We start from the raw sequence: 54,529 nt of genomic DNA, 5'->3' as shown, positions 1-54,529 counted from the left end.
CTTTCCTTCTTTCTGATATCAGCAAACAGACCTTAGTAGAACCCTCCTCATGAGCAAGCAACTCGTACTTTCCGCCCTGGCAGTAGCCACCCTGGCCCTGAACGCCTGCAGCAGCGAACCATCGGACTGGCGGGCCGATAAAAAAGTATCGGTGGATATGGTGGAGCCCGGCAGCCGCTCCTCCGACAACTTTGACCAGCACACCTCCGAAGCCGCCAGCCAGCACAAAGGCGGGGCCATTGCAGAGCCCATCAGCTCGGAAGTTACCCTGGATGAGCCCAACCAGAGCAAGCGTACCACTGCCGAGGAAGCCCGCACGGCCGATGCCGCCGATGCCGCTCAAACCAACAGCCCCGAGGCAGCACAGCGCGTACGCACCCCTGAGCAGGCCCAGAACAACTCTACCAGCACGGGTGCTACCAGCCAAAGCGCCACCAGCAACAATACAACCGACGTTAAGAAGTAACAGGTTGATGGTACATTACCTGCGGAAACGCGCCGCCTCTGCCGGCGCTCTGGTAGCTGTACTGCTGCTGGCCGGCTGTGAAGCCAAGCCCACTGCCGGACAAGCCACTACGCCAGCTCCACCCGTTGCCACCGATTCCGTGGCGGTGCCTGCCCGCACGGCCGCCTACCTCTGCCCGATGGGCTGTGAGGGCAGTGCCAGTAACACGCCCGGCAAATGCCCGGTGTGCGGGATGAACCTGGAGGCCAATCCGGGGGCGAAACCAGCGGCTCAGCTTTGATTTACCATTCCGGGGTGCCATATTTGCAACATTATTGCAGATACGGTGCCCCGCATCTGCACTCCTGAAAAACAGAGAAAGGGCCCAATGGTGCCCTTTCTCTGTTTTTGCTGCGTACCCCGCCTATGCTTCCTGTTGCCGCCGAATGGTTCAGTACCTGGTTCGATTCGCCGTATTACCACCGCCTGTACCAACACCGTGACTACGCGGAGGCACGGGCATTTCTGGACCGGTTGTTGGCCTACCTGCACCCTAAGCCTACTGCCCGGCTATTGGATCTGGCCTGTGGAAAAGGCCGCCACTCCCGCTACCTGAGCGAGCAGGGATTTGCGGTAACGGGAGTAGACTTATCGCCCCACAGCATTGCGGCTGCCCGACAGTTCGGCCACGAGCGTCTGCACTTTCAGGTGCACGATATGCGCGACCCTTTGCCCTACGGCCCGTTTGATCTGGTGCTGAACCTGTTTACCAGCTTTGGCTACTTTGAGCAGGAAGCTGAGAATGTGGTGGCCCTGCGTAATGCCGCCGCTGCCCTGCGGCCGGGGGGCAAGCTGGTTATCGACTTCCTGAATACTGAGCTTACCATCAAAACCCTGGTAACCCACGAAACCAAAACCGTGGATGGTACGGTCTACCAGTTGTACCGACATTTTCACAACGACTTCATTGTAAAGGAAATACGGTTTCGTGACGACGCGGGCCAGGAACAGTATTTCGAGGAGCGGGTGCGGGCCCTCAATCAGGAACGGTTTGCCGAGTATTTCCGCATGGCCGGCCTGCGGCTGGCCGAAACGCTGGGCGACTACCAGCTGGGCCCTTTCGACCCAGCCACCAGCCCCCGAATGATTTTCGTGCTCAAAAAATAGAAAGACGCTCCGGCTGAGGATACTGCGGCGGCTTCGGCCTCTGCCTCAGTGGGTTGCGTTGGCGCTTTGTGCTATGTGGTTTGCTGTTACTGCCTTATTTCTGACGGTGCTGGGCGCTGGCTGGCTTACCCGCCTGCTGCCCACGGCCCGTACCACCTGGATGAAGCCCCTGCTGGCTTTCAGCGGGGCCTACCTGTTCACGCTCACCGTAACCCACCTGCTGCCCGAGGCCTTGCAAATGCAGCCGGGCCATGTGGTGGGCTACTTTGTGCTGGCCGGATTTTTTGGGCAGATGCTGTTGGAAGTGTTTTCGCAGGGTGTGGAGCACGGGCATGTGCACCACCATACCGAGCACGCCGGCCGCGTACCGTTTCTGCTGCTGTTTTCCTTGGTGCTGCACTCGTTTCTGGAGGGCAGCATACTGGTGAAAACCCCGGAGGCCGGCGACGTAAGCCAGAATTTCTATGCTATTCTGGCGGGGGTAGCCCTGCATCATATTCCGGCGGCCTTTGCATTGATGGCCGCCCTGCTGCTGCGCCTGGGCTCCTTCCGGCGGGCGGTGCCCTACCTGCTGCTGTTTGCCGTAGCGGGGCCGGTGGGCATTGTAGTAAGCAACTTTGTGGTGCTGGAGCAGCTGCTGACGGGGGGGCTATACGCTAGCCTGCTGGGGCTGGTAGCGGGCAACTTCCTGCACGTATCTACCACCATCCTCTTCGAAACCAGCCCCGACCATAGCCTGAACGTGCGCAAGCTCCTGGCTACTCTGGCCGGGCTGCTGCTGGCTCTGGCCGTGGACTGGGTGTGAGCCATTACGGTTTGGGCAGAGCGGCCAGGGCCTGAGTCAGCTGCTCCACGTCGGAGGTGCGGGCCAGTACCACGCCCTGGGGGTTCAGGAGCAGATAGGTCGGGAATGCCGTGATGTTGTACTGCGTAAGCACCGGGCTTTCGTCGCCGGCCAGCTCCGAGAGCTGCGCCCAGCCCGCGTGGTGCTGCCGGATGGCCCGGAGCCAGAGCGGCTTGTCCCGGGCGCTTTCAGCAGCTACTCCCACAAAAGCTACCCGCTGCCCGTACTGCTGGTGCAGGGCACTAAGCTGGGGCATTACCCGCAGGCAGGGCCCGCACCAGTGCCCCCAGAAATCGAGCAGTACGTAGCGGCCCCGGAAGCTGGCCAGAGAGGTAGCCACGCCGGCCGTATCGGGCATGGTGAAGTTGGTGGCCACTTTACCTACTACCGGCATATTGCGCAGGATAACGAGGCGTTTCGCAATTTCCCGCCCCTGCACGGATTCCTGCTGAGCTTTGGGCATACGCGCCAGCAAACGGCGGTACGTTTCTGCCTGCGTTTCATCGTAGCGGGTTTGCCACAGCAGAATATCGGTACTGGCCTGGGAGGCTAGGTGCTGCTCCACAAATTGCAGCGACTGGCGCACCCGCTGTTGCCGCAGTGGCAGCGTAGACTGTCCGGCGGCCAGGGCTTTCTGCACGGTGGCGTAGTAGGGCCACTCAATCTGTCGGCGGTATTGGGTGTGCACTTCGTTGTTGGGAGTGCCCGTAAAGGTGAGCTGATGCGGGGTGCTGCTGCTGCCGCTTACCAGCACCTTGCCCGGCTCATACCAGAACGACGTCCACTGGCTACGGTCAATAATCAGGTCAATAGTCCCATCATCGGAAGGATGAGCTGTATAGCGGAACTGGTCGTGCACGGCCCGAACGGTATCGGTATGCTCCTGGCCCTGGTAGCGGTACTGAAACAGAATGGGCTGCTGGCCAATGCCTTTGATAGTGCCTACCAGCTGACAGGTAGGGCCGGGAGAGGCCATAGGTACCGCAGGTGCAAAGGCTACTGCCAGGTAGCTGGCCAGTGTGATACAGCTAGTATAGAGCATAAAGGATGAACTAAGAACAAGAAAAATCCCCGGGTAGTACGGCCGGCAGAGTGGCTGCAACCCGCCCGGCCAAACTACAAAAAAAGCGGCCTGCTCAACTGAGCAGGCCGCTTTCATTTTATACGATGACCGGTTTCCTATTTCCGGCGCACGGGAGCTTTCCGAACCGGAGCTTTCTTCACTGGGGCCGCTTTTACCGGGGCGGCCGGAATTTCGGGTGCGGGACCGTACTTGGTTTCGGCCGGGTTCGGGTCGCCGGGCAGGTACACGTCAAACTCTACACGGCGGTTGAGGGCACGACCGGCATCGGTGGTGTTGGGGGCAATGGGCTTGGTTTCGCCGTAGCCATGCGACACAATCCGGTCTTCGGGAATGCCTTTGCGCAGCATATAAGCCCGGGCCGAAGCAGCCCGTTCATCCGAGAGGCGCAGGTTGTAGGCGTCGTCGCCCTTGTTGTCGGCGTGAGCCGAAATGCCAAGGTAGTAGTCGGGGTAGTCGTTCAGGATTTTCACCAGCCCATCGAGGGTCGGGAACGAAATGGGCTTCAGCGTAGCCTTATCGAACTCGAACTGGATGTACTTGGTAGCTTCCTGCAGACGCTTCTTCTCCTCCAGTTTCATCTCGGGGCAGCCTTTGTTTGAGGCCGGACCGGGGCGGTTGGGGCAACGGTCCTGGTAGTCGGGCACTCCGTCGCCGTCGGTATCAATGGGGCAGCCATTGGCATCTACTTTGGTGCCGCCGGGCGTATCAGGGCACTTGTCGTTCTGGTCAATTACGCCGTCGTTATCTGAGTCGGGGCAGCCCTGCAGCTCGGCCTTGCCGGGGGTATCGGGGCACTTGTCGTCGCCGTCACGTATACCGTCACCGTCCCGGTCGGGGCAGCCTTCCAGCGTTGCCAGGCCTTTCTCGGTGGGGCACTTATCCTGATAGTCGGGTACACCGTCTCCGTCCCCATCGAGGGGGCAGCCGTTCATATCCACGGCCACGCCGGCTGGTGTGCCGGGGCACTTGTCCTTTTTATCGGAAACCCCGTCGTTGTCTTCGTCCTTGGCTTTACCCAGGGCTACGTTCAGGCCCACAGTGTGCTGCAGAAACCGGTCGTCGAACTTGTCTCCGTCGCGCACTGGCTCCCCATCGAGGTTGGCGTTGAGGGGAATGTGCTGGCCGGTTTGCACGAACAGGGTTACGGCCTCACCCAAACGGAAGTCGATACCAGCCGCCCCGAACAGGTCGAAGTAACTCTTGTCCTCGTCGGTGCGCAGGGCCGCGCCGTTGCGGTTAATGGTACCCTCCCGGCTGGTGTAGGTCCAGCCCGGGGCGCCCAGCAGGTAGGGCCGTACGGGAGAGTCGTCGTTGAAGAGCTTGAATTTCAGGCCCAGGTTCACGTTTACCACGTTGGTGGCAAAGTTGCTGCCGAAATAGGGCGCTCCGGCCGGAGCCGTCTTTTTGAACTCTACGTAATTGCCGCTCAGCTGCAGGCCCAGGCCTTTGGTGAGGTACTGGCTGAAGGTAATACCCGGCGCGTACTTGTTTTCGCTCCACTTCCAAAAATCGGAACCGAAGCTGCCCTTGTACTGCATGGCGCTTACGTTGAGGCCAATGGCCGTCTTCCGGTCGGCTGTCTGAGCGTTGGTGAGGTGAGGGGCAAGGGCGCAGGCTGCGAGGCCCAGTGCCAGCACCTTCGGGAGGGGAATGCGTGGAGGCATATACAGATGTAAAAAGGTGGCTAAGCAAGAAGGTCCGCCGGGCGGAACGGGCTTTTATACCTTAACCAACCAGAAAGGTTGCCCTTATTGTCCAGCTTCGCCTGTGCCGGGGGGCTGGCTAAAACCGTGGTTTGCCACCACCGCCTAGCGGCCCGTGATGTCCAGCAGCGGACCCGAACCGCCCAGGAATACCTCCAGCTGCCGTACCCGGGCCTGCTGCTGCCGTAGTTCCTGCTGTAGCTGCTCCAGCCGCTGGCGCATGGCCAGCACCACTTCCAGGCTGTCTTTGCTCAGGCCCAGGTCGTGGTGGAGGCGGGCCAGTCGGGCCACATGCAGCGGCTCCTCACGCAGGGCATTGGGCCGGTCCGGGGCGGCTTGCAGCAAGCCCAGATCCACAAATTCCCGCACATCCGCCTCGCTGAGGCCATAATGAGCGGCACACTCATGAAAAGTAATAGTGATGATGTGCGTTTCCATGTCCGGTGCTGGTTGCTGGTTGCTGGTTGTTAGTTGTTAGTTGTTGGTTGTTAGTTGTTGGTTATATACATGAACCAGCAACTAACAACCAACAACTAGCAACTAGCAACCAGCAACCTATTTTCGAAGGTTGGCTAGTTGCTGGAAGAGGGCTTTCTCCTGGTCGGTGAGGTGGGTGGGCAGTGTAAGGCTCAGGCGCAGATACAAGTCGCCGAACTGCCCGGCCTGGCGGTACACCGGAAAGCCTTTGCCCCGCAGCCGCAGGCGGGTGCCGTTCGGCGTTTCAGGCTTGATGGTAATTTTAACCGGGCCCGAGAGGGTTTCCACGGTTTGCTCGCCGCCCAGCAGGGCCGTATAAATGCTCACCGGCACGTCCATGGTCAGGTCGTGGCCGGCGCGCGAGAAGCGGGCGTCGGGTCGGATGCGGAGCGTAATGTAGAGCGAGCCGCCGGGGCCACCGTTGCGGCCGGGGCCACCCTGGTCGCGCAGCCGAATCACCTGCCCATCCTCCACACCCGGCTGAATGGTAATGCGCAGGTTTTTGCCGTTGACAGTGAGCGTGCGGGGGCCGCCGTGATAGGCCTCTTCCAGCGTTAGTTCCAGCTCGGCCTGGTAATCCTGCCCGGCCCGGGGCCGGGTGCTGCCCCCACCGCCACCCATGCCGCCAAATATCGAGCTGAAAAAATCCGAGAAGTCGGCGCCGCCAAATGGATCGTCGGAACCAGCGCCAAATCCGCCCTGCTGGGCGTACTGGCTCCAATCGAACCCCCCGCCCGGCTGACTACCCCGGCCGCCGCCAGCCTGCTGGTAGCGTTGCCAGTCGGCACCCAACTGGTCGTACTTCTGACGCTTCTCGTCGTCGCTGAGTACCTCGTTGGCTTCGTTGATTTCCTTAAACTTGCGCTCCGCCTCGGCGTCGTTGGGGTTCACATCGGGGTGATACTGCCGGGCCAGCTTGCGGTAGGCTTTTTTAATCTGGTCCTTGCTGGCCGTTTTCTCAACACCCAGCGCTTTATAATAGTCTTTGTAGTCCACGGACGGTTGGTTGGAGAAAAAACAAGAAGGAGGCGGCGGCGGCGAAAGATGCGTGGAGCAAGCTGCCGCGCCTGCTATTTTGAAACGAAATCAGCCGGTCAGGGGTTACCGGCCCAACCAGCTGGCCAAACCGCTGCCAGTTCCGTATTTTGGAAGGCGCCACTGGGCGTTTTATGTTTAACCCCCCTTTCATTCCCCCAATCCCACTCGCATGAAATGGTATCCTACTCTCTCTGCTGCGCTACTGCTTACGGGCCTGGCTTCTCTCTCGGCTGAGGCACAAACCAAAATGCCGCCCCGCCGCCCCGCGCAGCCCAGGCCCCGGGCCGCCGCCCCCATTGGCCTCACTATGAAGGATGGCTTCTTGGTGAAAGATGGTAAAGTAATGGTCACGCGCGACGCCCACACTGAAATACTGGCCACTGAAACCAGCGTGGTCAACGGTACCAAAATCAGCCCTGCCGGCGTGGTAACTATGCCCGACGGTACTACCACTACCCTCAAGGAAGGCGACTACATGTCTCTGACCGGCCGCCTGACCACCATGGCCATGAAAGCCGAGCAGGACAGCCTGATGCAGCTGGCCAAAAACGGCAAGGGCAAGGTGAAAATGAAGAAGAAATAGACAGCTGCTTTTTTGCTGTCCAGCTACCTCGGCTGCTCTGGTATACAATCCGGAGCAGCCGAAGTGCGTTAGCGGCGCACCGGTTGGGTGTAATCCTGGAAGATGAGGGCCACTTCGGCCTCGTCGCGGGCCTCCACCACTTCATCCATCACAAACTGAATTTCGGCTTCGCTCCAGCCCTGGGTTTCAGCAGCTTTTACAAAGGCGCCGAGTTGGGTAAACCGGTCGGCCTCGGCCGGAACAGTCCATTGTACTTTTTTGCGGATACGCATACGCAGGCAATGTTATTAACGGGAGGGAGCTGCCCGCACCACGCGGAGCTCCACGGGGGCCATGCCCTGGCCAAAAATACCAATCCGGCGAGCTGCTTCCTTGGATAAATCAATGATGCGCCCTTTCACGTGCGGACCCCGGTCGGTGATGGTTACCTCAACGGAGCGGCCATTGCGCGGATTGGTTACGCGCACTACCGTGCCAAATGGTAGGGTTTTGTGCGCCGCCGTGAGTTGGCGGCTCCGGTAGGTAGTGCCGCTGGCCGTAGGCCGGCCCTCAAACTTATCGGCATAGTAAGTACCAATGCCTGATTCGGTGTAGGGTGCGGGGCTGCGTCCGGTTACGCAGGCCCCCATTGCCAGGCAGAGCAGCAGCAGGAGTAGTCGGGCTGCGGCCCACGTAAGATGACGTTGAGTGCGCACTAGGCGTAGGGAGTTAGTTGGAAACCGTACCCCGCCCCCGCGGCGGAATACGCATGGCCAGCAGCCGCTGAAAATTGCCCTGGAATACGTTGAAATCAACGGTGCCCCGGATACCCGGAACGTACGCCTCATCGGAGTGCTGCCAGATAATCCATTTTTCGCGGGGCAGGCTGGGCTGACTTACCTCGTAGTGCGCCAGCCACAGCGGATATTCGTCGAAATGGCCGGCCAGATGGCGCTTGTAAAAGCTGTAGTTGGAGTACAGAATAGGCCGTACGCCGTAGTGGCGCTCCACCAGCCGCAGCCAGGTAGCTACTCCGCGCCGCATCTGGGCCACATCATGAAACTCGGCGTGCTCCACATCCAGCACCGGCGGCAGGTCGCCGGGAGCCAGGGGCACCGTGCGGGTGAACAGGTTAGCCTGCCGGGTAGCATCATAGTTAGGCTGAAAGTAGTGGTAGGCCCCTCGGTAGATACCTGCGGCCCGGGCCCCGCGCCAATTGCGCTGAAACCGGTTGTCGCGCAGGGTAACGCCTTCCGTGGCTTTAATGAAGGCGAACCGCACCCGATGATTGGCCACTAACGGCCAGTTGATGCGGCCCTGGTAAGCCGATACATCAATGCCATGCACAGAGTATCCCTCCAGCAGCGGCGTTTTCTCGTGGCCGGTGAGGTAGCGGCTAATAAGAGTGGCGTAGACCCGGCGGGCGTAGCGGTTTACCTGCCGCTGGTGCCGGCCGTACCACAGCAGCCCGGCCAATAGCAGCAACACCAAGGCCAGCGGCAGCATCCGCCGCCAGGAGGGGCGGGAGGTAGCGGCAGGGCGACGGGTGCGGGCAGAAGCAGGCATACGCAGGATGGTAGTTGCCAAAGGTAACGCAACCCGAGACGGTTCTGGTGCCCCAGGGGCCCGAAAAGCTGCCTGGCCTTCGTCGGAAGCCCCCGTCTTTTTTGCACTTTTGCAGCCGCACCTGCTTGTAGCTATGTCAACTGAATCCAATTTGCCCCAGGACGCCCGCGACGAGTCGGGCCACCTGATCCGGGAACTGCACGGTGTTACGCTGGCTCAGATTCTGGAGTATCTGGTGGCAGCCTACGGCTGGCCGGAGCTGGACCGTCGTATCCGCATCAATTGCTTCGCCGTGAATCCCAGCATTAAGTCCAGCCTTACGTTTCTGCGCCGCACACCCTGGGCCCGCACCAAGGTGGAAGACCTTTACATCCGGACCCGCACGGCGGAGGTGCGGGGCAAAAAAGGATAAGTATCAGGTACTGGGTAGTGGGTAGTGGGACTGTCATCCTGAGCAGCGCGAAGGACCTTCTCACGCTTGGGCTAGTCGTCCATACACGTACCGTTCAATTCCCCGAAGGCCCTTTCCACTGCTCAGCATGACAGTCCCAATACTTACTACCTAATACCCAGTACCTTTTCACACATGGCAGATATACAACCACGTTCCGGGTCGGGGGCATTGCTGGTGGGCGCGGGCCTGTTTGTAGTGTTTGAAACGGTCACGTACTACACCCTGAAATTTGCCACCTCCGGCCTAGGCATGCCCGACCAGATGCAGCCCGAGAATACCATTGTAAGCAATTGGGTAAAAGCCGTGGTGTTTCTGCTGCTGTATCTGGCGGTGGTGGTAGTGGCCGTGCTGGTGTTGAGTAACCGCCTGCCCCGGCGCTACCGGGGCCAGGTAATGGGCTGGTTTTACGTGGCACTGGCGCTGGCTTTTGTATTGCTGTGGCCTCTGTTCAACCCCTGAAAAAGCAATAAAAAAGCCACTGCGGCTAGCAGTGGCAGGTGAAACATGGGCCGGTCGGTCCCGGCGTTATGAGCAGCTTACGGAGTTAGCGCTGCTTGATAGTAATTTCACGGGGCTCAGCGTTGGCCTGGTACGGGATGCGTACCTGCAGTTCCTGACCCTCAAACACCGCATCAATGCGGGTGAGGTCGAGGCCGGCCGGCAGCTGTAATACCCGGCTGAACAGGGGAGCCGCTAGTTCGTCGGTGGGCGTGTGGCGAAATTCTGCGTACACCGTCAGCAGGTTCTCGTTCAGCACCACGTGGAATTTTTCGGAGGTGACCGAAGGAGCGGCAATGCGCACCAATACTCCTTTTTCGCGCTTATCAATCCGCATGGCTGCCTGCGCAACCCCGCCCCCGATGGTGTTCATGAGGTCAAGGTGAGGCATGAGACTACGGATAAAATCTTTGCTGATTAAGTCCATGAGCAAATTGCTTTCTGATGTACCCGGGTATTTTCAAATCCCGTACCAACCTGTAAGCTGCTCAATACTATATTACAATGCGCCAGAATGTCTGCTTTTGGGCAGCTGTAGCAAAGTAGGGTATGGCAATATGGCTGGTTAAGCAGTCTGCAGGCTACGCATTATGAGGTCTCAGGCGTAGCGCAGATGCCGCTTGACCCGGTCGAGAGGGCCTTCGATAAAATGCCAGGAAGCGGCGCTGAGGCCAATGAGCAAGGGCGTGAGCACAAGCAGAGTAGGGAGCGGGCCCAGCAGAATTTCGCGCCATTCGGAGCCGGCCGGCCAGAGCGTATATACTACCCGCTGCCAGAATACCGGCAGCAACAAATGGTAGAGATACACCCCAAAGCTGCGCTGCCCCATCCAAACCAAGGCCGGGTGCGTGAGGCCAAGCCGGCGGGCGGCCCCGGCCCGGCCTAACAGCCAGGCCAGCGTAAAAAACGCCGCTACGGCCCCTACGGCCGGGAATACCACAATCCAGATGTTACCGCCCTGCACCGGGTGCAGCCAGCCCCACAGCCCCCACCACACGGCCCAGGCCAGCAGCACGTAGCGGCCCCGGGCCCAGCGGTCCAGCCCTCCCGTCGACGTTTCCAACCGGCGGAGCAGGGTGCCGGCCGCAAATAAATCGAGGGAGGCGGGCAGCAGAAGCAGCATAAACCCCGGCGTCACCAGCAGGCTCCAGCCCACCCGGAACGCCAGACCCAGGGCCGCCACCAGCACCAGCCCTCGCACCCGCCGGCCTACCACGGCCAACAGCGCCGGCCACAGCAGGTAAAACTGCTCGTCCACGGCCAGGGTCCAGAGGTGGCCACACCCCTCACCCCAGCGCTGCAGGTGATAAAACAGCTGGTTGGCCGCCGGCAGCAGAAACCACAGCGGATGCTCCCGAACAGTGGCCAGGGGTAGCAACGCGCTCAGGGCCAGGGCGCAGTAGTAAGGCGGAATGATGCGCAGCAGCCGCCGCAGGTAGAACGTGCCCAGCCGCCGGCCCCAAGGCCCCGGCGCGCCCGGGTAGGCCTGCTGCTTCCACACAATACCCGAAATCAGGTAGCCGCTTAGCACGAAAAACACCAGCCGGCCCATTTCGCCCAGCATCACGGGCGGTGCGGCCCAGTGCTGCACCACTACCAGCCACACGGCAATGGCCCGCACGCCGTGCAGCTCGGGGCGGTAGGCGAGGGGGGCGCCGGACGGCGTGGGCATAGGCAAACGGGCCAGATAAAAAAAGGGCGCAAGCTACCACGCTGGCGCCCAGCGCTTCTCCATGGTAGCCGGAGCGGGGCTAGGGCGTAACGGGCAGCTGGAAATAAGGATTCTGGATAACACCCAGCAAATTGCCGAATGGGTCCTGTACGGTTCCCAGCCGGACGCCGCCGCCCACATCCTGCACCGCTTCGTGGGCGTGGGCGCCCAGCGCCAGCAGCCGGGCAAAGGCTGCGTCGGCGTCGGGTACGCCCCAGTACGTTACCGGGCCGCATTGCCCGGCTACGGGGCCATCCGGATCAAGGCCCAACTCGTAGCCGCCCACCGTAAAACCCACGTAGAACGGCTCATCGAAATACGGCTCCTGCTCCAGCACTTGGCTGTACCAGGCTTTGGCCCGGGGCAGGTCGCCGACGGGGTAAACAATAGTGCGCAATCCTTGCAGCATAGCGTGTAGAGCGTTGGTACCGGAGCAAAGCTGTTACATTTTTTACTGAATTCCACTATTCCCATGCCCACCGTCGACCTGACTACGCTGCCTACCCGTGCCCCCGCCGAGTATCACAAGAGTACGACACTGCGGGAGCTGAAAAAACTGCGCCAGGAGCTTATTGGCCTGCAAGACCGTTTGTATGCCCAAAACCGCCACAGCGTGCTGGTACTTCTGCAGGGTATGGATGCCAGCGGTAAGGATGGTTTGATTCGGCGGGTATTCAGCGGGATTAATCCGCAGGGGGTGCAGGTGTATTCCTTCAAGGAGCCCACGGAGCAGGAACTAGCCCACGACTTCCTCTGGCGCGTTCATCAGCAAACCCCCGCCCGGGGAATGATGCAGGTGTTCAACCGCTCCCACTACGAGGATGTGCTGATTACGCGGGTAAACGGGCTGGTAACTGCCGATGAGGCCCGCCGCCGCTTCACGGCCATCAATGCCTTCGAGAAACTTCTGCAGCAGGCTGGTACAACTATCCTGAAAGTCTACCTCCACGTTTCGGAAGAGGAACAGCAGGAGCGGCTGCAGGAACGCCTCACCGACCCGGCCAAGCGGTGGAAGTACGAGGCGGGGGATGCGCACAAGGCTAGCCAGTGGCGCCGCTATACGGCAGTGTACGAGGATGTATTCGCCCACTGCAGCCCCGCCACCTGTCCCTGGCACATCGTTCCGGCCGACCAGAACTGGTACAAAGCCTACCTGGTTGCCCGCCTCCTCCGCGACGCACTGGTAAAAATCAATCCGCAGTACCCGGGATAGTAGTGGACGGTGCTGAATGTTGGGGCTGTCATATAGAGCAGAGCGAGGACGAAAGCTCCACACTCAGCACCGCCCATTCACCCATTCACCTTGGGTGGAGTTTTGTCGGCGGGCGTCAGGTCGCGGCCGAAGAGCTGCCGTCCTTCGGCATCAAGGGCATCGGAAATGCGCTTGAATCCGTTGGCTTCCAGGGTGTGGCGGGCGGCCTCGTTGGTGGGAGTAGTGCGGGCTGTGAGGTAGCGTACCAGCTCCGTATCGGCGGCGTGGCGCACCAGGCCGGCTACCAGCTCGGCGCCCAGGCCCCGGCCATGCCAGTCGTTGGCAATTGAAAACCCAACTTCGACTGTGGCATCCACGGGAGGGCCGTGAAACCCGCCGGCCCCCACCAGCACATTTTTGGGCGCCTCGGCCCCGGCCCGTAGAATGGCGTACCAGCCGTACCAACCAGCCGCTGTGCGGCCACCGGCCGTAAGCTGTTCCAGAAAAAACTGCTGGGCATCGGCATCGTATTCGCCGGGCGGCCAGTGGGCCGGTAGCTCAGCCCCCAGCAACAGGGGAAAGTAGTGTGGCTTGGAAATTTCAGCCGTGAGCAGGGCCCGACTGGCGGCTATCAGGGTGAGGCGGGGCGTGTAGGCAATCAGCGGAATCATACGCAACTATACGAAGCCAGCCGCATTTCCGTCGAAAACTGGCTGTATAGGCCTCATTGAATACTGAGCGTAACCCCTACCTTTGAGTAGTTCCCTTGTTCAGTAGTATCCATGCCCCTGCCCGCGCCGGATTACCTCCACATCCAGTACCGTTCCGACCTTGATGTGCTGCTGGTGCGCTGGATGCGCCTGGTAACACTGGCCGAGCTGCAACAGGGTTACCGGCACCTGCTGGAGGTAGCCGCTCAGCACCAGTGCCGTTTCTGGCTGCTGGATGCGCGCCGCCGCTTCAATACCGACCGGGAGGGAGCGGCCTGGATGGTTACCTCCTTCCTGCCTACCCTGCAGGCCCGGCTGGGCGGCCGCACCTATCTGGCGTACTTGCTGGTGCCCGTTATTATGCGTGACGCGGAGGCCGATGCAGCCTTTCCGCCCGCCAGCTTCTTCCAGGATAAGCCCTTTGTGGGGGAACGGTTTGTGGATGAGGAGAAGGCAGTGGCCTGGCTGCAGGCCGCGCAACAGGTCACTTATTAATAATAAGCCCTGCGCCCGGCTGAGGTAGGGTACTACCGGGTCCCCGGATGCTCACTACTACCGCGCCGGAAGCCTAGTCGATGATAAGGTCGCTCAGGTGCAGATCCACACAGTCCAGTACGTCCTGCACAGTGCGCATCTGTTCCATTTCCGGGTCCTTGATTTCGATGTGGAAGCGGTGCTCCAGGTTGATGGCCAACTCCACCAGATCAATGGAATCCAGGCCAATATCTTCCTGCAGGCGGGAAGTAGCAGTGAGTACAAGGGCCGGGTTGCGGCGCTTGCGGCGGAGCATACGCTCTACCTGATGACGAATTAGCTGTTCCATGATAACGGGCGTAGCAGCAAAAACAGAAAAAAACGGATGAACGGCCTCCGCGGGAGGCTATTCAACGCTGGTAAGTAGTAGTGTGGTATCTGCGGGGAGCTCTTGGGTGAGGGTGGCCACCGGGGTGTGGGCCAGCAGTGCGTCGCCGAGGGTAGCAGTCGGGCCCGTGATAATGCCATCGGCCGGGGCCGTTACGTACACAAAGCTGAGCATGGGCACGCAGTGGGCCATCTGCTGGCGGGTGTCGGCTAGTTGGCGGCGGGCGGCGGCCAACTCGGGTGCCGTAGCTGCGGGCAAGCGGCGCTCCAGCGTAGCCAGGGCCTGCAACTGGTGGTGTAGCCGGGCCTGCAGCTGCTGTTGCTGCACACTGGGCAGGCGCTCCAGCACCTTTAGCAGTACCTGGCCCTGCCGCACCCGCTGGCCTTCGTGAAAGTATACCTCGTGCACGCGGCCAACCTGGCCCGCTGGAATTGGCTGCCCGGGCAGGGCCTCAGCCGTGGCTGGGGTGTGGGCTACCGTCTGGAACTGAGGAGGAGTGGCCCCCAGGGTTTCGGCCTGGGTGTCGGTGGGCGTGAGCCACAGCGGAAACAGGGAGCTGCCCGCTGCAACAAAGAAAATCAGCCCCATGCCAACTAGCTTTTTCATGGAATATGTAGGCCGGCTTAATCCGGCTGGGCCGCCAGCTGCGCAGGGCCGCCAACGGTCGGGGAAAAACCACGGCTGCCCGAGCAGGCCATGGAAGTGCGTGAAAAACAGATAGTAACCGATTTGGTTACATTTCCGAAAAAATAAAAAAACTCAGCCCGAAGCGCCGGGGCAGCCTTGGGGTAGGTGTTTGCCCAATTCCTGCTTTACCTGCGCCACCGATACCGCCGCCAGCGCCGTGCGCATAGCATCAATGGCCGGCCCGAACAATCCTTCCAGGGTTTCCTGCATTACCCGGCCCAGGTCGCAGTGGGCATTGGGGTTGGTGCTGCTTACCTGAAACAAATCGGGCTCGGTTTGCTGCATGGCCCGGAATACATCCAGCAACGAAATTTCCGTGGCCGGGCGGGCCAGCAAAGCACCCCCGCCGGCGCCGCGCTGGCTGTGCACTAGGCCAGCCTCGCGCAGGGTGCTCACCAGCCGCCGTACCACCACCGGGTGCGTACCGGCGCTGCTGGCCAGCACCTCCGAGGAAACCGGTTGGCCCTCGGCGTGCGCCAGATACGCCAGAATATGCGTTGCCACGGCGAAACGGGTGTTCATGCTGGAATACGTAACAAATTTGGTTACAAATATACGACACGAAAAGATTGTGCGCAATCTGTTGGTCAGAAACGGAGGATAGGAGTAGAGTCATGGAAACAGCAGGGCCGCTGTATGCGTCGCCCATTAGGCTGACGCAGAAAGGGTGGGTTTACCTTACCCGGGACTCAACTTTCTGGCTTCGGTTGGTTTTCAGGTTACCCAACGGCCACACGTGCCGGCCTGATAGTCGTGGTACGCCTCCCCGGTTTGCTGTTCGGTATTCATCACAAACGGCTCATGGGTGACAATGAGCTTCCCAAAAGCAAGAGCGTGGCCCAGCAGCACTACAGCTTCATCAGGTGCTCCTTTCTGTGGTTTTCGCCATCCTGGTTGAACTCCACCAGCTGGCGAGCCTCGGCCAACTGTTCACTCAGGTGCAGCCGTTCTTAGGTCATATAGCAGGAGAGGGGGTAGGGTATGATTGGATACCGACTGTCCGAAACAGCCAAGACCTGTACCGGGACAGTAAAACTTTGGCCGCTGTGTTTGTTATGAGAACTTCCCGTCCGATACCGGAATGGGCAAAAATCGGCTGCTATAAACGGCTAATAGGCACTAGGCATCTGTCAAACCGTACCCAATGGCTCAGCTCTTCACCCCCTTCACCCAGCGTGGCATTACCCTCAAAAACCGAATTGTAATTTCGCCCATGTGCCAGTACAGCGCGCAGGATGGGCTTAGCAACGACTGGCATCTGGTGCACGTGGGCTCCCGGGCGGTGGGCGGAGCAGGCCTTCTGCTGCTAGAAGCCACGGCCGTGGCCCCAGAAGGGCGCATTACCCCCGACGACCTGGGTATCTGGCACGAGGAGCACCTGCCGGGCCTGCGCCGGATGGTGGAGTTTCTGAAAAGCCACGGGTGTGTGCCGGGCATTCAACTGGCCCACGCCGGCCGCAAGGCCAGCCACGCCAGCCCCTGGAAAGGCGGCCATCAGCTTGGCCCCGATGCGGGTGGCTGGTCCACAGTGGCTCCCTCGGCCCTGGCCTTCGCCCCCAATGAAACGCCTCCGCTGGCCCTGGACGAAGCCGGTATTCTGCGGGTGACAGAGGCCTTCCGGGCGGCGGCCCGGCGGGCGGTAGCGGCCGGGTTCGAGGTGCTGGAAATACACGCGGCCCACGGCTACCTGCTGCATCAGTTTCTGTCGCCCCTCAGTAACCACCGCCCCGATGCCTACGGCGGCTCTTTTGAAAACCGTGCTCGGCTGCTGCTGGAGGTAGTAGCGGCCATCCGGACCGAAATGCCCCTGCACCTGCCGTTGTGGGTGCGCGTATCGGCCACCGATTGGACGGAGGGCGGCTGGACGGCCGAGGATACCGTGCGTCTGGCCTTGCTGCTGAAAGAAAACGGCGTAGACCTGCTCGACTGCTCCACCGGGGGCAACGTGGCCACCGCCCCTATTCCCGTTGGTCCCGGCTACCAGGTGCCATTTGCCGAGCAGGTACGCCGCTGCACCGGCCTGGCCACCGGTGCCGTAGGCCTCATTACGGCAGCCCAACAGGCCGAGCACATTCTGGCCACTGGGCAGGCCGACGTAATACTGCTGGGGCGGGAGTCGTTGCGTGACCCATATTTTCCGCTGCACGCGGCTCGGGAGTTGGGCGTAGAAGTGGCCTGGCCCGACCAGTATACGCGCGCCAAGTCCCGGCTGTAAGCTCCTCGCTCGGTACTATGCCCAGCGTGTAGTGCCCGGCAAACCGGAATATAGAACCCGCGCTTCTGGAGCTGCGTTTGGGAGCATACCAACCCGTGCACTGGCCCTGATGACTGACTTTTCGACGATTGATTTTACCATTGTCTACCGCCCCGATCTGAACATATTGGTCGGGCGCTGGATGGTGGAAATTATTCGGGCCGAGGAGGTGATTCAGAACTATGTGCAGCTGTTTAAGGCCGCTGATGAAGCCCACGGCTGTCGTTTCTGGCTGCTGGATGCCCGCCGCCGCTTCCGGACCTCGGTTGAAATAACTACCTGGGTCAACCAGCAGGTGCCAGGGCGGGCGCTGGAAAAGCTCGGAGCCGAAATCCGCATTGCGTTTCTGCTGGCACCTCATCAGCTCCTCACGGATTCGCCGCCTTTTCCCACTCTGGTGCATCCCACGGCCGGCCATCCTATGTCGGCGCAATTTACCGATGAAGGTGAGGCCATTAGCTGGCTGCAGCATCAGCAGCGTGGTGCGTACCCGGCCTGACCCGGCAGGCGAACTGCTTTCTGGATCTGCTGCTGCCGGTGTTGGCAACCTTTGGCGCCGGGCTGCGACCTTAGGCGAAGCCTAACCAGTATTTCGCTGAATGATTTACCTCTCTGCTCCCTCCCGGGCCGGGGCCGCTGCCCTGCTGCTGGTCCTGGCCGGCTGCGCTACCGCTCCGCCGGCCACTACTACCACCGCCACTCCTACATCCGTTGCCCGCCCGGTAGCCTCTGTACCGGGCCGCAGCATCAACCCCCAGGACGTAGACCGCTCAGTGTCGCCCTGCGAGGATTTCTTTCTGTTTTCGGGGGGCAACTGGCTGCGTAACAACCCTATTCCGGCCTATGCCAGCAGCTGGGCCCCCCGCAACCTGCTCGGCGACCGGACCCAGGCCACGCTGCGCCGCATCCTGGAAGATGCGGCGGCCGACCGTGCCGCTGCCCCCGGCTCGAACCGTCAGAAAGTAGGTGATTTCTACGCCTCGGGCATGGACTCGGTTGGGTTGGAAAAAGCTGGTCTGACTTATTTGAAGCCGGAATTGCAGCGCATTGCCGCCGTGAAAGACCTGCCGGGGATGCAGGCGGAAATTGCCCGTCAACAAACGCTGGGTACCGGTGCGTTCTTCCGGGCTGGCGTGAGCCCCGACCGCAAAAACAGCTCAGTGTATGCCGTGAGCATGAGCCAGGGCGGCCTGGGTATGCCCGACCGGGACTATTACCTCAAGGATGATGCCCGCTCCAAGGCCATCCGCACGGCCTACACCACCTACCTCACCAATACGTTTAAGCTGCTCGGCGACGCCGACGCTACCGCCGCAGCTAAAGCCGCCACGGTGCTGCGCCTGGAAACCCGGCTCGCCCGGGCCAGCAAGGACCGCGTAGCCCTGCGCGACCCTTACGCCAGCTATAACAAGATGACGGTGGCCGAGGCCGATAAGCAGTTTCCATTTCTGAAGCCTTCGGCTTTGCTGAAGCGAAACGGACTGGGTGCAGCACAAGAGGTAATTGTAGGCCAGCCGGACTTCTTTAAAGAGGTGAGTGCCGTGTTGCAGCAGGAGCCGCTGGCGGATCTGAAAACCTACCTGAGCTGGCAGCTGGTGTCGTCGGTGCCATCGGCCCTGCCCCAGGCGTTCAGTGATGAGGCCTTCCGGTTTCAGCAGGTGCAGAGTGGTACCCGCCAGCAGCCCACCCGCTGGAAGCGCATGCTGGCCGCCACCGATGGTACGCTGGGCGAGGCCTTCGGGCAGCTGTACGTAGATCAGGCGTTTTCGCCCGCGGCCAAGCAGAAGGCCCTGGATATGCTGGCCAACATCCGCGAATCCATGGCTGAGCACATCCAGACCAACACCTGGATGAGCGAAGCCACTAAGCAGGAGGCCCTGAAGAAGCTCAGCGCGTTGCGCGTGAAAATAGGCTACCCCGACCAGTGGAAGGACTACTCGCAGCTGCGTATCTCGCGCGAGTCGTACCTGAAAAACGTGCTGGCCGCCCGGCAGTGGGCTTACCAGCAAAACGTGAAGAAGTTTGGCGGCCCCATTGACCGCACCGAGTGGAGCATGACGCCGCCCACCATCAACGCCTACTACAGCCCGCCTATGAACGAAATTGTGTTTCCGGCCGGCTACCTGCAGCCCCCTTTCTTCGACCCCGAAGCCGACGATGCGGTAAACTACGGGGCCATTGGTGGCGTGATGGGCCATGAAATGACTCACGGCTTCGACGACTCGGGGCGGCAGTACGACTCGGAAGGCAACCTGCGCGACTGGTGGACGCCCGCCGACGCGGCCGAATTCACGAAGCGCGCCGCCGTGGTAGGCCGCCAGTACGATGCCTTTTCGCCCCTGGACTCGGTGCACGTAAACGGCAAGCTGACCATGGGCGAAAACCTGGCCGATTTTGCCGGCCTCACTATTGTGTACGCCGCCCTGCAAAAGCAGCTTGATAAGCAGTACGGCAAAGGTAACCGCCCGCTCATCGACGGTTTCACGCCTGAGCAGCGGTTTTTCCTGAGCTGGGCCCAACTGCGTCGTACCAACATCCGTCCCCAGGCTCTGCGCCAGCAAATCCTCACCGACCCCCACTCGCCCGGGCAGTACCGCACCATTGGTCCCTTAATGAACATGCCCGAGTTCTACCAGGCCTTCGGCTGCCAACCCGGTCAGAAAATGGTACGCCCGGAAGCAGAGCGGGCCGTAATTTGGTAGTGAATGCCCAACAAGAAACTACCTGTCATCCTGAGCATTCCGCGAATCAAGCGGCGACGAAGGACCTTACCACGCCAGAACAGCTCTGGGTCCTCCGCGAAATGCACGGCATCCTCTGCGGGAAATGGTGCCTGCACGTGACAAGGTCCTTCGCAAGCTCAGGATGACGAACAAAATATGCCATCTTCCACAACCACCAATTTTCCATCCATATGACCCCACAACGCACCCTTCTGCTCTCCCTGGGTACCGCCGGCGGCCTGGCCCTGGCCGGTTGCGCGGCCAGTACGCCCGCTACCACTGCTACCACCCCACCGGCCGCGGCCACCGCCGAGGCTTCGGCTTCGCCTTCGACTACGGCCCAGCTGGGCCCGGTGCTGCCCGGCGTCGGCCTCGACCCTGCCAACATCGATGCGTCGGTAAACCCCTGCGACGATTTCTTCCAGTATGCATCCGGTACCTGGCTCAAAAACAACCCCATTCCGGCCGCCGAGTCGCGCTGGAGCTCTTGGAACGGGCTCATCAACCAGAATGAGGCCGTAATGCGTCAGATTCTGGAAACCTCGGCCGCCAACAAAACCGCCGCCAAGGGTACCAATCTGCAGAAAGTAGGCGACTACTATGCCACGGCCATGGACTCGGTGGCCATTGACAAAGCGGGGTTGAAGTATTTGCAGCCCGAACTCAACCGCATCAACGCGGTAAAGGATTTGCGCGGGCTGCAAACCGAGCTGGTGCGCGCCCAGCGCCTGCAAACCCGCTCGGTGTTCGGGCTGGGTGTAAACCAGGACCGCAAAAAGAGCGACGAGTACGCCCTCTACCTCAGCCAGGGCGGCCTCAGCCTGCCCGACCGGGACTATTACCTGAAGGATGATGCCCGCTCCAAGGCCATCCGCACGGCCTACACCACCTACCTCACCAACACCTTTAAGCTGCTGGGTGAAAGTCCGGCCACGGCCGCCAAAAACGCTGCCACGGTGCTGCGCCTGGAAACCCGGCTCGCCCGGGCCAGCAAGGACCGCGTAGCCCTGCGCGACCCTTACGCCAACTACAACAAGATGACGGTGGCCGAAGCCGCCCAGAAATATCCCAACCTGGGGCTGCCCGTTATGCTGCCCGCCCTGGGCCTCAGCTCGGCTAAAGAGGTGATTGTGGGCCAGCCCGAGTTCCTGGCGGAAGCCAGCACCGCCCTCAAGCAGGAGCCCCTGCAGGACTGGAAAACCTACCTGCGCTGGCACCTCACGTCGTCAGTAATGTCGGCATTGCCCCAGTCGTTCGGGGATGAGTCGTTTCGGTTTCAGCAGGTGCTAAGCGGAGCCAAGCAGCAGCAGCCCCGCTGGAAGCGCATGCTCCGCGCCACCGACGGCGCCTTGGGCGAAGCCTTCGGCCAACTGTACGTAGACAAGGCCTTCTCGCCTGAAACCAAGGTAAAGGCCCAGCAGATGGTGGCCAACATCAAGGAGGCCATGGGTGAGCATATCCGCGGCCTGGAGTGGATGAGCCCGGCCACCAAGGAGGAAGCCCTCAAGAAGCTCAATGCCTTTACCGTAAAAATCGGCTACCCCGACAAGTGGAAGGACTACTCGGCCCTGAATATCTCCCGCGAATCGTACCTGAAAAACGTGCTGGCCGCCCGCGAGTGGGAATCCAAGGATAACCTGGGCCGCTACGGCAAGCCGATTGACCGCTCGGTATGGGGCATGACGCCGCCCACAGTGAATGCCTACTACAATTCCTCCCTCAACGAAATTGTATTTCCGGCCGGCATCATGCAGCCCCCCTTCTTCGACCCCAAGGCCGACGACGCGGTGAACTACGGCGGGATGGGCGCCGTTATCGGCCACGAAATCACCCACGGCTTCGACGACCGGGGCCGGCAGTCGGACGCCCAGGGCAACCTGCGCGACTGGTGGACCAAGGAAGATGCGGCCGAATTCACGAAGCGTGCCGACATGGTAGGGGCCCAGTACTCGGCCTTCCAGCCCCTGGATTCGGTGTTTGTGAACGGCAAGCTGACCATGGGCGAAAACCTGGCCGACTTTGGCGGCCTCGCCCTGGCCTACTCGGCCCTGGAAAAGCAGCTTGAGAAAACCTACGGCAGCCAGCCCCGGCCCCGCTACGATGGTTTCACGCCGGAGCAGCGCTTCTTCCTGGCCTGGGCCCAGGTGTGGCGCACCAACGCCCGCCCCGAGTACATCCGCCAGCAGGTGCTCACCGACCCTCACTCCCCAGCCCAGTACCGCACCAACGGCCCCCTGATGAACATGCCGGAGTTCTATGAGGCTTTTGGCTGCAAGGACCAGGGCAAAATGGTGCGCGCCCAGAGCGAGCGGGCCCGTATCTGGTAGCGTATATCGTCCTGGTCCGGCGGCCTATTTCAGCCGTCGGGCCGGGCACTGCGTGCTAAGGTGCAGCTGTCTGCCTGTTGTTCAGGTCAGTAGGTGTTTGTAGGAACGGTGTAGAATCGCGCCACTTCGCATTACTTCGTTACTGAGGTTGTGTGCCAGCGGGGGGCGTTCCGGTCGTTCAACGAAGAGACGCACGAACTGGCGCGTCTCGGCACCATTCAAAAGCTACCGAACCAGGGCTCTGCTGACACAAGAGCGTCAAGGTGTGAGAGGCCGTCTGCATCAGGCAGGCGGCCCCTCTTTTTTTAGAATAAAAATATTTATCGTTGATAACCAATAAGTATGAATTATTCGTAGAATTACGAAAATTTCGTAACAACAAAATGGAACGATTAACTCAACCCGAGGAGGAGGCCATGCGGGGCTTCTGGCAACTGGGGGGCGGCTTCATTAAGGATGTACTGGAGCTATTGCCTGAGCCGCGCCCACCTTACACCACGCTGGCCTCTACGGTGCGTAACCTGGAGCGTAAAGGCTACCTGAGCAGCCGCAAGCTGGGCAATACGTTTCGGTTTGTGCCCAGCGTGACGGCTGAGGAATACCGGCGGCGTTTTCTGGGTACTTTCGTCGGCGACTATTTCCGCAACTCCTACAAGGAGTTGGTATCGTTTTTCGCCCAAGAGCAGAAAATCAGCCCCGAGGAGCTGCAGGATATCATCGACATGATTGAAAACCGCAAGTCCCGCCCCTGATGCCCGCGCTACTGCTGTACCTGCTGCAGATGCAGGTGGCGCTGCTGCTGCTGCTGGCGGTGTATTACGGGCTGTTGCGCCGCCTTACCTTCCACCAGCTCAACCGCGGATATCTGCTGGCGGCGCTGGGACTGGCGGCACTTTACCCGGTTCTGGATCTGGGCTGGCTGCGCCCTGCCCTGGCCCCGGCGGCTCCGCTGCCAGTTATGGTGCCCAACTGGGTAAATGCTGTCGGCGCGGCTCCGGCTGCCCCCGGCCCCGATTATGGCAGGTGGCTACTAACTGCTTACGGCCTGGGTGCGGCCGGGTGGCTGCTGAAGCTGTTGGTGCAGGGTGCCGCATTATGGCGGCTGCACCGGGCTTCCCGGCCCGCGGAGGCGGCGGGTGTGCGGTTTCGGGCGGTAGCGGGGGAGGTGAGTCCGTTTTCGTTTGGACGCGCTATTTACCTTAACCCGGCCCACCACGCGCCGGCCGAGTTGCCTATTATCCTGTTGCATGAGCAAGTGCACGTGCGCCAGGCCCACACGCTGGATGTGTTGCTGGGGCATCTGCATCGGGTGTTGGCCTGGGCCAGTCCTGGGACGTGGCTGTGGCTGCGGGCCGCTCAGGAAAACCTGGAGTTCATTGCCGACGCCGCCGTGCTGCACGAAAGCCAACTGGCGCCCAAGCACTATCAGTACAGCCTGGTCCGGCTCAGCACACTGGCTCCAGCTTCGGCATTAGCCACATCCTTCTCCTTCGTTCCCCTCAAAAATCGTATTCGTATGATGAACTCCCATCCTTCTGGCCGGCGGCAACTGCTGCGTTACGCGGCTGGCTTTGCCCTGCTAACGGGGCTGGCTGTGGGTTGCGCCACGCCCAAGCAGGCTGAGCTACCGCAACCTGCTGCCACTACCACCCAGCGGGCATATCCTGGCTTGAGTAAGCTCACATTTATAGTGGATGGCCGGCCTGTGTCCCGGGAAGAAGCGCTGGGAGCTAATACCAGTATCGGGGAAATGTATATTTTCAAAAGTGGCAAGCAGAGCCAAGGAGCCGATTTAATTGCGTTGCGGCGGGATTTTGGTAGCAAGCTGGATGACGGTATTGCATTAATCGTGACGACTGAAGGCAAGAATAACCCGGCAGTTAAAGCCTTCATGGAGAAGTACAGTGTCCGGCCCTTGTAAGTCCCAACCGTGTCCGGCTTGACCCGGACGTATTATCAAAAGCTGGTTGATGGGTTAGGATTAACGGAGGCAGAAATAGGTGGCCGCTTGATTATGATCAATAAAAAGGTTGCCACGGCCGAGCAGCTGCGCGCTTTACCCGCCGGGACAGTTTCGGCCTTTTCACTGTCCGATACACCTCTGGAACAATACGGCGAAGCAGGTCGTAACGGCCTGATTTTCGTGCTGACTAAAGACAAGCAATAGGTTTTCTGTTAAGATTTGTGCCGCAAGCCGGGCCTGACTCGCCGCTTGCGGCACTGCTTTTGCGGGGTGTAAGGCCTATGCGTATGCTTTCTTCCTTCCGCTCTACTGCCTTTGGTACCAGCCTGCTGCTGTTGCTGGGGCTGGCTGCCCCCACCGCCAACGCCCAAACCACGCCCCCCGCGCCCGCCCAGGGCAGTGGCCCTAGCCTGTACTTTCTGGATGGGCAGCCCTCCAGCCAACAGGCCATCAACCAGCTCAACCGCCGCACCATTGCCAGCGTGAACGTAGTGAAGGGGCCCGATGCCACCCGCATTTTTGGGGCTGAGGCGGCCGAGGGCGTGATGATTGTGGTGACCAAGCGCAACGTAGGTTCAGCCGCCGTTGCCGAGTTTAATCGTCGCTACGACATCCGGCCGGTGGAAACGCCCGCTCCACCGACGCCTCCCGCCCGGCCCTAGCATAAACCAGCCGAGCGTCGTCAATGGCTTTTACCGGTTCGCCAACGTAAACCAGCCGGGCTCCGTATCGGGGGAGGCCCTTCGCTGATTTGCCCTAAGCAACGTCTGCATGACTTCAACCACCCTTGCTGATTTTCTGCACCTGACGCACCGCCCCGACCTGGGCATTGTAACCGCGCGCTGGACGCGGCCTACTTCTTCCGAGGAACTCCGTTACGGCTACCAGGAGCTACTCCGCTACGCGGGCGGCTGCGAGTCCTGCCGCCGCTGGCTGATCGATTCGCGCCGCCGCATTCAGGTAGATTCCCGGGATGTACACTGGCTTACTTCGGAGTTTTACCCCCGGCTGCGGCAGCATTTGGGGGGGCATGTGTATCTGGCCTTTCTTATTGCGCCCTACCAGGCCGACGACGTGCAGGATGAAAGCCTGCCCGCCCTGCCATATACGCACGGCGACTACTGCTCCCTCAATCAGTTTACCGACGAGGGCGAGGCTGTACGCTGGCTCTGCTCCCGCGCCATGTAAGTGCATAAGTACACTCTTCTTAGCGGCCTGGCAGCAAAGTGCTGCATGTAACCGCCGATGGCTGCATCGGCTACAGGTGTTCGTGTTGTCGGGCAGGTTGGGGCTTTGTTATAAACCTTTGCTCAATGAGGGCAGAGGTTTTTTTGTGCTGTGCTGATTGGAGCGGAGTAGTACATAGGAAACAAAATATTTAACGAAGTAGATATTTATTGAGTAGGTACACGTAATTTTCTAGGATAAGTACAGTTATTTATTTGGAATATTGGATGTGCAAAATATTCACGAAAATATGAATTTTTTTAGTGGTTTGGTTTGCTATATCTTCACTATTAGTAAGATGGCTGAATAATCAACTGTCTGGGTCTTAGGTAAGAGTTTCCATTCACCACCTCTGTTTTCTGTCTTATGTTCAAAAAACTACTCTTGTTTCTATTAGCCCTTGTGATGTTGCTGGAACCCGAGGTGGTTGTGGCCCGCACGGCTACTACTGCCAGCCCGGCTGGCATCGAAATGGTAAGCGGAACCTCTCTGTTCCGGAAGTCCTACAAGCGGGGTCGCCCCAACTATAAAGCTTACCGGGGCAATAGCCGCCACAAAATGAAGAAGCTGGGCGTGTATAAGCGCTGGCGGCTACGGGTGAAAGCCCAGAAGAAAAAGCGTAACCGCGTCCTGAGCCCCAGTGTGAAAGTAGGTGTACCCGTACGTACCCTCAAAAAGTAGTCTGGCGTTCCTTTTCGGCACTTTATCAACCGCCGCTTCCTGTCAGGGGAAGCGGCGGTTTTTTATTGATGGCCCCGCCCCGGCCAGATGGCGTAACCCCGGACCTGGCCACCCGGTTATGTGGTAATTATACTGCCTGCCATGCCTGCTCCTACCACTGCGCCGGAATCGGTTGTGCCCTCCCTGCGTACGCCGTTTCTGTTTCCCGTTTTCCGGGCCATCTGGATTGCCTCCGTGGTATCCAATATTGGCACCTGGATGCAGAACGTGGCCGGGGTATGGCTGGTGACTACCCTTACCACCTCGGCCTTGCTGGTAGCCTTGATGCAGACTGCCACCAGCCTGCCGGCCTTTATGCTCAGCCTGCCGGCGGGAGCCCTCGGCGACCTGGTAGACCGGCGCCGGCTGCTGCTGTTCACGCAGGCTTTTATGGCGGTGGTGGCTTTGGCGCTGGGAGGGCTCACGCTGGCCGGGCAGGTATCGGCCCTGAGCGTATTGGGCCTCACGTTTCTGCTGGGAATAGGGGCCGCCGTGAATATGCCCATCTGGCAAACCGTGACGGTGGAGCTGGTGCCGCGCCCGGTGCTGCCCTTTGCCATTACCCTCAATGGCGTTAGCAACAACATTGCCCGGGCCATTGGGCCAGCCCTGGGCGGGCTAATTATTGCGCACTACTCGCCAGGGTATGTGTTTCTGCTCAACGGGGTTTCCTTCGTAGGTACGTGGTGGGTGGTTCGCCGCTGGCCCTACCGCCCCGGCCAAACCCGGGGGCCAGCCGAGGATTTCGCCGGGGCTCTGCGTACCGGCCTGCGCTACGTGCAATACTCGCCCGCTATTTACGCCGTGCTGGTGCGCACCTTTGCGTTTGCCTTTGGCGCCAGTGCCATGTGGGCACTGCTGTCGGTGGTGGCGGCCCGGCGGCTGCACCTGAGCTCCGGGTCTTACGGGGTACTAGTTTCGTGGCTGGGAGCCGGGGCCATTGTGGGAGCTGTTCTGATGGGCCGGGCTGGCCAGAAACTTACCTACAACCAACGGGTGCTACTGGGCTCCGGCGTGTTCGTGGGCACCAACCTGGGGCTGGCCCTGATACCCACCGAAATAGGCCTGTTTCCGGTGATGTTTCTATCGGGGGTAGCGTGGCTGATGGTGATGACGAGCTTTAGCACTACGGTGCAGCTACACGTACCCCGGTGGGTGCAGGCCCGGGTCGTGAGCATCTATATGCTGGTATTTCAGGCCGGCCTGGCACTGGGCAGCATGGCATGGGGGGAACTGGCCGACCGTGCCTCCTTGCTGGTTGCCTTGCTGGGGGCGGCCCTCTGGATGCTGCTGAGTATAACGCTGGCCTGGCCTTTTCCCATGCGCTCCGCCGAGGGCCTCAATCTGGACCCCGCCGATGTAGGGCCCGCCCCGGAGGTACCGGGCGTTATCGGGGCCGACGATGGGCCGGTGGTGGTGATGGTAGAATACCAGGTGCCAGAAGCTCTGCTATCAGCCTTCCACGAAGCTGTAGCACCCCTTACCCGCCTGCGCCTGCGCAACGGGGCATTGCGCGCCGGCCTCTATACTGATGTGGCGCAGCCGGACCGCCTCACGGAGTTCTACTACGTGGCCACCTGGGGGGAGTATGAGCGGCAGCACCACCGCTTCACCCGCGAGGACCAGGCAGTGCAGGAGCAGGTAATACAGTTCCATGTGGGGCCGGAGCCCCCTCGCGTAACCCGCTTTCTGGCTTTCCCCCACACCTCCAACGTAGAATTGCCTGCTCCCGTCGAAAGCATGGAAAACCAGCGGTAAGCGCCCCGGCCTGCGCAATCCAACATCTGCCCAAAAAACCAGACTATCTGCCTGCCAGAGGAGCAGCCCCGGGGCTGCTCCTCTGGCAGGCAACGAGAGGGAGCTTACCAGGAACCGCTATTGTCGCTGGTATCATCGAAACCACCCCCGCCAGTGTCGTCGGACGAAGAATCGTCGTAGGAGGAGGCATCATCCGAGGAAAAATAATCCGGCTCATTGCCGGGGCTATCCGGCGCAAAGTAATCGGGCGCTGGGTCGGCCTCGGGGGCGGAGTTTCCCAGGAAGGGGAAAGCACTCCCGGAACCGGTAGAATCGGTAGCCGGCGCATCGAGGGGGCGGGCCGGGGCATCGGGCGAGAGGTGAGGGGCCGCATCGTCGTTCCGGTCGGCCATGCGGTTGCCCAGGTAGGCCCCGGCCGCCGCCGCTGCCCCGGTCATCAGAATGCCACCCATACCGCTCCCACTGGAGCCACCGCCCCGGTTCGAGAGAAAATCGGGCGTCTGCTGGGGGCCGTAGCCGCCCCGGTTGGCCGTACCAGCTGGGCCCGTGGGTTGAGTGGGCAGGAAGTCAGGAGCACTGCCTGCTGCCGGAGCGTTGCGCCGCCGGAACAGCTTCGATACCAGCCAGAGTCCGCCCCCAATTACTACCACCACCAGCACTAGGGTACTCAACCCAAAGCCCGCCGACTCCGGCTCGGGTGCTGCGGCCGGTGCCGTGGGAACAGGGTCCGGGGCCACGGTGCCAGGTTCGTTGGCCGACGCCGCCACACCGCCGGGAGCTGCGGCCGGTGCCGTGGGGGCAGTGGAGGGCGTGGCGGCATCCGGTTGGGCCGGACCGGGAGCCGAGTTGGGGTCGGCGGCGTACATCAGGCTGTTGAGGCCGGCTTTCAGCCCCCCGAAGTAGTTGCCCTGCTTGAAGCCGGAAGTCATCTGGCTGATGATGCGGCTGGTTACCGCGGGGGTAAGCTGGCTACGCAGTCCGGAGCCGGCCTGAATGGTGACGGCCCGCTCCTGAGCGCCCAGCAGCACTACTACACCGTTGTTTTTATCGCGCTGGCCCAGGCCCCAGGCGGCTCCCAGCGCCCTGGCGTAGGCAGCTACCGGCTTTCCTTCCAGCGAGGGCACCGTTACCACTACTATCTGGGTGCCGTTGTTGTCGGCGTAGCGGCGCAGGCCGTTTTCCAGGGTGGTGGCATCGGCTGCGCTGAGTAGTTGCGCCTGGTCGTTTACGAAGCGGAAAGGAGTAGGCCGGGCCGGTACATCGGCCGCCGACTGGGCCTGGGTGGCGGACACGGCCCCACCCCACACGAAAATCAGCAAAATGAGCAGCAAACGAGCCATGGCGAAGGAAGGCGGATAAGTGGAGTTCTGGTTTTGCCTGAATACGATAGTCCCAGCCCCTCCGTTCGGCCGCCTTGGGGCAGGAACCTTCCCGGAGGGCCGCCGTAGGCAGAAAAGCAGCCGGCCTACATTTTTGGCCGGCTGTTGTGCCTCACTTCTAGCTATCTGCCTTATGCTGCTGCATCGTTTTCTTTCCTTCGCCTGTGTGCTGAGCCTGGGCGCGGCCGCCGCTCAGGCTCAGAACCGGCCGCCGGTAACGCCCACCCGGCGCAGCCCCACGGAACGCATAAGCCCGGTGCCCGGCGTAACGCTGCCCAGCGGCGTAGGGCAGGGCAAAGCCGAGCCACTGCCCGTAGCCACCGAGGTTCGCCCCAACGGCGTGCTAGCTCAACCCAAGCTGCCCACCGGTCAGGTAACCGTCGATTCGGTGCAGGTGGCCCCGGCCCAGCCCCAACGGGCCACCCGTCCGGCCCGACGTACCCGCCCGTAGGGCCAGTACCGGCGTCTGCACCAGCGGCGGGCCTTGTCCACTGGCTGGCTGACCGGCGTGGCTGATACTACCTCTGGGGCAGTGGAAGAAGCCGCTTTGCCGATTTGAAAAGTTTTGGCTTGTTTTTTGAACGAATTTCCGGCAGGCGTCTACGCCCTCTTTCTTTTCCTTTCTCTCTCTTCGGTTATGCTGAAACGTCTTTCATTTGCCGCCTTTCTGGTAGTAGCGGCGCTGCTGCTGCAGGCGGCCCCGGCCCGGGCGCAGGTAATTATCAACGTAGGCCGTCCGGCTCCGCCTCCGGTGGTAGTAGTGCGCGAGACGCGCTACCCCAAAAAATGGAAAGGCCACAAGCACTACTACCAGCCTCGCCCCGTACTGCTGGTACCCGCCCAGCCCGTGTACTACGCCCCGCGCGGGTACCACGGCTCCAAGCACGGCCACGGTCATGGGCACGGCAAGGGGCGGCACTAAGCTACTGCCAGTTTCCAAGCAAAAAGGCTCCCGCCGATGTGGGAGCCTTTTTTTGTCAGAGCTATTGGTCTGATAATTTGATGCTTGGTGAAGCCGCTTCCGGCATGCGGGTAGCGGAGCCCAGGTAGTTGCTCGGCTGCGCCGAATGACCTACTGTGCTTCGGTAGCTTTGCTGCGCGCGTCTGCCAAAACTGGGCTGGTGGTGCGGCCGGATTCGGGGCACAGCCCCTCAGGCGTAGGGCTCACTCGGCACAGCCGAGCGAGTGCGGGGGGAAACAGCCCGCCTACGTTAAGCCGATACCGCGCCGCCCGGATTTCTCTAGGCGGCGCGGTATCGGCTTGCCATATTAATGTAAGGAAGGTCATTATCATGCCGCCCCCAGCAGTCGCTCGGCTGCGCCGAGTGACCACTATGCCCCAGCAGCTTTGCTGCGTGCGTCCGCCGGAACTGCGCTTGTGGTGCGGCCGGATTCGAGGCATAGCCCCTCAGGCGTAGGGCTCACTCGGCACAGCCGAGCGAGTGCGGGGGAAATAAGAACCTAGCGGCGTTTGTATAGCCGAACTGTAAACCCACCAGAAGTCACATACACCAAGCTATCCTTGGTCAGCTTCCTGATTCTGCAAACAGAAGGGCCATCCTCGTTGAAAATCGTGAGGGTAGTAGGGGTGATTCTGTACCGGACAGGCGTATCCGGAAATTCAACGTACGTCAAGCGGCTGCCACGCACTTCAAACTCTGCATTCTCATTAGGGCCAACTGCCCAAATCCCCTGAAACAAGGTATTTGGGGCTACGGTTTTAGGCTTACGCGTCTGTGCCTTTGCGGAAAAACATGCCATTAAAAGAAATAGCAGAATGCCGACGTAGCGGTATGACATGGGCTTGAAAATGTGGATAATTTCTCTTTCCGAACTAATCCTCGGGCAGTGGCTCGGCTGCGCCGAGTGACCACTACATTTCAGTAGCTCTGCTGCGTGCGTCCGCTGGAATTGGGCTAGTAGCGCGGCTTGATTCAGGGCACAGCCCCTCAGGCATATGGCTCACTCGCTACAGCTAAGCGAGTGCAAGAGAAATTAAAGAATCTATTCCGTTCTTAAGTGGAGTTCGAGCATGCCTCCCACCGAATCACCTACTATCCAAACACGATAATTACCGTCTCTCAATTTGCTCAAAGGCAAAACGATTTTGCGTCTTTTACCTTCCTCGCTGCTTCCAGTTCTGTATATAGGCTGATAAGTGCCGGTACGTTGCATCAGCTTCTTGTAGTTCTCTTCGTCCCAAATGCTGATGGATGTCCGTAATAGGTCTGGTAACACTAATTCTACTTTTTCACCAACTTTTCGGCTTATGCTAATCGGTTTACACTTCGGTCCTCCTTCTTCACAAGCTTCTAGATATTGAAAGTCCACGTGGATGACTTTAGAAGGTTGCCTATAAGCCCAACTTCTGTTATTTGATAATATTAAGATAAAGCAAATGCCAAGTATCAGATATTTCATAAGACACAGATTATGGAAAGTAAAACTATTTCAAAAATGAACCAGCCACTAACGGGTGCGGTAGAGTTTAGAAAAGTTTTATGCTTTGCTCAGCCTGACTAATAGTTTTCGATATAAGTTTCCAATAGTTAATATAAAAAGCTGCATCACTTAGTGATGCAGCTTTTTATATTAACTATTGTTTTGGTTCTCTTACGAACCGCAGGCCTCGCAGGCGTCCGGGTTATCCAGGGAGCAGGCCATATCCGAAGCGTTCTGGGCCGATACGTTCAGCGGCTCCAGGGTCTCGGCGGCTTGCTTCTGTACCGTGAACTTGATGGCGTCGGCGGCGGCTTTGGTGCGCAGGTAGTACATGCCGGTTTTCAGGCCCTTCTTCCAGGAGTGGAAGTGCATGCTGGTGAGCTTGCCGAAGTTCACATTCAGCACGTGCAGGTTCAGGCTCTGGCTCTGGCAGATGTAGGCGCCCCGGTCGGCCGACATATCAATAATGCGGCGCTGCGAAATCTCCCACACCGTTTTGTACAGGTCCTTAATGTTCTGCGGGATGCTCGGAATATCCTGCACCGAGCCGTTGGCGGCAATAATGGCGTTTTTCATCTGCTCGTTCCACAGGCCCAGCTTCACCAGGTCCTTCAGCAGGTGCTTGTTCACCACCATAAACTCGCCGCTCAGCACGCGACGCACGTAAATGTTAGAGGTGTAAGGCTCAAACGACTCGTTATTGCCCAGAATCTGGGCCGTAGAAGCCGTGGGCATAGGCGCAACCAGCAGCGAGTTGCGCACGCCGTGCTCCATTACCTCAGCCCGCAACGCCTCCCAGTCCCAGCGGCCCGACTCGGGCGTAACGCCCCACATATCGAACTGGAACTGGCCCTGGCTCAGCGGGGAGCCTTTGAACGTCTCGTAGGGGCCGTTCTTCTTGGCCAGGTCCTTGGAGGCCGTCATGGCCGCGAAGTAGATGGTCTCGAAGATGTCCTTGTTCAGCCCGCTGGCTTCGTCGCTTTCAAACGGCATACGCAGGGCAATGAACGTATCGGCCAGGCCCTGCACGCCCAACCCGATGGGCCGGTGGCGGAAGTTCGACTTCTCGGCCTCGGGCACCGGGTAGAAGTTGATGTCAATAACCTTGTTCAGGTTCAGCGTGGCGTGGTAGGTTACCTCGTACAGCTTCTTGTGGTCGAAGATGAGGTTGCCCTTCTCATCGGGGCGCACGTAGCGGGGCAGCGCCAAGGAGGCCAGGTTGCACACGGCTACCTCGTCCTTGTCGGTGTACTCCATAATCTCGGTGCACAGGTTCGAGGACTTGATGGTACCGAGGTTTTTCTGGTTGCTCTTGCTGTTGGCCGCGTCCTTGAACAGCATGTAGGGCGTGCCCGTTTCGGTCTGGCTTTCCAGAATGGCAAACCACAGGTCCTGGGCCTTAATGGTTTTGCGGCCGCGGCCTTCCCGCTCGTACTTCTGGTACAGGCGCTCAAACTCCTCGCCGTAGCACTCGTCCAGGCCGGGGCACTCGTTGGGGCACATCAGCGTCCAGTCGCCGTTGGCTTCCACCCGCTTCATGAACAGGTCGGGCGTCCAGAGGGCGTAGAACAGGTCCCGGGCGCGCATTTCCTCCTTGCCGTGGTTCTTTTTCAGGTCCAGGAAGTCGAAGATATCGGCGTGCCAGGGCTCCAGGTACATGGCAAAAGCGCCCTTGCGCTTGCCCCCGCCCTGGTCCACGTAGCGGGCCGTGTCGTTGAACACCTTCAGCATGGGCACCAGGCCATTGGAGGTGCCGTTGGTGCCTTTGATGTAGGAGCCCGTGGCGCGCACGTTGTGCACGGCCAGGCCAATACCACCAGCGCTCTGCGAAATCAGGGCGCAGTTCTTCAGCGTGTCGTAGATGCCCTCAATCGAGTCGTCCTTCATCGTGAGCAGGAAGCACGACGACATCTGGGGTTTGGGCGTACCGGCGTTGAACAGCGTGGGCGTGGCGTGCGTGAACCACCGCTCACTCAGTAGGTTGTAGGTTTCAATGGCCGACTCAATGTCTTCCTTGTGAATACCCACGGCCACGCGCATCAGCATGTGCTGGGGGCGCTCCACCACCCGGCCATCCAGGCGCAGCAGGTAGCTGCGCTCCATGGTCTTGAAGCCGAAGTAGTCGTAGTTGTAGTCCCGGTCGTAGATGATGGCCGAGTCCAGCGTAGCCGCGTTGGCGTGTACGATTTCCCACACGTCCTGGGCAATCAGGGAGGCGTTTTCGCCGGTTTTGGGGTCCTCGTAGGTGTGCAGCCGCTTCATGGTGCTGCTGAACGACTTGCTGGTGACCTTGTGCAGGTTGCTCACCGCAATGCGGGCGGCCAGGATGGCGTAATCGGGGTGTTTGGTGGTGAGCGAGGCGGCCGTTTCGGCGGCCAGGTTATCGAGCTCCACAGTGGTTACGCCGTCATAAATGCCGTCGATAACCTTCTTGGCCACCTCAATCGGCGACACGTACAACATATTAAGCCCGTAGCAGAGCTTCTCGATGCGGGCCGTGACTTTATCAAATTTCACGGACTCGCGGCGGCCGTCGCGTTTTAGTACCAGCATAGGCGTAGCAGGTTGAGGTTGGGTTGGGATATGGGAATAGCCGGAGCAGGCCGGCCAACGAGTTCAAGCGGATTCTGGCGGGTTGCCAAGCCTGTAAGCAAGGTCAACGGTTCCGAATATATCCGTCCTGGAATCTCAGGACAAACCTATTCTCTGGAAGTTTTCCACATAAGCCTAAAATGGTGCTAATCAGGCCTTTTTTTGTGATTCAGGCTCTGCTATATAGCTCGCTAAACTATTTAGAAATTGGGTTGCTGATTTCCGGCAGAAGTGGTATTGTCGGTTAACGTCGGGCGTCGTAAACCAAAAACAGCTCCCGCCGCAAACGTCAGGAGCTGTTTAGTAAAAGCTGGTACACCAGGCACTACTTCCAGGCGTAGGCAAAGCAGTTAACGAGCCGCCGAATACTTTCCTCACTTAAAAAGGGGTAAGCCATTTTGAGCGTGTCCGCTACTACGCTCAGGTGTTGCTCCAGAGTAGCGGAGCTCCAGTCAGCTGGCTGGCTCACGGCAAAGTCATACACCTGCCGCACCAGCGTGAACGTAGCGAAGCCGTACTGCTGCTGTATAGCCTGTGCCTGCTCGGGGCTCAGCCATAACCCTACGTGTTGCGCAATGGCAGCATTGGCCTTATCCTGAATTGCCTGCTGGAGCATATTAACGGCTTACTGGCGGCTAATTCACTACCAACTTTGGGTGGCTACTGTGGTGCTGGTTTTATATCTGCCCGGATCGGGCCGCTGGTTGTGTAGCCAGCTTGGTGCGGTGCTTACTTCGTGGGCACTGTATATTCCAGCCCGAAGCGTTTGGCGTAGCTGGCCAGCGGCTCCATACCAATGGCTGCCCGTCGCTCATCCACATGGGCCTCGTCCTGAATGGTATAGAAAACCATTTTGTTGGTTTTGGGGTCCGTGTGGAGCTGGCTGCCGTATATCTGCGGCTTGCCCTGCCACATCAGCAGCCGGTCCTGCATCAGCGCCAGCGCCGACTTTGCCAGGTCGCCCCGCTCCGCGGCCTGCCTGGCCATGGGAAAGTATTTTTCCAGGGTAGGCAGGTTGGAGTGCTGAATAACCAGAAATACCGTTTGGGTACCCATGTTGCCTACTTCCGCCTTGGTGGGCCAACCATGGGCATCCAGCAGTGCCGTTATCTTCTGCAGGTTCCGGGCATCCTTGGCCTCTATTTCCTTCCATAGCGCCTGCATCTGCGGCGACTTATCCCCGTATTGCTTCTGAATTTCAGCGTACTGCTGCCGCCCACCCTGGTCGGAGGCATAAATAGAATCCAGCTGCTGCTTGAGGGGCCGGTTGTAGTTGGCTTCCAGCTTAGCCAGCTGTGCCCGTAGCTTCGTCAGCATAGGTTGCCAGCGTTTATCGGCGTGTAGCGCCGCCAGGTCGGTATCCTGTTGCACATGGGCCAGGTTCTCCCAGCCCGCCAGCGTAGCCCGGTCCAGGTACTGGAAAGCCTTGGTAGCGTCGCCGGCCAGAGCCCAACTGCAGGCGGCGTTGTACAAGTCGGTGCTGGTGGGCAGGGCATTACGCTGTTTAAATGCTTGGTCGTAAAGCTGCCCGGAGGAGCGGTAGTTTTTGGCGGCGTATGCATCGGCCGCCTGCCGGTTCAGCTGGCTAAAGTCGCCCTGCGCAAACAAGGTGCAGCTGCTCAGCAGCAAGGGAGCTAGCAATAGAAACGCTTTTCTCATAAGTCGGAATAGGGTAGCTAAATACGGTGCTGTAGCGAATTTGCAAACGGTGTACGTGGGGCGCAGAAACCCTACACCGTTCATGAAACCGCATAATAGGCACTTTACCAGCAGCAACGGTGACGGCAGAAGAATAGTATAGGAAAGCTACGAAACCGGAACGGGCGCTGTGCAGCTGCACAGCGCCCGTTCCGGCAAGCAAAAAAGGCCTATTAAAAATCCTCGTCCAGCGAGAAAGCATTGGCCGTGCGGTCCGATAGCACCCCGGCCTTTTGGTACTCGCCCACGCGCTTCTCGAAGAAATTGGTTTTACCCTGCAATGAAATCATCTCCATGAAATCAAAGGGGTTGGAGGCGTTGTAGATTTTGCTGTAGCCTAGCTCGCCCAATAGGCGGTCGGCCACAAACTCAATGTACTGGCTCATGCTCTGGGCATTCATGCCAATGAGGTTTACCGGCAGCGCATCCGTCACAAATTCCTGCTCAATCTGCACCGCGTCGCGGATGATGTCGTGCACGCGGCTTTCGGGCAGCTTATTCCGCAGATGGTCACGGTAGAGCAGGCAGGCAAAGTCGCAGTGCAGGCCTTCGTCGCGGGAAATCAATTCGTTCGAGAAGGTCAGGCCCGGCATCAGCCCCCGCTTTTTCAGCCAGAAAATAGAGCAGAACGAGCCAGAGAAGAAAATACCCTCCACGGCGGCAAAGGCAATCAGGCGCTCCGTAAAATTCTCGGAGTTAATCCATTTCAGGGCCCATTCCCCTTTTTTCTTCACGCAGGGCACCGTTTCCAAGGCGTTGAACAGGCGGTCCTTTTCCTTGGGGTCTTTGATGTAGGTGTCAATCAGCAGGGAGTAGGTTTCGGAGTGGATATTTTCCATCATCACCTGGAAGCCGTAGAAGCAGCGGGCCTCAGCCATCTGCACCTCCTGCATGAAGTTCACGGCCAGGTTCTCGTTCACGATGCCATCAGAGGCAGCGAAGAAAGCCAGCACGTGGCTGATGAAGTGCCGCTCCCCGTCGTTGAGCGAATCCCAGTCCTTCTGGTCCTGGCTCAGATCAATTTCCTCCGCCGTCCAGAACGATGCCTCGGCTTTCTTATACATCTGCCACACATCGTTGTGCTGGATTGGGAAAAGGACGAAGCGGTTGGGGTTCTCAGTGAGCAGAGGTTCCATGACAGCAGGTATAGGTAGATGTAAGGTGCCGGAAATGAGCAAAGCAGCTGTTCCCAACCTCCTCCCTCAACAAATTGTTCAGGGCAGTCAGAGCTTGGGGCCGGAAGCCAAAGATAAACCGCCCCGCCGGGAACAACGGCCCGTCTGTGGCATTTTTTGTCCAGTATTTTTTATGTATGCTTCTATGTTCCTGCCAGTTGCTCCTTAGGGCGAAATCAGTAAAAAAGCAAGGGGGTAAGTGTGAATAACTTTAGTTATCCACACTTTTTCTGTGGATAATTGCGGTTGTCCACAGAAAATAGTATTCGCACACCCGGCAGCGGGTTCCTTTAACCGGGTTGGGCAACTACGGAATGGATAGGGACGATGAGGTTTAGTGAGTTAGGGTTTGGATTTGTAAAATCATCCTTCTACTTTTGCCTTCCATTTTTCAGAAACCGCGAAGACGCCGATGTACGCAATTGTCAACATAGCCGGGAAGCAGACTAAGGTCGAAGCCAATAAATTTGTATATGCCCACCGTTTGGCTGGCAACGTCGGCGACACTGTGGAGCTGGGCAAAGCCCTGCTGACCGATGATAACGGAACCCTCACCATTGGCTCGCCCGAGCTGGACGTTACCGTAAGCGGTACCATCCTGGCCCACGTAAAAGGCGACAAGGTGCTGGTATTTAAGAAGAAGCGCCGTAAGGGCTACAAGAAGCTGAACGGTCACCGTCAGCAGTTCACCAAAGTTCTAATCAACAGCATCGGCTAAGGCCAGTTATGAGTTTAGAATTATGAATGATGAATTGCGGTGCAAAGCCCAGTTCACCTCATAATTCAACATTCATACTTCATAATTCTCCAATACCATGGCACACAAGAAAGGCGTAGGTAGCTCCAACAACGGCCGCGAATCAGAAGCTAAGCGTCTGGGCGTGAAAATCTTCGGCGGGCAGTCCATCATTGCCGGCAACATTATCGTGCGTCAGCGCGGTACCAAGCACCACCCCGGCCAGAACGTGGGTATTGGCAAAGACCACACCCTGTTCGCTATGATTGACGGCACGGTGCAGTTCCGCAAGGGCCGCAAAGACCGTTCGTTTGTATCGGTAGTTCCAGCGGCCGTTGAAGCTGCGGAGGTGCACACGTCGGCTACAGCTTCTGCTGCTGAGTAATAACCCTACATAGTCTCCGGATCTGATCCGGCGAGTATGCAAAAAGGGACCGTCCGTAGGGATGGTCCCTTTTTGCGTTCCGGCGCGCTGCTCTGTTCTGGGTTAGGCGCGCCGGTAGCAGAATACTTCGTCCTGGCCCAGCAGCCGGTGTTCCTGCAGACCCGTAAGCCCCATCTGCGGGGCCGGTACGCCTCCGCCCAGCCGCTGCCGCGACCTGATTACCCGGGCCTCGTCCCATAGCCCATCTTTCAGCAAGGAGTGCAGCACGGTGGGCCCACCTTCTACCAGCACGGATTGGATGTGGCGCTGGAACAGGTTGTGCAGAATCTGCGGGAACAGGTCTTCGGCCTCCGAAAGCATTACGTAGCTAAGGTTGTCCTTGGCTGCTCGTTCCCGGTAGGTGAATACCACGGTAGGCTGCGAGCCATCGAAGAGGTGGTGAGTGGGAGGCAGACTCAGATTCTTGTCGATTACCACGCGCACGGGGTTCTGCCCCGGCCATTCCCGCACGTTCAGGCGGGGGTTGTCGTGCAGGGCGGTGCGGGTGCCCACCAGAATGGCATGCTCCTCGGCCCGCCACTGATGCACCGCTACCCGGGCCAACTCCCCACTAATGGGTACCGGCTGAAAGTAGGGCCCGGCCAAATAGCCATCGGCCGTTTCGGCCCACTTCAACACAACATAGGGCCGTTGCTGCTCCTGAAACGTGAAGAACCGGCGGTTCAGCTGGCGCCCTTGGGCCTCCAGTAGCCCGGTTTCTACCTGAATACCGGCATCCCGCAGTTTCTGAATGCCCCGGCCAGCTACCAGCGGATTCGGGTCCAGGTTGCACACCACCACTTCGGCTACCTTTTTCTCGATGAGCAGGTCGGCGCAGGGTGGGGTTTTGCCGAAGTGAGAGCAGGGCTCCAGCGTTACGTATACGCGGCTTTGGGGTAGCAGGTGCTGCGCAGTTACCGACTGCACGGCGTGTACCTCGGCGTGCGGCCCCCCATACTGCCGGTGCCAGCCCTCCCCAATAATGCGGCCTTGATGGGTGATGACGCAGCCTACCAGCGGGTTTGGGCGGGTATAACCGGTGCCCAGGCGCGCCAGGTCGAGGGCGCGCTGCATCATGAGGTAGTCGAAAGTAGTGGCAGACATGGGTGGCGTGGGGGGCAGGAGCAGGGTGGGGCGGTAAGGGCTTGGGCAGTGAAGATACAGGAAGAGCCATAACCCCGCGCCCTGCTGCCACGCCCTACCGCCTACCTTTGTGAACTATGCCTACTTTACGTCAATACACCGAGGCGCTGGCCTCTGCTTTGCAGCCGGTTTACGAGGCCCCCGAAGCTCAGGCTATAGCCGGAGAGGTGCTGGAGCAGGTACTGCAGCTTACCCCCCTGCAACGGCGCGTGCAGGCACAGCAGGAAATTCCGGCTGCCAGCCTGGGGGCGCTGGCCGCTATTCAGGCCCGCCTGCTGCAACATGAGCCCCTGCAATACGTACTGGGAGTTGCCCATTTTGCCGGGCTGGCGCTGGAAGTAACACCGGCCACTCTTATTCCGCGGCCTGAAACAGAGGAGTTGGTGGAATGGATAGTGCGGGAGCAGACAGGCCGCGCCGGTTTGCGGGTGCTGGACGTAGGCACCGGCTCGGGCTGCATTCCGGTTGCTTTGGGCAGGCGGTTGCCCGGGGCCCATATTACAACCGTTGATATAGACCCGGAGGCGTTGGCGGTAGCCCGCCGGAATGCCCGACGCTACGAGGTGGCCGTAACGTTTCAGCAGGCAGACATTCTTACCACACAACCAGCTGATCTGCCGGCGCCAGTTGATGTGTTGGTAAGCAACCCGCCCTATGTGCTGGAAAATGAGCGGCCATTCATGCGGGCCAATGTGCTGGCGTATGAGCCGGCCACCGCGCTATTTGTTCCCAACCACGACCCACTACTGTTTTACCGGCGTATTGCGGAGCTGGGGACCATTCTGCTGGCTTCCGGAGGTAAGCTGTATGTTGAAATCAACGAGCAATTTGCCGAGGAAATCATGGCTTTGTTCCAGGGTGCCGGCTACCAGGAAACAATGGTGCAGCCGGATATATTTGGCAAGCCCCGTATGGCCCGTGCCACCTGGCCCGGCCCGGCATAATGATAAATTAACAGCCAAATACTACCAGATCAGTCCGAACCAGACCCCGGATTTCTTAACAGACTACCAAAACCCCTACCTTTGCGGGCTGAAAAACTTTCCATTCACTCCGCTGGCATGACCAACGCTTCCGGCTATTACGCGCATCCTACCGCCGTCCTCGACGCAGGCTGCCGCATTGGGGCTGGATGCTACATCTGGCACTTCTGCCATGTTAGTGCCGGAGCCGTGTTGGGCGAGGCCTGTAGCCTGGGCCAGAATGTGTTTGTGGCCGATGCTGTAACGCTGGGCCGCAACGTGAAGGTCCAGAATAATGTGAGCTTGTACACGGGCGTACAGTGCCAGGACGACGTTTTTCTGGGCCCCTCCGTGGTATTCACCAATGTGCGTAACCCGCGGGCCGCAGTACCCCGCCGTGGGGAGTACCTCCCTACGCAGGTGGGCCGGGGAACAACCATTGGGGCCAATAGCACGGTGGTGTGTGGCATTACCCTGGGCGAATACGCTTTTGTAGGAGCCGGTTCCGTAGTAACGCACGATGTACCGCCGTTTGCGCTGGTATATGGCAACCCGGCCCGGCAACACGGGTGGATGAGTGCCCACGGCCACCGGTTGGAATTCAACCAGCAGCAGCAAGCTACCTGCCCGGAAAGTCAGGAACTATATCAGCTAACCGACGGACAGGTTTTTCGTATCAGCCCCGGCTAAGGCGGGACACCCTGCGCCAGCATCTACCAGCATCTTCATTCAGTCACTCCATCACTCAGTCACTTTTATCGTGTACGAGCAACTTCTCCAAAAACAGGCCAAGCTGGCCGTTATCGGCCTCGGTTACGTGGGCTTGCCTATTGCCCTTGAATTCGCCCGCAAAATCAAGGTAATCGGGTTTGATATCAACGCCAAGCGTGTGGAGTTGATGCGCAATAACATTGACCCCAGTGGGGAGCTGGAAGCCAAAGACTTCGAGGGCTGTGATATTGAATTCACGGATTCCTTGGACGTGCTGCGGGAGGCTACCTTTTACATTGTGGCAGTGCCTACCCCCATCGACGAGCATGCGCAGCCCGACCTGAAGCCCTTGCTGGGTGCGTCGTCGTCGGTGGGCAAGGTATTGAAGAAGGGTGACTACGTGGTATTTGAAAGCACGGTGTATCCCGGCTGCACCGAGGAAGACTGCATTCCGGTGATGGAAAAGCACTCGGGCCTGAGCTTCGCCAACGGCGACTTCAAGGTGGGCTACTCGCCCGAGCGCATCAACCCCGGCGATAAGGAGCACACCCTCAGCAGCATTGTGAAGGTAGTAGCCGGCTGCGACGCTGGGTCGCTGGACATAATTGCCAAGACCTACGAGCTGGTGGTAAAGGCTGGCGTGCACCGGGCCAGCAGCATTAAAGTAGCTGAGGCTGCCAAAATCATTGAAAACACCCAGCGCGACGTAAACATTGCGCTGATGAACGAGCTGTCGATGATTTTCGACCGCATGAATATCAACACCTATGAGGTGCTGGAAGCCGCCGGTACCAAGTGGAATTTTCTGAAGTTCTCGCCAGGCCTGGTGGGCGGCCACTGCATCGGGGTAGACCCCTACTACCTGACGTATAAAGCCAAGGAGCTGGGCTACGACGCCAAAGTGATTCTGTCTGGCCGGACTACCAACGACAACATGGGCGCTTACATCGCACGTAAAACCGTGCAGACGATGATTAAGCAGGGTAAGGATGTGGCCAAGAGCCGGGTGCTGGTGATGGGCGCGACCTTCAAGGAAAATGTGGAGGACATCCGCAACTCCAAGGTGGCCGACGTGATTCAGGAGCTGAAAAACTTCTCGGTAAACGTGGACATCGTGGACCCCCACGCCGATTCTGCGGAGCTGCACCATGAGTATGGCTTCCGCCTGACGCCGGAGGCTGACATGCGCCAGGACTACGATGCAGTTATTGTAGCCGTGAGCCACAAACCCTACACCGAGCTGACGGAGGACTACTTCAAGTCCATCACCAACCAGCCCGCCGTGGTAGTGGACATCAAAGGCCTGTTCCGCGGCCAGATCAACGACCTAGCCTACTGGAGCCTGTAAGGTGAGATGGTGAGATGGTGAAATAGTGAGTTGATGTTCTGCTTGCGCTGTCGGCGCGGTCTGTTTCGCCCACTCATCAAACTCACCATCTCACTATTTCACCATCTCACTATTTCAACAAAGATGGACCGAACGAAAATACTGGTAACGGGCGGGGCGGGCTATATTGGCTCGCACGCGGTGGTGGAGCTGTACGAAGCTGGTTTTCAGCCGGTAATAGTGGATAACTTCAGTAACTCGCAGGAGTCGGCGCTGCGCGGGGTGGAGGAGATTCTGGGCGTGAAGGTGCCAATGCACCGCATCGACTGCAACGACGTGGAAGCCCTGCGGGCCGTGTTTGCCGAGGAAGGCAGCCTACGCGGCGTTATTCACTTTGCGGCTTCCAAGGCCGTGGGCGAGTCACTGCAGAAGCCGCTGGAATACTACCAGAACAACGTGGGCTCCCTGCTGGCTTTGCTGGAAGTGATGCGCGAGTTTGGGGTGGAAGCCCTGGTATTCTCGTCGTCGTGCACCGTGTACGGCATCCCCGACCAACTGCCCGTAACCGAGCTGACGCCTACAAAAAAGGCCAACTCGCCCTACGGTGCTACCAAGCAGATGTGCGAGGATATTCTGCGCGACGTGGCGGCGGCCCCCGGCAACACGCTGCGCACGATTCTGCTGCGCTACTTTAACCCCATTGGCGCGCACATATCGGCCAAAATCGGGGAATTGCCGCTGGGTGTGCCCCAGAATCTGATTCCGTACGTGACCCAAACGGCCGCCGGCATCCGGGAGCAGCTGACTATTAATGGCAATACCTACGACACGCCCGATGGCACCAACATTCGGGACTATGTGCACGTGGTAGACCTGGCCAAGGCTCACGTAGTAGCCGTGCAGCGCCTTCTGGATAAGACAGGCGACACCGTAGAAACCTTCAACGTAGGTACCGGTCGGGGCAATTCAGTGCTGGAAGTGGTACAGGCCTTTGAGCGGGCCACCGGCCAAAAGCTCAACTACACCATCGGCCCACCCCGGCCCGGCGACGTACCTGCCATTTATGCTGATGTGACCAAATCGGTGGAGGTATTGGGTTTCCAAAGCACTACCTCGCTCGAAGACTCGCTGGCCAGCGCCTGGAAGTGGCAGCTTTCGTTGGTAGAGTAACGGAGTAGCTGAGTAACTGAGTAATTCGTTCTTGCCGAATAGAATTACTCAGTTGCTCAGCTACTCCGTTACTCAACTCTGCCTACTCCGTTACTCAATTACTCAGTTACTCCTGAAAGCATGAAAATCATCATCACCGGCGGGGCCGGCTTCATTGGGTCGCACGTGGTGCGCCTGTTCGTGACCAAGTATCCGGAGTATCAGATTCTGAACCTGGATGCCCTGACCTACGCCGGCAACCTCGAAAACCTGCGCGACATTGAAAACGCGCCCAACTACCGCCTGGTGAAAGGCGATATTACCGACCAGGCCTTTGTGGATAACCTCTTTGCCACCGAAGAGCCTGACGCCGTGATTCACCTGGCCGCCGAAAGCCATGTGGACCGCAGCATCACCGATCCGCTGGCCTTCGTGAAGACCAACGTGCTGGGTACGGTGCACCTGCTGAACGCCGCCAAAAACCTGTGGAAGCCGCTGGGCTACGAGGGCAAAGTGTTCTACCACGTGAGCACCGACGAGGTGTATGGCTCCCTGGACTTCGGCCCCGAAATGTTTACGGAGGAAACCAGCTACGACCCCCGCTCGCCGTACTCGGCCTCCAAGGCATCCTCGGACCACTTCGTGCGGGCCTGGCACCACACCTACCACATGCCGGTGAAGCTGAGCAACTGCTCCAACAACTACGGCCCCAACCACTTCCCCGAGAAGCTGATTCCGCTGGCCATCCACCGCATTCAGCACGGCGAGGCCATTCCGGTGTACGGCAAGGGCGAAAACGTGCGTGACTGGCTGTTCGTGAAGGACCACGCCACCGCTATTGATGCCGTGTTCCACAAAGGCAAAGTGGGCGAAACCTACAACATCGGCGGCGTGAACGAGTGGGCCAACATCGAACTAATTCATCTGCTCTGCGACACCCTGGACGAGAAAACCGGCCGGGAAAAAGGGACCTCGCGCAAGCTCATTAAGTTCGTAACCGACCGTGCCGGCCACGACCTGCGCTATGCCATCGACTCAAGCAAAATCATGAATGAGCTGGGCTGGAAACCGTCCGTGACGTTTGAGCAGGGCCTGAGCCAGACAGTGGACTGGTACCTGGAAAACCAGGAGTGGCTCGACCACGTGACCAGCGGCGCCTACCAGGATTACTACCAGAAGCAGTACAACCGCTAGGGTCAATTAAAAATTAAAAATTGAGAATTAAAAATTGCGCGGACAGCTCACAGAAGCTGTTTTGCTGCGGTTTTAGCAACCAATTTTTAATTTTTAATTCTCAATTTTTAATTGAAAAATGTATAACACTCCTTTTCACGACCAGCCGCTCGATAACCTGAGCTTCCTCGTTACCGGCGGGGCCGGGTTTATCGGCTCGAACCTGGTGGAATATCTGCTGAAGTACGGCGCAAAAGAAGTGCGCGTGCTGGACAACTTCTCCAACGGCTTCCGCAAAAATGTGGCACTGTTTGAAGGCAACCCGGCCCTGCGCGTTATCGAAGGCGACATCCGGGACCGGCAGACCTGCATCGACGCCTGCAAGGGCATTGACGTAGTGCTGCACCAGGCGGCCCTGGGCTCCGTGCCGCGCTCCATCAACGACCCTATTACGAGCAACGACGTGAACGTGGGCGGCTTCGTGAACATGCTGGTGGGAGCTAAGGAAGCAGGCGTGAAGCGCTTCGTGTACGCGGCTTCGTCGTCTACGTACGGCGACCATAAGGCCTTGCCCAAGGTGGAGGACCGCATTGGGAAGCCCCTTTCGCCCTACGCCGTGACCAAGTACGCCAACGAGCTGTACGCCGACGTGTTTGGCAAGACCTACGGCATGGAAATCATTGGGCTGCGCTACTTCAACATCTTCGGCCCGCGCCAGGACCCGAATGGCGCGTATGCGGCCGTGATTCCGCTGTTTATTGATGCCGTGCTGGAAGGCCGGCCGCCCCGCATGAACGGCGACGGGGGCCAGACGCGCGACTTTACCTTCGTGGAGAACTGCGTGCAGGCCAACATCAAGGCGGCGCTGGTGCAGAACCCCGAGGCCGTGAACCAGGTCTACAACGTGGCCGTGGCCGACCGCACCTCCCTCAACGACCTGTTCAACATCCTCAAGGCCGAAGCCGGCTCCGACATCACCCCCGAGTACGGCCCCGACCGCGCCGGCGACATCCGAGACTCCCTGGCTGACATCAGCAAGGCCCAGAACCTGCTCGGCTACCAGCCCCAGATCCGCATTCAGGAAGGCTTGCAGAAGACGCTGGCATGGTTTAAAGAGAATCAAGCGTTTATAGGGATTAGGGATTAATGGATGAAGGATTAAGGACAGAACGACACTATTCACGACATGCACGATTACCGGAAATTGCGGGTGTGGCATGATGCCATTGAATTGGCCGTAGAAGTGTATCAGTTAACTGCTCTTTTTCCTGCTTCTGAAAAATTCAATTTGATCAGCCAAATGAATAGGGCAGCCGTTTCAGTTGGCTCTAACATTGGTGAAGGGGCCGGGCGAGGCTCTAACGCCGAATTTATTCAGTTTCTGCACTACGCCAGCGGCTCGTGTACGGAGTTGATAACTCAACTCACTATTGCAGAGCGGCTAGGATTTGCTACTCCGGTAGGGGCTGAACTAGCTGCGGAAAGAATCAAATCCGTGCACCGTCAGGTCTTCACCCTCATCCAAACCTTGCGCAAAGAATAAGAGGAATTTGGCTTTTGAAACGAAAGTCCCTTATCCTTCATCCTTCCATCCTTCATCCTATCTAATGAAAGGCATCATCCTCGCCGGCGGTTCCGGCACCCGACTGCACCCGCTCACCCTGGCCGTATCCAAGCAGATGATGCCGGTGTATGATAAGCCGATGGTGTATTACCCGCTGTCCATTCTGATGATGGCCGGCATCCGGGAAATCCTTATCATCACCACGCCCCACGACCAAGCGCAGTTCAAGAAGCTGCTCGGCGACGGTAGCAGCCTCGGGTGCCGCTTCGAGTACGTGGTGCAGGAGGTGCCCAACGGGCTGGCCCAGGCCTTCGTGCTGGGTGCCGACTTCATCGGTCAGGATAAGGTGGCGCTGGTGCTCGGCGACAACATCTTCCACGGCGAAGGCATGGAGGAGCTGCTCAAGAGCAACAACGACCCCGACGGCGGCGTGGTGTACGCCTACCACGTGCACGACCCCGAGCGCTACGGCGTGGTGGAGTTCGACGCCAACAACAAGGCTCTCAGCATTGAGGAGAAGCCGGCCAAGCCCAAGAGCAACTACGCTGTGCCCGGCCTGTACTTCTACGACAACGACGTGGTGCAGATTGCCCGCGACCTGAAGCCCAGCCCCCGCGGCGAGTACGAAATTACCGACGTGAACCAGGAGTACCTGCGCCGGGGCAAGCTGAAAGTAGGCATCCTGGGCCGCGGCACCGCCTGGCTCGATACGGGGACCTTCGAGAGTCTGATGCAGGCCGGCGAGTTTGTGCGGGTGCTGGAGCAGCGCCAGGGCCTGAAAGTGGGCTCGATTGAGGAAGTGGCTTACCGTCAGGGCTTCATCGACGCCGACCAGCTGCGCCGCATTGCCGAGCCCCTGCGCAAAAGCGGTTACGGCGACTACCTCATGCGCCTGCCCGAGCAGCTGCTGATGTAGCCAGTAGGGAGATAGAGAGATGGTGAAAGGGTGAGTTTGATGTTCTGTTTGCGCCATTCGCGCGGGTTGAACATCAAACTCACCCTTTCACCATCTCTCTATTTCACCAAATAAGTCCTGCTACCAGTGCTGCGCCTACAATGGCATAGGAAGGCACTTTCTCCCAGAGCAACAGCAGAAATGTGGCAGCAATGAGACCCAGGTTCACGGGGTTATCGGGGAGGGGATGATACAGCAGAAACGTTGCGGCGCACACCAGTCCGGCCGATACGGCGTTGATGCCCTCCAGGGAGGCTTTGATGACGCGGTACCGTTTCAGCTGGTCCCAGAACCGGATCAGAAAGAAGATGAGCAGCGTGCCGGGCATGAAGATGCCGGCTGCGCCTACCAATGCCCCCAGCAACTGCCCGTCCAGCCCGCTGCCTTCCCGGCGCATGGCTAGCGCTCCAATGTAGGAGGCAAACGAGAAGTTGGGTCCCGGCAGGGCTTGTACCATGCCCAGGCCCGACAGGAACTCCTCGGAAGACAGGTAGTGCTTGAACTCTACAAACTCCGTGTAGAACAAAGGAGCCAGCACCTGCCCTCCACCAAACACAAGGCTGCCGTTACGGTAGAAATTCTCGAACAGGCGCACCGGTAGCCACTGCGTGTACTGACCCAGCACGGCTGCTCCTATAAACACGCCCAGCCACAGCAGAAAGTTAGACCACTCAATCTGCAAGGGCTGTTTCTCCTGCTGCGGCATACGCCGGTAGCGGAAGGTGGTAACCAAACCGCCGGCCAGCAGCAAAATTGGCATCAGCCAAGGCACCTGAAACCGGTACACCAGCATGGCGGCTACCACCATCAGGGCCACCGAAGTCTTGGTGTGAATAACCTTCTCGGCAATTTTGTAGGCTGAGTACGCCACAAAGCCTACTGCCACGGGCTGCACGTATTGCACCAACCGGGCTACCTGCTCCTTATCCAGGTAGCTGATGGTGAGGCCCGCGCCGGTCATGATGCACACGGCCGGCAGCATCCACACCAGTAGGGTAAGGTAGGCGAGGTTGGGCCCGCCCAGCCGGAACCCAATGGCTGTAATGGTTTGGGTAGAAGTAGGGCCGGGCAGAATCTGGCACAGCGCCGTTAGCTCCAGCAACTCGGCGGCTTTAAGGTAGCGGCGCTTATCCACCAGCAACTGCAGCATCATGGCCAGATGAGCTTGGGGGCCGCCAAAGGCGGTAAGGCCCAGCACAGCCACATCTTTCAGGAAGATGATATTGCGCACTCGTTTCACCCGCTGCGTACGGCGGGGCGGAGGAGCCAATTGAATATCGTCTGGCGAAGGAAGCAACACTACGGAAAAAGAAGCGGAAGAGGGCCGGACAAGATACAGGTTGCCCGCGGATGTAGCGCGGGCTACAGTTTAAAGTTTGGGCTAACTGTACGGTTGCCTGTTGCTTAGCCGCCTGCACTGAGTATGCAGGTGGTGGGTTATAACGCAACCGGCCCGCCTCCGGGTAGGGAGGCGGGCCGGTGTAATCAGGCTCCAACGACAGGGCTATTTTTTCTTCAGGCCCAGCTCAATCAGCCGCTCATTCAGGAATTCGCCGGCCGTAATATCGGCTTCCTTTTTGGGGTTGTTGGGCGTTACGCAGCTTTCCAGGGCCGCCAAGCTCATCTCGGAGCGCGGGTGCATGAAAAACGGAATGCTGTAGCGCGAGGAGTTCATCTTCTCCCGGGGCGGGTTCACCACCCGGTGAATGGTGCTTTTCAGCACCCCGTTAGTCAGGCGCTGCAGCATGTCGCCCACGTTTACCACAATCTGGTCGGGCAGGGCCGTAATCGGAATCCACTTGTCGTCGCGGCGCTTCACCTGCAGGCCATCGGCCGAGGCGCCCATCAGCAGCGTAATCAGGTTGATGTCGCCGTGCTCGGCCGCGCGTACCGCATCGGCAGGTACGGCATCGGGGTTTTCGATGGGGTAGTAATGAATAGGGCGCAGAATGCTGTTGCCGTTGCGTACCTTATCATCAAAGTAGTTCTCGGGCAGCTTGAGGTAGAGCGCAATAGCCCGTAGCACATCCTTACCGGCGGCCTCCAGGGTTTTGTACGTGGTAAGTGCTGTGTTCTGGAAGCTGCTCAGCTCGGCCGGCCAGATGTTATCCGGGTACTCGGCCCCAATGGGGTCGTTGGGGTCATCCACTTCCTGGCCTACGTGGTAGAACTCCTTCAGGTCGCCGGTGTTGCGGCCCTTGGCGTGCTCCTTGCCTTTGCTCACGTAGCCGCGCTGGCCAGCCAGCTCCGGCTTTTCGTACTGCTGCTTCACGTCGTCGGGCAGCGAGAAGAAGGCTTTCACGTCGGCGTACAGCTGGTGGGTCTGCTCGTCGGTGAGGCCATGGTTTTTGAGGGCAATGAAGCCAATGTTCTGATACGCTTCGCCGAGTTGTTGTACGAAGCGGGCTTTGCGCTCGGGGTCACCGGAGCGGAAATCAGCCAAATCAAGCGACGGAATTTCGTCTAGCAGCTTTTCTTCCATGGTGTGAAGAGTAATATGGGTACTGGTGGGGGAGGGTCGGTACGTACCCCGCAAGGTACGATAAATGCCGGTATTGCGAGAAACAGGCTTGGGCACCTGCCAGCTCGCCGAAGGCCTTTACCAACAAACGAAATGCAACTTTCGTTTGCATACCCCCGTCTGTGGAAGCTGGACCGATAAATAAGACAGTTCCACGTCGGTTGTATTTTGCCATTGGTCGGGTGATGCGGGCCGTTGGCCGGTATGCGGTCCGAGGTATGCGGCAACCCGGTTCTTTTACCTTTACAAAAAACCTGGTAGCTGTGGTAGTACACCTGCTGGAGGGAGGCTTTTGGTAAATAGCGAAACTTCCGACCGTATTAGGACGTCTTCAGAGTTCTGGCCCTGTTAGCTACGTGGTGCAGCACCGGCTGTTGCGCCACACGGCGTCCGATTTGACCTTGACTGTATGAACATTACAAAATTACTGTTGTCGTTGGGGGTGGTGGTAGCGGGGAGCAGAGTGGCACAGGCGCAGCACGCCGTGTGGGCCGCTAAAGTGGTGGCGGTATCGTCGCAGAAAGCAGAAGGCAAGGAGGCATTTTCGCCCGAGAAAGTGCTGGGTGAGCCCAATGCCACTCCCCTGGGGCAGGTGCACAACGAGGCCTGGATTCCGAAAAAGGAAGGCAACAATGAGTTCATAGAGGTGCGGTTCGGCAAATCCGTAGTGGCCAAACAGGTAACCGTCATCGAAAACTTCAACCCCGGCTCCGTTACCAAAATTGAATTGGTGGATACGCGCGGGCAAAAGCATCAGGTGTACACCAACGACAGCCCGGGGCCTGTTCCGGAGCAGTTCAGAACCTTACAGGTTACCTTTTCGCCGGCGGCCTACCGCACCATTGGGGTAGTTGTGACCATGAATACCAAGGCGGTAAACGGGGTCAACCAGCTTGATGCCATTGGCGTGGCCGACGTGGCCGAGTCAATGGTGAAGAAGGAGTTTCGCAATGAGCAGAGCGGCGTCAGCTTCGACTCCTCCATGGTAAACCTCGGCCCCAACGTTAACTCCAAGTTTGTGGATACCCACCCGGTCATTTCGCCGGATGGCCGCACCTTGTTTTTTGCCCGCCAGGAAAATCCTCAGAATGTGGGCGGTGCCAAGGATGTGCAGGACGTGTGGTACAGTAACCTTACCAATGCCGAGAAGAAGCAGTGGGGAACGGCCAAGAACATTGGCAGCCCCATTAACACGCCCCGCGACCCGAACGGCGTGGCTTCGGTATCGGCCAACGGCCAGCAGCTACTACTGATTGGGGTGTACCTGCCCGATGGCTCCATGGAGCCCAAAGGCCCCAGCCTGAGCCGCCGTACGGCCACCGGCTGGACCAAGCCCGAAAAAGTGGAAATTGAGGATTACTACAACGACGACCCCGAAAACGTCGACTTTTTCCTGGCTACCTCCGGCAAGGTGATGCTGATGGCCGTGGACCGTAAGGATGGCAAAGGCCAGCAGGACATCTACGTGAGCTTCCTGAAGACTGATGGAAAATCGTGGACGAAGCCGCGCAACCTGGGTGGCACCATCAATACCAACAAGGCCGAATTTTCCCCCTTCCTGGCCACCGATGGCAAAACGCTGTATTTCGCCTCCGAAGGCCGGGGCGGCTACGGCAAGAGCGACCTGTTTTATAGCAAGCGGCTGGATGAGTCCTGGACCAACTGGAGTACCCCCCGCAACCTGGGCCCCAGCGTAAACTCCCCCGATTTCGACGCTTATTATACCGTTTCGGCGGCCGGCGAAGATGCCTATCTGGTATCGGACCGTAACGGTATTGGGGGCTCCAAGGATATCTTCCGCATTAGCCTCAAACCCACGTTCCGGCCAGAAATTGTAACGCTGGTGCGCGGTAAAGTGCTGGATGCCAGTAGTAAAAAGCCAGTGGCGGCCACTATTCGCTACGAAAACCTGCTGACCGGCGAAGAAATCGGGGTGGCTGAAACCAGCCCCATCGACGGCTCCTACACTATTGTACTGCCCTCGGGAGCCCACTATGGCTACCGCGCCGAGGCGAAAGATTACCTGGCCGAATCAGATAACCTGGATGTAACGGACCGGCAGAAATACTCCGAAATCAACCAGGACCTGTACCTGGTGCCGTTTGCGGTGGGCCAGAGCATTAAACTTAACAACATCTTCTTTGCCCAGAGCAAGTATTACCTGCGCGAAAACTCCTACCCTGAGCTGCTACGTCTGGTAAAGATTCTGAAGGACTACCCGCAGGTGGAAATCAAGCTGGAAGGCCACACCGACAACCAGGGTGACCCACAACTGAACGTGAAGCTGAGCCTGGACCGGGTGAACGAGGTAAAAAAATATCTGGTGCAAAAGGGCATTGCCAGCAGCCGCATTACCACTGAGGGCTATGGTGGCAGCAAGCCCGTAGCCAGCAACGAGCAGGAGGAAACCCGCAAGCTCAACCGCCGCGTAGAGTTCCGGATTACGAAGAAGTAGAAATGGTGAATGTGCGGAATGTGAAGAATGTAGGGAAGGTAAACGAATAAAGACACCCTGCTTACCGCTTACCATAACTGCCGAAAACAGGAAGGCCGGTTTCAAGCTGAAACCGGCCTTCCTGTCTTATTTCATTTCTCACATCCTCTGCATTTCTCACATTCCCACATTCTCCACATTCTAGCTCATCCGCCCTTCTTCGCGGCCGGGCTTCACGCTGCCGCCCTGGCCGCCGGGGTTGGCAATGGAGTCGCGCATGTCGGTGTCGGCCTGCACGTTACGCATCTTGTAGTAGTCCATCACGCCGAGGTTGCCCGAGCGGAACGCTTCGGCAATGGCCTTCGGAATTTCGGCTTCGGCCTCTACCACCCGGGCCTTAGCCTCCTGGGTTTTGGCGCGGTTTTCCTGCTCCATGGCCACGGCCATGGCCCGGCGCTCCTCGGCCCGGGCCTCGGCCACGCGCAGGTCGGCGGAGGCCTGGTCGGTCTGGAGCTTGGCCCCGATGTTCTCCCCGATATCTACATCGGCAATGTCGATGCTCAGAATTTCGAAGGCCGTACCGGCATCCAGTCCTTTGCTGAGTACCAGCTTGGAAATCTTATCGGGGTTTTCGAGCACCTCCTTGTGCGAGCGGGACGAGCCGATGCTGGTCACGATACCCTCGCCCACCCGGGCCAGAATGGTTTCCTCGCCGGCCCCGCCCACCAGCTGCGTAATGTTGGCGCGCACCGTCACTCGGGCCTTGGCAATCAGCTGGATACCATCCTGCGCCACGGCGGCCACGTTGGGCGTGTTGATTACTTTGGGATTTACGCTGGTCGTTACGGCCTCGAACACGTCGCGCCCGGCTAGGTCGATGGCCGTGGCCTGCTTAAAGCTGAGCGGAATGTTGGCTTTATCAGCCGAAATTAGAGCCTTGATAACGCTAGGTACGTTGCCTCCTGCCAAATAGTGGGTTTCCAGGTCGTTGGCGGTCAGCTCCAGGCCGGCTTTGGTGCTGGTGATAAGGGAGTTGACGATGAGGGCAGGCGGTACCTTGCGTACCCGCATGAAGGCCAGCTGAAACAAGCTCACCCGCACCCCCGAGAAAATGGCCGTTATCCAGAGGCTAATCGGGAAGAAGTACAGCAGCACCAGGAGGGCAATGCCACCCACAATAAGCGGGAAAAGCGGAAAATCCATAATTGAATGGGTGAAATGGTGAATTGTTGGGGACGATTAGGCGGGGAAGAGTTGAGTGATGGTCCGGGGCATGTGTGCGTACCAGAGCTGAGACAACCCGACCATTCGTCGGGTTAGGCGCTTAAACAGTTCAACCCTTCACCAGCTCAACCACAATGCGGTTCTGCTCAATGCCCAGCACCCGGACCTCAGAGCCGGCTGGCACAAACTCGCCGCGGGTGGTTACCTCCCGCCGGTCGTCCTGAAACAATACCGTACCGGCTGGACGCAGTGCGGAGAGGGTCCGGCCTACTGCGCCCGGCTGCACATCGGGGTGGCGCACATCGTGCACGCGGCCGTGGTTGACCTGCGTGAGGGCTACGCGGTTCAGGTTTTCGGGCCGCAGGCCCCAGTAAACCAGCACCCCGGACCCCACCAGGGAGCCTGCCAGCACGTAATGGCCGGCCGGCGTGCCCAGGTCGCGGTACCCCAGCCAGATGCCCGCCGCCAACAGTCCAAAGCCTACCAGGCCCACCACCGTGGTACCAGGAATAAAGATGACTTCGGCGGCCAGAAATACCAGACCGAAAAACAGCAGCAGGGCAATTGTTAGCCAGTCCATAGTTGAGGGTAGTTTGGTGGGGAAAAGATACACAAAGCCGGCACATCTGGCACCAAAGCAGCAGCGGGAGCTACCTGTTGGTAACTCCCGCTGACGAAAGGCTTTTCCGGTCCGGGCCAGTTACCGGCTAATACGCCCGGGCAAAATGGGCGCGACGGGTGGAGGGCCGGCCCGTTACGATACACACTCCTTCCTCCTCGGGCTCGGCCAGAGCCAGGCAGCGGATGGTGGCTTTGGTTTCCTCCTTGATGCGCTCCTCGGTTTCGGAAGTGCCATCATAATGAGCCACCACAAAGCCTCCTTTGCCTTCCAGCACCTGCTTAAACTCCTCGTAGGATTCTACGCGGGTGGTGTGGGCCTCACGGTAG

At 59.1% G+C, this 54,529-nt stretch carries 60 protein-coding genes (1 of these 60 only partly in view); 33 read left to right on the top strand and 27 right to left on the bottom strand.

Annotated features, from left to right (window positions below; all coding sequences use genetic code 11):
* The first annotated feature begins 49 nt into the window (after positions 1 to 49).
* The 4 genes from EI290_RS14570 (at position 50) to EI290_RS14555 (ending at position 2,417) form a co-directional block, all read left to right on the top strand.
* A complete protein-coding gene (locus tag EI290_RS14570) occupies positions 50 to 466 on the top strand; it encodes a hypothetical protein (RefSeq protein WP_125431834.1) in 417 nt (138 codons plus the stop codon).
* 7 nt (positions 467 to 473) lie between these two features.
* Positions 474 to 746 (top strand): heavy metal-binding domain-containing protein, encoded by a 273-nt coding sequence (locus EI290_RS14565; protein ID WP_125431831.1) that lies wholly within the window; start codon positions 474 to 476, stop codon positions 744 to 746.
* 125 nt (positions 747 to 871) lie between these two features.
* Positions 872 to 1,612, top strand: coding sequence for an SAM-dependent methyltransferase (locus EI290_RS14560; RefSeq protein WP_125431828.1), 741 nt, complete (start codon positions 872 to 874; stop codon positions 1,610 to 1,612).
* Positions 1,613 to 1,685: 73 nt separating this feature from the next.
* On the top strand, positions 1,686 to 2,417 hold the full coding sequence (locus EI290_RS14555) for a ZIP family metal transporter (RefSeq protein ID WP_125431825.1): 732 nt from the start codon (positions 1,686 to 1,688) through the stop codon (positions 2,415 to 2,417).
* A gap of 4 nt (positions 2,418 to 2,421) precedes the next feature.
* Here EI290_RS14555 and EI290_RS14550 read toward each other — a convergent pair whose 3' ends face one another.
* The 4 genes from EI290_RS14550 to EI290_RS14535 all read right to left on the bottom strand — a co-directional run bounded on the left by EI290_RS14550 (position 2,422) and on the right by EI290_RS14535 (position 6,716).
* The gene (locus tag EI290_RS14550; RefSeq protein WP_221766268.1) at positions 2,422 to 3,432 is read right to left on the bottom strand and encodes a TlpA disulfide reductase family protein; all 1,011 of its coding nucleotides are present in this window, start codon (positions 3,430 to 3,432) and stop codon (positions 2,422 to 2,424) included.
* A 203-nt stretch (positions 3,433 to 3,635) separates the two neighbouring features.
* Entirely contained in the window at positions 3,636 to 5,204 is a 1,569-nt protein-coding gene (locus EI290_RS22945; RefSeq protein WP_125431819.1) for an OmpA family protein, read from the bottom strand.
* Between the two features lie 144 nt (positions 5,205 to 5,348).
* Positions 5,349 to 5,681 (bottom strand): chaperone modulator CbpM, encoded by a 333-nt coding sequence (locus tag EI290_RS14540; RefSeq protein WP_125431816.1) that lies wholly within the window; start codon positions 5,679 to 5,681, stop codon positions 5,349 to 5,351.
* A gap of 117 nt (positions 5,682 to 5,798) precedes the next feature.
* Positions 5,799 to 6,716 carry a DnaJ C-terminal domain-containing protein gene (locus EI290_RS14535; protein ID WP_125431813.1) on the bottom strand — a complete coding sequence of 306 codons (918 nt, stop codon included), beginning with the start codon at positions 6,714 to 6,716 and terminating at the stop codon, positions 5,799 to 5,801.
* Positions 6,717 to 6,927: 211 nt separating this feature from the next.
* Between EI290_RS14535 and EI290_RS14530 the strand changes: the two genes are divergently transcribed.
* A complete protein-coding gene (locus EI290_RS14530; protein WP_125431810.1) occupies positions 6,928 to 7,341 on the top strand; it encodes a DUF6799 domain-containing protein in 414 nt (137 codons plus the stop codon).
* A gap of 68 nt (positions 7,342 to 7,409) precedes the next feature.
* Here the strand turns inward: EI290_RS14530 and EI290_RS14525 are convergent, their stop codons facing one another.
* Genes EI290_RS14525 through EI290_RS14515 form a run of 3 tightly spaced genes read right to left on the bottom strand, consistent with a single transcriptional unit; the run spans position 7,410 to position 8,886 of the window.
* Positions 7,410 to 7,613: a hypothetical protein gene (locus EI290_RS14525; RefSeq protein WP_125431807.1), complete on the bottom strand. Its 204-nt coding sequence runs from the start codon at positions 7,611 to 7,613 to the stop codon at positions 7,410 to 7,412.
* Between the two features lie 15 nt (positions 7,614 to 7,628).
* Positions 7,629 to 8,036, bottom strand: coding sequence for a septal ring lytic transglycosylase RlpA family protein (locus tag EI290_RS14520; protein ID WP_246008959.1), 408 nt, complete (start codon positions 8,034 to 8,036; stop codon positions 7,629 to 7,631).
* A gap of 13 nt (positions 8,037 to 8,049) precedes the next feature.
* Positions 8,050 to 8,886 (bottom strand): glycoside hydrolase family 25 protein, encoded by an 837-nt coding sequence (locus tag EI290_RS14515; protein ID WP_125431804.1) that lies wholly within the window; start codon positions 8,884 to 8,886, stop codon positions 8,050 to 8,052.
* Between the two features lie 133 nt (positions 8,887 to 9,019).
* Here EI290_RS14515 and EI290_RS14510 point away from each other — a divergent pair, with 133 nt between their 5' ends.
* Positions 9,020 to 9,298 (top strand): VF530 family protein, encoded by a 279-nt coding sequence (locus EI290_RS14510; RefSeq protein ID WP_125431801.1) that lies wholly within the window; start codon positions 9,020 to 9,022, stop codon positions 9,296 to 9,298.
* A 174-nt stretch (positions 9,299 to 9,472) separates the two neighbouring features.
* Positions 9,473 to 9,799, top strand: a complete 327-nt coding sequence (locus tag EI290_RS14505) for a hypothetical protein (protein WP_125431798.1) — start codon at positions 9,473 to 9,475, stop codon at positions 9,797 to 9,799.
* A gap of 85 nt (positions 9,800 to 9,884) precedes the next feature.
* Here the strand turns inward: EI290_RS14505 and EI290_RS14500 are convergent, their stop codons facing one another.
* The 3 genes from EI290_RS14500 to EI290_RS14490 form a co-directional block, all read right to left on the bottom strand.
* Complete coding sequence (locus tag EI290_RS14500; protein ID WP_185817004.1) at positions 9,885 to 10,229, bottom strand: Hsp20/alpha crystallin family protein; 345 nt, start codon at positions 10,227 to 10,229, stop codon at positions 9,885 to 9,887.
* A gap of 207 nt (positions 10,230 to 10,436) precedes the next feature.
* On the bottom strand, positions 10,437 to 11,510 hold the full coding sequence (locus EI290_RS14495; protein WP_125431792.1) for an acyltransferase family protein: 1,074 nt from the start codon (positions 11,508 to 11,510) through the stop codon (positions 10,437 to 10,439).
* A gap of 79 nt (positions 11,511 to 11,589) precedes the next feature.
* Positions 11,590 to 11,946, bottom strand: a complete 357-nt coding sequence (locus EI290_RS14490) for a VOC family protein (protein ID WP_246008958.1) — start codon at positions 11,944 to 11,946, stop codon at positions 11,590 to 11,592.
* A gap of 75 nt (positions 11,947 to 12,021) precedes the next feature.
* On the opposite strand from EI290_RS14490, the gene EI290_RS14485 reads away from it, so the two are divergent.
* The gene (locus EI290_RS14485) at positions 12,022 to 12,762 is read left to right on the top strand and encodes a PPK2 family polyphosphate kinase (protein WP_125431786.1); all 741 of its coding nucleotides are present in this window, start codon (positions 12,022 to 12,024) and stop codon (positions 12,760 to 12,762) included.
* 77 nt (positions 12,763 to 12,839) lie between these two features.
* Here EI290_RS14485 and EI290_RS14480 read toward each other — a convergent pair whose 3' ends face one another.
* Positions 12,840 to 13,412 (bottom strand): GNAT family N-acetyltransferase, encoded by a 573-nt coding sequence (locus EI290_RS14480; protein ID WP_125431783.1) that lies wholly within the window; start codon positions 13,410 to 13,412, stop codon positions 12,840 to 12,842.
* 111 nt (positions 13,413 to 13,523) lie between these two features.
* On the opposite strand from EI290_RS14480, the gene EI290_RS14475 reads away from it, so the two are divergent.
* The gene (locus tag EI290_RS14475; RefSeq protein WP_125431780.1) at positions 13,524 to 13,946 is read left to right on the top strand and encodes a hypothetical protein; all 423 of its coding nucleotides are present in this window, start codon (positions 13,524 to 13,526) and stop codon (positions 13,944 to 13,946) included.
* A 73-nt stretch (positions 13,947 to 14,019) separates the two neighbouring features.
* Here the strand turns inward: EI290_RS14475 and EI290_RS14470 are convergent, their stop codons facing one another.
* The 3 genes from EI290_RS14470 to EI290_RS14460 form a co-directional block, all read right to left on the bottom strand.
* Complete coding sequence (locus EI290_RS14470) at positions 14,020 to 14,274, bottom strand: phosphopantetheine-binding protein (RefSeq protein WP_125431777.1); 255 nt, start codon at positions 14,272 to 14,274, stop codon at positions 14,020 to 14,022.
* A gap of 57 nt (positions 14,275 to 14,331) precedes the next feature.
* A complete protein-coding gene (locus EI290_RS14465; protein WP_125431774.1) occupies positions 14,332 to 14,919 on the bottom strand; it encodes an RND family efflux transporter in 588 nt (195 codons plus the stop codon).
* Between the two features lie 153 nt (positions 14,920 to 15,072).
* Positions 15,073 to 15,522 carry an Rrf2 family transcriptional regulator gene (locus EI290_RS14460; protein WP_125431771.1) on the bottom strand — a complete coding sequence of 150 codons (450 nt, stop codon included), beginning with the start codon at positions 15,520 to 15,522 and terminating at the stop codon, positions 15,073 to 15,075.
* 622 nt (positions 15,523 to 16,144) lie between these two features.
* Here EI290_RS14460 and EI290_RS14450 point away from each other — a divergent pair.
* The 11 genes from EI290_RS14450 (at position 16,145) to EI290_RS14400 (ending at position 27,972) form a co-directional block, all read left to right on the top strand.
* Positions 16,145 to 17,215 carry an NADH:flavin oxidoreductase/NADH oxidase gene (locus EI290_RS14450; RefSeq protein WP_125431765.1) on the top strand — a complete coding sequence of 357 codons (1,071 nt, stop codon included), beginning with the start codon at positions 16,145 to 16,147 and terminating at the stop codon, positions 17,213 to 17,215.
* A gap of 109 nt (positions 17,216 to 17,324) precedes the next feature.
* On the top strand, positions 17,325 to 17,753 hold the full coding sequence (locus EI290_RS14445; protein WP_125431762.1) for a hypothetical protein: 429 nt from the start codon (positions 17,325 to 17,327) through the stop codon (positions 17,751 to 17,753).
* Between the two features lie 100 nt (positions 17,754 to 17,853).
* Positions 17,854 to 19,956: a M13 family metallopeptidase gene (locus EI290_RS14440; protein ID WP_125431759.1), complete on the top strand. Its 2,103-nt coding sequence runs from the start codon at positions 17,854 to 17,856 to the stop codon at positions 19,954 to 19,956.
* A 212-nt stretch (positions 19,957 to 20,168) separates the two neighbouring features.
* Positions 20,169 to 22,304 (top strand): M13 family metallopeptidase, encoded by a 2,136-nt coding sequence (locus tag EI290_RS14435; RefSeq protein ID WP_125431756.1) that lies wholly within the window; start codon positions 20,169 to 20,171, stop codon positions 22,302 to 22,304.
* A 383-nt stretch (positions 22,305 to 22,687) separates the two neighbouring features.
* Complete coding sequence (locus EI290_RS14430; RefSeq protein ID WP_125431753.1) at positions 22,688 to 23,056, top strand: BlaI/MecI/CopY family transcriptional regulator; 369 nt, start codon at positions 22,688 to 22,690, stop codon at positions 23,054 to 23,056.
* Positions 23,056 to 24,225, top strand: coding sequence for a M56 family metallopeptidase (locus tag EI290_RS14425; RefSeq protein ID WP_125431750.1), 1,170 nt, complete (start codon positions 23,056 to 23,058; stop codon positions 24,223 to 24,225). Before EI290_RS14430 ends, EI290_RS14425 begins: the two co-directional genes overlap by 1 nt.
* A gap of 18 nt (positions 24,226 to 24,243) precedes the next feature.
* A complete protein-coding gene (locus tag EI290_RS14420) occupies positions 24,244 to 24,471 on the top strand; it encodes a hypothetical protein (RefSeq protein ID WP_148103646.1) in 228 nt (75 codons plus the stop codon).
* Positions 24,472 to 24,554: 83 nt separating this feature from the next.
* The gene (locus EI290_RS14415) at positions 24,555 to 24,929 is read left to right on the top strand and encodes a hypothetical protein (protein ID WP_185817003.1); all 375 of its coding nucleotides are present in this window, start codon (positions 24,555 to 24,557) and stop codon (positions 24,927 to 24,929) included.
* A 109-nt stretch (positions 24,930 to 25,038) separates the two neighbouring features.
* On the top strand, positions 25,039 to 25,455 hold the full coding sequence (locus EI290_RS14410; protein ID WP_125431742.1) for a hypothetical protein: 417 nt from the start codon (positions 25,039 to 25,041) through the stop codon (positions 25,453 to 25,455).
* Between the two features lie 441 nt (positions 25,456 to 25,896).
* Positions 25,897 to 26,175, top strand: a complete 279-nt coding sequence (locus tag EI290_RS14405; protein ID WP_221766267.1) for a hypothetical protein — start codon at positions 25,897 to 25,899, stop codon at positions 26,173 to 26,175.
* 141 nt (positions 26,176 to 26,316) lie between these two features.
* The gene (locus EI290_RS14400) at positions 26,317 to 27,972 is read left to right on the top strand and encodes an MFS transporter (RefSeq protein ID WP_125431736.1); all 1,656 of its coding nucleotides are present in this window, start codon (positions 26,317 to 26,319) and stop codon (positions 27,970 to 27,972) included.
* 104 nt (positions 27,973 to 28,076) lie between these two features.
* Here EI290_RS14400 and EI290_RS14395 read toward each other — a convergent pair whose 3' ends face one another.
* Complete coding sequence (locus tag EI290_RS14395) at positions 28,077 to 29,312, bottom strand: TPM domain-containing protein (protein WP_125431733.1); 1,236 nt, start codon at positions 29,310 to 29,312, stop codon at positions 28,077 to 28,079.
* 172 nt (positions 29,313 to 29,484) lie between these two features.
* On the opposite strand from EI290_RS14395, the gene EI290_RS14390 reads away from it, so the two are divergent.
* Together EI290_RS14390 and EI290_RS14385 are read left to right on the top strand one after the other, a co-directional pair.
* On the top strand, positions 29,485 to 29,802 hold the full coding sequence (locus tag EI290_RS14390) for a hypothetical protein (RefSeq protein WP_125431731.1): 318 nt from the start codon (positions 29,485 to 29,487) through the stop codon (positions 29,800 to 29,802).
* 186 nt (positions 29,803 to 29,988) lie between these two features.
* Positions 29,989 to 30,273 (top strand): hypothetical protein, encoded by a 285-nt coding sequence (locus tag EI290_RS14385; RefSeq protein ID WP_221766266.1) that lies wholly within the window; start codon positions 29,989 to 29,991, stop codon positions 30,271 to 30,273.
* A gap of 539 nt (positions 30,274 to 30,812) precedes the next feature.
* Here EI290_RS14385 and EI290_RS22600 read toward each other — a convergent pair.
* The 6 genes from EI290_RS22600 to EI290_RS14355 all read right to left on the bottom strand — a co-directional run bounded on the left by EI290_RS22600 (position 30,813) and on the right by EI290_RS14355 (position 37,219).
* Positions 30,813 to 31,151 (bottom strand): hypothetical protein, encoded by a 339-nt coding sequence (locus EI290_RS22600; RefSeq protein ID WP_125431728.1) that lies wholly within the window; start codon positions 31,149 to 31,151, stop codon positions 30,813 to 30,815.
* Positions 31,152 to 31,355: 204 nt separating this feature from the next.
* Positions 31,356 to 31,772 carry a hypothetical protein gene (locus EI290_RS14375; protein ID WP_125431725.1) on the bottom strand — a complete coding sequence of 139 codons (417 nt, stop codon included), beginning with the start codon at positions 31,770 to 31,772 and terminating at the stop codon, positions 31,356 to 31,358.
* A gap of 192 nt (positions 31,773 to 31,964) precedes the next feature.
* Complete coding sequence (locus EI290_RS14370; RefSeq protein ID WP_125431722.1) at positions 31,965 to 34,346, bottom strand: ribonucleoside-diphosphate reductase subunit alpha; 2,382 nt, start codon at positions 34,344 to 34,346, stop codon at positions 31,965 to 31,967.
* Between the two features lie 364 nt (positions 34,347 to 34,710).
* On the bottom strand, positions 34,711 to 35,001 hold the full coding sequence (locus EI290_RS14365) for a hypothetical protein (protein ID WP_125431719.1): 291 nt from the start codon (positions 34,999 to 35,001) through the stop codon (positions 34,711 to 34,713).
* Between the two features lie 113 nt (positions 35,002 to 35,114).
* On the bottom strand, positions 35,115 to 36,044 hold the full coding sequence (locus tag EI290_RS14360; RefSeq protein ID WP_246008957.1) for a DUF6624 domain-containing protein: 930 nt from the start codon (positions 36,042 to 36,044) through the stop codon (positions 35,115 to 35,117).
* A gap of 212 nt (positions 36,045 to 36,256) precedes the next feature.
* Positions 36,257 to 37,219 carry a ribonucleoside-diphosphate reductase small subunit gene (locus EI290_RS14355; protein ID WP_185817002.1) on the bottom strand — a complete coding sequence of 321 codons (963 nt, stop codon included), beginning with the start codon at positions 37,217 to 37,219 and terminating at the stop codon, positions 36,257 to 36,259.
* Positions 37,220 to 37,670: 451 nt separating this feature from the next.
* On the opposite strand from EI290_RS14355, the gene rplU reads away from it, so the two are divergent.
* Positions 37,671 to 37,976, top strand: a complete 306-nt coding sequence (rplU, locus tag EI290_RS14350; RefSeq protein WP_044000590.1) for a 50S ribosomal protein L21 — start codon at positions 37,671 to 37,673, stop codon at positions 37,974 to 37,976.
* A gap of 97 nt (positions 37,977 to 38,073) precedes the next feature.
* Entirely contained in the window at positions 38,074 to 38,379 is a 306-nt protein-coding gene (gene rpmA, locus EI290_RS14345; RefSeq protein WP_125431716.1) for a 50S ribosomal protein L27, read from the top strand.
* A gap of 102 nt (positions 38,380 to 38,481) precedes the next feature.
* On the opposite strand, the gene ribD is transcribed toward rpmA, so the two are convergent.
* Positions 38,482 to 39,522 carry a bifunctional diaminohydroxyphosphoribosylaminopyrimidine deaminase/5-amino-6-(5-phosphoribosylamino)uracil reductase RibD gene (ribD, locus tag EI290_RS14340; protein ID WP_125431713.1) on the bottom strand — a complete coding sequence of 347 codons (1,041 nt, stop codon included), beginning with the start codon at positions 39,520 to 39,522 and terminating at the stop codon, positions 38,482 to 38,484.
* A gap of 116 nt (positions 39,523 to 39,638) precedes the next feature.
* Here ribD and prmC point away from each other — a divergent pair, with 116 nt between their 5' ends.
* The 8 genes from prmC to rfbA all read left to right on the top strand — a co-directional run bounded on the left by prmC (position 39,639) and on the right by rfbA (position 47,363).
* Positions 39,639 to 40,505 (top strand): peptide chain release factor N(5)-glutamine methyltransferase, encoded by an 867-nt coding sequence (prmC, locus tag EI290_RS14335; RefSeq protein ID WP_125431710.1) that lies wholly within the window; start codon positions 39,639 to 39,641, stop codon positions 40,503 to 40,505.
* Positions 40,506 to 40,622: 117 nt separating this feature from the next.
* Positions 40,623 to 41,213, top strand: a complete 591-nt coding sequence (locus EI290_RS14330; protein WP_125431707.1) for an acyltransferase — start codon at positions 40,623 to 40,625, stop codon at positions 41,211 to 41,213.
* Between the two features lie 70 nt (positions 41,214 to 41,283).
* Positions 41,284 to 42,582, top strand: a complete 1,299-nt coding sequence (locus EI290_RS14325; RefSeq protein WP_125431704.1) for a nucleotide sugar dehydrogenase — start codon at positions 41,284 to 41,286, stop codon at positions 42,580 to 42,582.
* Positions 42,583 to 42,705: 123 nt separating this feature from the next.
* A complete protein-coding gene (gene galE / locus EI290_RS14320) occupies positions 42,706 to 43,731 on the top strand; it encodes a UDP-glucose 4-epimerase GalE (protein WP_125431701.1) in 1,026 nt (341 codons plus the stop codon).
* 120 nt (positions 43,732 to 43,851) lie between these two features.
* Positions 43,852 to 44,904 (top strand): dTDP-glucose 4,6-dehydratase, encoded by a 1,053-nt coding sequence (rfbB, locus tag EI290_RS14315; protein WP_125431698.1) that lies wholly within the window; start codon positions 43,852 to 43,854, stop codon positions 44,902 to 44,904.
* Between the two features lie 118 nt (positions 44,905 to 45,022).
* Positions 45,023 to 46,030, top strand: coding sequence for an SDR family oxidoreductase (locus EI290_RS14310; protein WP_125431695.1), 1,008 nt, complete (start codon positions 45,023 to 45,025; stop codon positions 46,028 to 46,030).
* 39 nt (positions 46,031 to 46,069) lie between these two features.
* Positions 46,070 to 46,426 (top strand): four helix bundle protein, encoded by a 357-nt coding sequence (locus EI290_RS14305; protein WP_125431692.1) that lies wholly within the window; start codon positions 46,070 to 46,072, stop codon positions 46,424 to 46,426.
* Positions 46,427 to 46,490: 64 nt separating this feature from the next.
* Positions 46,491 to 47,363, top strand: coding sequence for a glucose-1-phosphate thymidylyltransferase RfbA (gene rfbA, locus EI290_RS14300; protein ID WP_125431689.1), 873 nt, complete (start codon positions 46,491 to 46,493; stop codon positions 47,361 to 47,363).
* Positions 47,364 to 47,466: 103 nt separating this feature from the next.
* Here rfbA and chrA read toward each other — a convergent pair whose 3' ends face one another.
* Both chrA and EI290_RS14290 read right to left on the bottom strand, forming a co-directional pair.
* Entirely contained in the window at positions 47,467 to 48,699 is a 1,233-nt protein-coding gene (gene chrA, locus EI290_RS14295; protein WP_394343532.1) for a chromate efflux transporter, read from the bottom strand.
* Positions 48,700 to 48,906: 207 nt separating this feature from the next.
* A complete protein-coding gene (locus tag EI290_RS14290) occupies positions 48,907 to 49,884 on the bottom strand; it encodes an isopenicillin N synthase family dioxygenase (protein WP_125431683.1) in 978 nt (325 codons plus the stop codon).
* 448 nt (positions 49,885 to 50,332) lie between these two features.
* Here EI290_RS14290 and EI290_RS14285 point away from each other — a divergent pair, with 448 nt between their 5' ends.
* A complete protein-coding gene (locus tag EI290_RS14285) occupies positions 50,333 to 52,378 on the top strand; it encodes an OmpA family protein (RefSeq protein WP_125431680.1) in 2,046 nt (681 codons plus the stop codon).
* Between the two features lie 180 nt (positions 52,379 to 52,558).
* Here the strand turns inward: EI290_RS14285 and floA are convergent, their stop codons facing one another.
* The 3 genes from floA to proS form a co-directional block, all read right to left on the bottom strand.
* Positions 52,559 to 53,560 (bottom strand): flotillin-like protein FloA, encoded by a 1,002-nt coding sequence (floA, locus tag EI290_RS14280; protein WP_185817001.1) that lies wholly within the window; start codon positions 53,558 to 53,560, stop codon positions 52,559 to 52,561.
* Positions 53,561 to 53,690: 130 nt separating this feature from the next.
* Positions 53,691 to 54,194, bottom strand: a complete 504-nt coding sequence (locus EI290_RS14275) for an NfeD family protein (RefSeq protein ID WP_449404931.1) — start codon at positions 54,192 to 54,194, stop codon at positions 53,691 to 53,693.
* 94 nt (positions 54,195 to 54,288) lie between these two features.
* A protein-coding gene (gene proS, locus EI290_RS14270) for a proline--tRNA ligase (protein ID WP_125431671.1) crosses the window boundary here: on the bottom strand, positions 54,289 to 54,529 show its final stretch. Its footprint extends 1,235 nt past the window's final position; 241 of the gene's 1,476 nt are visible here — the last part of the coding sequence; its start codon lies off the right edge, out of view; its stop codon occupies positions 54,289 to 54,291.

Origin of the sequence: Hymenobacter metallilatus (assembly GCF_003944705.1) — a bacterium.
Classification (GTDB): domain Bacteria; phylum Bacteroidota; class Bacteroidia; order Cytophagales; family Hymenobacteraceae; genus Hymenobacter; species Hymenobacter metallilatus.
This window is presented reverse-complemented; position numbering and strand designations above follow the sequence as displayed.

Excerpts from the sequence above, each read along its gene's own strand:
- EI290_RS14550 (WP_221766268.1), bottom strand. The coding sequence starts at position 3,432 with ATGGCCTCTCCCGGCCCTACCTGTCAGCTGGTAGGCACTATCAAAGGC.
- rpmA (WP_125431716.1), top strand. The coding sequence starts at position 38,074 with ATGGCACACAAGAAAGGCGTAGGTAGCTCCAACAACGGCCGCGAATCA.
- rfbA (WP_125431689.1), top strand. The coding sequence starts at position 46,491 with ATGAAAGGCATCATCCTCGCCGGCGGTTCCGGCACCCGACTGCACCCG.
- prmC (WP_125431710.1), top strand. The coding sequence starts at position 39,639 with ATGCCTACTTTACGTCAATACACCGAGGCGCTGGCCTCTGCTTTGCAG.
- EI290_RS14375 (WP_125431725.1), bottom strand. The coding sequence starts at position 31,772 with ATGAAATATCTGATACTTGGCATTTGCTTTATCTTAATATTATCAAAT.
- EI290_RS14365 (WP_125431719.1), bottom strand. The coding sequence starts at position 35,001 with ATGCTCCAGCAGGCAATTCAGGATAAGGCCAATGCTGCCATTGCGCAA.
- EI290_RS14445 (WP_125431762.1), top strand. The coding sequence starts at position 17,325 with ATGACTGACTTTTCGACGATTGATTTTACCATTGTCTACCGCCCCGAT.
- EI290_RS14305 (WP_125431692.1), top strand. The coding sequence starts at position 46,070 with ATGCACGATTACCGGAAATTGCGGGTGTGGCATGATGCCATTGAATTG.
- EI290_RS22945 (WP_125431819.1), bottom strand. The coding sequence starts at position 5,204 with ATGCCTCCACGCATTCCCCTCCCGAAGGTGCTGGCACTGGGCCTCGCA.
- EI290_RS14465 (WP_125431774.1), bottom strand. The coding sequence starts at position 14,919 with ATGAAAAAGCTAGTTGGCATGGGGCTGATTTTCTTTGTTGCAGCGGGC.
- EI290_RS14430 (WP_125431753.1), top strand. The coding sequence starts at position 22,688 with ATGGAACGATTAACTCAACCCGAGGAGGAGGCCATGCGGGGCTTCTGG.
- EI290_RS14385 (WP_221766266.1), top strand. The coding sequence starts at position 29,989 with ATGCTGAAACGTCTTTCATTTGCCGCCTTTCTGGTAGTAGCGGCGCTG.
- EI290_RS14560 (WP_125431828.1), top strand. The coding sequence starts at position 872 with ATGCTTCCTGTTGCCGCCGAATGGTTCAGTACCTGGTTCGATTCGCCG.
- EI290_RS14480 (WP_125431783.1), bottom strand. The coding sequence starts at position 13,412 with ATGATTCCGCTGATTGCCTACACGCCCCGCCTCACCCTGATAGCCGCC.
- EI290_RS14570 (WP_125431834.1), top strand. The coding sequence starts at position 50 with ATGAGCAAGCAACTCGTACTTTCCGCCCTGGCAGTAGCCACCCTGGCC.
- EI290_RS14400 (WP_125431736.1), top strand. The coding sequence starts at position 26,317 with ATGCCTGCTCCTACCACTGCGCCGGAATCGGTTGTGCCCTCCCTGCGT.
- rfbB (WP_125431698.1), top strand. The coding sequence starts at position 43,852 with ATGAAAATCATCATCACCGGCGGGGCCGGCTTCATTGGGTCGCACGTG.
- EI290_RS14485 (WP_125431786.1), top strand. The coding sequence starts at position 12,022 with ATGCCCACCGTCGACCTGACTACGCTGCCTACCCGTGCCCCCGCCGAG.
- EI290_RS14525 (WP_125431807.1), bottom strand. The coding sequence starts at position 7,613 with ATGCGTATCCGCAAAAAAGTACAATGGACTGTTCCGGCCGAGGCCGAC.
- EI290_RS14390 (WP_125431731.1), top strand. The coding sequence starts at position 29,485 with ATGCTGCTGCATCGTTTTCTTTCCTTCGCCTGTGTGCTGAGCCTGGGC.
- EI290_RS14470 (WP_125431777.1), bottom strand. The coding sequence starts at position 14,274 with ATGGAACAGCTAATTCGTCATCAGGTAGAGCGTATGCTCCGCCGCAAG.
- EI290_RS14475 (WP_125431780.1), top strand. The coding sequence starts at position 13,524 with ATGCCCCTGCCCGCGCCGGATTACCTCCACATCCAGTACCGTTCCGAC.
- EI290_RS14435 (WP_125431756.1), top strand. The coding sequence starts at position 20,169 with ATGACCCCACAACGCACCCTTCTGCTCTCCCTGGGTACCGCCGGCGGC.
- EI290_RS14440 (WP_125431759.1), top strand. The coding sequence starts at position 17,854 with ATGATTTACCTCTCTGCTCCCTCCCGGGCCGGGGCCGCTGCCCTGCTG.
- EI290_RS14565 (WP_125431831.1), top strand. The coding sequence starts at position 474 with ATGGTACATTACCTGCGGAAACGCGCCGCCTCTGCCGGCGCTCTGGTA.
- EI290_RS14515 (WP_125431804.1), bottom strand. The coding sequence starts at position 8,886 with ATGCCTGCTTCTGCCCGCACCCGTCGCCCTGCCGCTACCTCCCGCCCC.
- galE (WP_125431701.1), top strand. The coding sequence starts at position 42,706 with ATGGACCGAACGAAAATACTGGTAACGGGCGGGGCGGGCTATATTGGC.
- EI290_RS14355 (WP_185817002.1), bottom strand. The coding sequence starts at position 37,219 with ATGGAACCTCTGCTCACTGAGAACCCCAACCGCTTCGTCCTTTTCCCA.
- EI290_RS14510 (WP_125431801.1), top strand. The coding sequence starts at position 9,020 with ATGTCAACTGAATCCAATTTGCCCCAGGACGCCCGCGACGAGTCGGGC.
- ribD (WP_125431713.1), bottom strand. The coding sequence starts at position 39,522 with ATGTCTGCCACTACTTTCGACTACCTCATGATGCAGCGCGCCCTCGAC.
- EI290_RS14395 (WP_125431733.1), bottom strand. The coding sequence starts at position 29,312 with ATGGCTCGTTTGCTGCTCATTTTGCTGATTTTCGTGTGGGGTGGGGCC.
- EI290_RS14285 (WP_125431680.1), top strand. The coding sequence starts at position 50,333 with ATGAACATTACAAAATTACTGTTGTCGTTGGGGGTGGTGGTAGCGGGG.
- EI290_RS14495 (WP_125431792.1), bottom strand. The coding sequence starts at position 11,510 with ATGCCCACGCCGTCCGGCGCCCCCCTCGCCTACCGCCCCGAGCTGCAC.
- EI290_RS14450 (WP_125431765.1), top strand. The coding sequence starts at position 16,145 with ATGGCTCAGCTCTTCACCCCCTTCACCCAGCGTGGCATTACCCTCAAA.
- EI290_RS14330 (WP_125431707.1), top strand. The coding sequence starts at position 40,623 with ATGACCAACGCTTCCGGCTATTACGCGCATCCTACCGCCGTCCTCGAC.
- EI290_RS14370 (WP_125431722.1), bottom strand. The coding sequence starts at position 34,346 with ATGCTGGTACTAAAACGCGACGGCCGCCGCGAGTCCGTGAAATTTGAT.
- rplU (WP_044000590.1), top strand. The coding sequence starts at position 37,671 with ATGTACGCAATTGTCAACATAGCCGGGAAGCAGACTAAGGTCGAAGCC.
- EI290_RS14360 (WP_246008957.1), bottom strand. The coding sequence starts at position 36,044 with ATGAGAAAAGCGTTTCTATTGCTAGCTCCCTTGCTGCTGAGCAGCTGC.
- EI290_RS14500 (WP_185817004.1), bottom strand. The coding sequence starts at position 10,229 with ATGCCTCACCTTGACCTCATGAACACCATCGGGGGCGGGGTTGCGCAG.
- EI290_RS14530 (WP_125431810.1), top strand. The coding sequence starts at position 6,928 with ATGAAATGGTATCCTACTCTCTCTGCTGCGCTACTGCTTACGGGCCTG.
- EI290_RS14290 (WP_125431683.1), bottom strand. The coding sequence starts at position 49,884 with ATGGAAGAAAAGCTGCTAGACGAAATTCCGTCGCTTGATTTGGCTGAT.
- EI290_RS14425 (WP_125431750.1), top strand. The coding sequence starts at position 23,056 with ATGCCCGCGCTACTGCTGTACCTGCTGCAGATGCAGGTGGCGCTGCTG.
- EI290_RS22600 (WP_125431728.1), bottom strand. The coding sequence starts at position 31,151 with ATGTCATACCGCTACGTCGGCATTCTGCTATTTCTTTTAATGGCATGT.
- EI290_RS14410 (WP_125431742.1), top strand. The coding sequence starts at position 25,039 with ATGACTTCAACCACCCTTGCTGATTTTCTGCACCTGACGCACCGCCCC.
- EI290_RS14310 (WP_125431695.1), top strand. The coding sequence starts at position 45,023 with ATGTATAACACTCCTTTTCACGACCAGCCGCTCGATAACCTGAGCTTC.
- EI290_RS14540 (WP_125431816.1), bottom strand. The coding sequence starts at position 5,681 with ATGGAAACGCACATCATCACTATTACTTTTCATGAGTGTGCCGCTCAT.
- EI290_RS14415 (WP_185817003.1), top strand. The coding sequence starts at position 24,555 with ATGCTTTCTTCCTTCCGCTCTACTGCCTTTGGTACCAGCCTGCTGCTG.
- EI290_RS14555 (WP_125431825.1), top strand. The coding sequence starts at position 1,686 with ATGTGGTTTGCTGTTACTGCCTTATTTCTGACGGTGCTGGGCGCTGGC.
- EI290_RS14505 (WP_125431798.1), top strand. The coding sequence starts at position 9,473 with ATGGCAGATATACAACCACGTTCCGGGTCGGGGGCATTGCTGGTGGGC.
- floA (WP_185817001.1), bottom strand. The coding sequence starts at position 53,560 with ATGGATTTTCCGCTTTTCCCGCTTATTGTGGGTGGCATTGCCCTCCTG.
- EI290_RS14460 (WP_125431771.1), bottom strand. The coding sequence starts at position 15,522 with ATGAACACCCGTTTCGCCGTGGCAACGCATATTCTGGCGTATCTGGCG.